Origin of the sequence: Pseudovibrio sp. Alg231-02, from assembly GCF_900143565.1 — a bacterium.
Classification (GTDB): domain Bacteria; phylum Pseudomonadota; class Alphaproteobacteria; order Rhizobiales; family Stappiaceae; genus Pseudovibrio.
Genome location: NZ_FREX01000004.1, coordinates 115,344 through 170,966, shown reverse-complemented (window position 1 = coordinate 170,966; position 55,623 = coordinate 115,344). Strand labels below are relative to the sequence as shown.

At 53.3% G+C, this 55,623-nt stretch carries 61 protein-coding genes (2 of these 61 running past the window's edge); 33 read left to right on the top strand and 28 right to left on the bottom strand.

The window, feature by feature from the left end; translation table 11 throughout:
• Positions 1-2, bottom strand: partial view of an SHOCT domain-containing protein gene (locus DHN43_RS13165; protein ID WP_159096851.1) — a 2-nt sliver only. It extends 259 nt beyond the left edge of the window; just 2 of its 261 coding nucleotides fall inside the window; only part of the start codon is in view: it crosses the left edge, with 2 bases visible at positions 1-2; its stop codon lies beyond the left edge, outside the window.
• 251 nt (positions 3-253) lie between these two features.
• Here DHN43_RS13165 and DHN43_RS13160 point away from each other — a divergent pair, with 251 nt between their 5' ends.
• The 3 genes from DHN43_RS13160 (at position 254) to DHN43_RS13150 (ending at position 1,785) form a co-directional block, all read left to right on the top strand.
• Positions 254-619 (top strand): STAS/SEC14 domain-containing protein, encoded by a 366-nt coding sequence (locus tag DHN43_RS13160; RefSeq protein WP_057462154.1) that lies wholly within the window; start codon positions 254-256, stop codon positions 617-619.
• Positions 620-650: 31 nt separating this feature from the next.
• Entirely contained in the window at positions 651-1,067 is a 417-nt protein-coding gene (locus DHN43_RS13155; RefSeq protein ID WP_108818891.1) for an acyl-CoA thioesterase, read from the top strand.
• A 109-nt stretch (positions 1,068-1,176) separates the two neighbouring features.
• A complete protein-coding gene (locus DHN43_RS13150) occupies positions 1,177-1,785 on the top strand; it encodes a hypothetical protein (RefSeq protein ID WP_108818890.1) in 609 nt (202 codons plus the stop codon).
• Here the strand turns inward: DHN43_RS13150 and DHN43_RS13145 are convergent.
• Together DHN43_RS13145 and DHN43_RS13140 are read right to left on the bottom strand one after the other, a co-directional pair.
• Positions 1,782-2,825: a helix-turn-helix domain-containing protein gene (locus DHN43_RS13145; RefSeq protein WP_108819040.1), complete on the bottom strand. Its 1,044-nt coding sequence runs from the start codon at positions 2,823-2,825 to the stop codon at positions 1,782-1,784. The two genes, DHN43_RS13150 and DHN43_RS13145, sit on opposite strands and share 4 nt — an antisense overlap.
• Before the next feature lie 78 nt (positions 2,826-2,903).
• Positions 2,904-5,297, bottom strand: a complete 2,394-nt coding sequence (locus tag DHN43_RS13140; protein ID WP_108818889.1) for a plasma-membrane proton-efflux P-type ATPase — start codon at positions 5,295-5,297, stop codon at positions 2,904-2,906.
• Between the two features lie 233 nt (positions 5,298-5,530).
• On the opposite strand from DHN43_RS13140, the gene DHN43_RS13135 reads away from it, so the two are divergent.
• Both DHN43_RS13135 and DHN43_RS13130 read left to right on the top strand, forming a co-directional pair.
• Positions 5,531-6,517 carry an NADPH:quinone oxidoreductase family protein gene (locus DHN43_RS13135; protein ID WP_108818888.1) on the top strand — a complete coding sequence of 329 codons (987 nt, stop codon included), beginning with the start codon at positions 5,531-5,533 and terminating at the stop codon, positions 6,515-6,517.
• A 2-nt stretch (positions 6,518-6,519) separates the two neighbouring features.
• Positions 6,520-7,311 carry an SDR family NAD(P)-dependent oxidoreductase gene (locus DHN43_RS13130; RefSeq protein WP_108818887.1) on the top strand — a complete coding sequence of 264 codons (792 nt, stop codon included), beginning with the start codon at positions 6,520-6,522 and terminating at the stop codon, positions 7,309-7,311.
• A gap of 156 nt (positions 7,312-7,467) precedes the next feature.
• Here the strand turns inward: DHN43_RS13130 and DHN43_RS13125 are convergent, their stop codons facing one another.
• The 3 genes from DHN43_RS13125 to DHN43_RS13115 form a co-directional block, all read right to left on the bottom strand.
• Positions 7,468-8,583 (bottom strand): acyl-CoA dehydrogenase family protein, encoded by a 1,116-nt coding sequence (locus tag DHN43_RS13125; RefSeq protein ID WP_108818886.1) that lies wholly within the window; start codon positions 8,581-8,583, stop codon positions 7,468-7,470.
• Between the two features lie 11 nt (positions 8,584-8,594).
• Positions 8,595-9,785 carry an acyl-CoA dehydrogenase family protein gene (locus DHN43_RS13120; protein WP_108818885.1) on the bottom strand — a complete coding sequence of 397 codons (1,191 nt, stop codon included), beginning with the start codon at positions 9,783-9,785 and terminating at the stop codon, positions 8,595-8,597.
• Between the two features lie 64 nt (positions 9,786-9,849).
• Positions 9,850-11,109, bottom strand: a complete 1,260-nt coding sequence (locus DHN43_RS13115; RefSeq protein WP_244306729.1) for an acyl-CoA dehydrogenase family protein — start codon at positions 11,107-11,109, stop codon at positions 9,850-9,852.
• A 347-nt stretch (positions 11,110-11,456) separates the two neighbouring features.
• On the opposite strand from DHN43_RS13115, the gene DHN43_RS13110 reads away from it, so the two are divergent.
• From DHN43_RS13110 to DHN43_RS13090, 5 genes are all read left to right on the top strand, one after another.
• A complete protein-coding gene (locus tag DHN43_RS13110) occupies positions 11,457-12,290 on the top strand; it encodes an SDR family oxidoreductase (RefSeq protein ID WP_108818884.1) in 834 nt (277 codons plus the stop codon).
• Positions 12,291-12,297: 7 nt separating this feature from the next.
• Positions 12,298-12,768: a MaoC family dehydratase gene (locus DHN43_RS13105; protein WP_063310245.1), complete on the top strand. Its 471-nt coding sequence runs from the start codon at positions 12,298-12,300 to the stop codon at positions 12,766-12,768.
• A complete protein-coding gene (locus DHN43_RS13100) occupies positions 12,765-13,676 on the top strand; it encodes an SDR family NAD(P)-dependent oxidoreductase (RefSeq protein WP_108818883.1) in 912 nt (303 codons plus the stop codon). Before DHN43_RS13105 ends, DHN43_RS13100 begins: the two co-directional genes overlap by 4 nt.
• A gap of 85 nt (positions 13,677-13,761) precedes the next feature.
• Complete coding sequence (locus DHN43_RS13095; RefSeq protein WP_108818882.1) at positions 13,762-14,799, top strand: phosphotransferase; 1,038 nt, start codon at positions 13,762-13,764, stop codon at positions 14,797-14,799.
• A 5-nt stretch (positions 14,800-14,804) separates the two neighbouring features.
• Positions 14,805-15,230, top strand: a complete 426-nt coding sequence (locus DHN43_RS13090; RefSeq protein WP_208986525.1) for a GFA family protein — start codon at positions 14,805-14,807, stop codon at positions 15,228-15,230.
• 70 nt (positions 15,231-15,300) lie between these two features.
• Here DHN43_RS13090 and DHN43_RS13085 read toward each other — a convergent pair whose 3' ends face one another.
• The 8 genes from DHN43_RS13085 to DHN43_RS13050 all read right to left on the bottom strand — a co-directional run bounded on the left by DHN43_RS13085 (position 15,301) and on the right by DHN43_RS13050 (position 22,217).
• Positions 15,301-16,056, bottom strand: a complete 756-nt coding sequence (locus DHN43_RS13085; RefSeq protein ID WP_108818881.1) for an ABC transporter ATP-binding protein — start codon at positions 16,054-16,056, stop codon at positions 15,301-15,303.
• On the bottom strand, positions 16,053-16,838 hold the full coding sequence (locus DHN43_RS13080; protein ID WP_108818880.1) for an ABC transporter ATP-binding protein: 786 nt from the start codon (positions 16,836-16,838) through the stop codon (positions 16,053-16,055). Before DHN43_RS13080 ends, DHN43_RS13085 begins: the two co-directional genes overlap by 4 nt.
• Positions 16,832-17,701, bottom strand: coding sequence for an ABC transporter permease (locus tag DHN43_RS13075; protein WP_108818879.1), 870 nt, complete (start codon positions 17,699-17,701; stop codon positions 16,832-16,834). The genes DHN43_RS13080 and DHN43_RS13075 overlap by 7 nt, the downstream gene beginning before the upstream one ends.
• Complete coding sequence (locus tag DHN43_RS13070) at positions 17,688-18,632, bottom strand: ABC transporter permease (RefSeq protein WP_108818878.1); 945 nt, start codon at positions 18,630-18,632, stop codon at positions 17,688-17,690. The genes DHN43_RS13075 and DHN43_RS13070 overlap by 14 nt, the downstream gene beginning before the upstream one ends.
• Before the next feature lie 65 nt (positions 18,633-18,697).
• Positions 18,698-20,254, bottom strand: a complete 1,557-nt coding sequence (locus DHN43_RS13065; protein WP_108819038.1) for an ABC transporter substrate-binding protein — start codon at positions 20,252-20,254, stop codon at positions 18,698-18,700.
• A 35-nt stretch (positions 20,255-20,289) separates the two neighbouring features.
• On the bottom strand, positions 20,290-20,661 hold the full coding sequence (locus DHN43_RS13060; protein ID WP_159096849.1) for a DUF2946 family protein: 372 nt from the start codon (positions 20,659-20,661) through the stop codon (positions 20,290-20,292).
• 261 nt (positions 20,662-20,922) lie between these two features.
• Entirely contained in the window at positions 20,923-21,285 is a 363-nt protein-coding gene (locus DHN43_RS13055; RefSeq protein WP_063287985.1) for a DUF2946 family protein, read from the bottom strand.
• Between the two features lie 233 nt (positions 21,286-21,518).
• The gene (locus DHN43_RS13050) at positions 21,519-22,217 is read right to left on the bottom strand and encodes a putative metalloprotease CJM1_0395 family protein (RefSeq protein WP_108818876.1); all 699 of its coding nucleotides are present in this window, start codon (positions 22,215-22,217) and stop codon (positions 21,519-21,521) included.
• Between the two features lie 254 nt (positions 22,218-22,471).
• Here DHN43_RS13050 and DHN43_RS13040 point away from each other — a divergent pair, with 254 nt between their 5' ends.
• Positions 22,472-23,107, top strand: coding sequence for a TetR/AcrR family transcriptional regulator (locus DHN43_RS13040; RefSeq protein ID WP_063287854.1), 636 nt, complete (start codon positions 22,472-22,474; stop codon positions 23,105-23,107).
• 110 nt (positions 23,108-23,217) lie between these two features.
• Here the strand turns inward: DHN43_RS13040 and DHN43_RS13035 are convergent, their stop codons facing one another.
• Positions 23,218-23,607, bottom strand: coding sequence for a MerR family transcriptional regulator (locus DHN43_RS13035; RefSeq protein WP_063295888.1), 390 nt, complete (start codon positions 23,605-23,607; stop codon positions 23,218-23,220).
• Between the two features lie 91 nt (positions 23,608-23,698).
• Here DHN43_RS13035 and DHN43_RS13030 point away from each other — a divergent pair, with 91 nt between their 5' ends.
• The 3 genes from DHN43_RS13030 (at position 23,699) to DHN43_RS13020 (ending at position 24,847) form a co-directional block, all read left to right on the top strand.
• Positions 23,699-24,022: a hypothetical protein gene (locus DHN43_RS13030; RefSeq protein WP_063287986.1), complete on the top strand. Its 324-nt coding sequence runs from the start codon at positions 23,699-23,701 to the stop codon at positions 24,020-24,022.
• A gap of 4 nt (positions 24,023-24,026) precedes the next feature.
• Positions 24,027-24,242 carry a GDCCVxC domain-containing (seleno)protein gene (locus tag DHN43_RS27410; RefSeq protein ID WP_082596645.1) on the top strand — a complete coding sequence of 72 codons (216 nt, stop codon included), beginning with the start codon at positions 24,027-24,029 and terminating at the stop codon, positions 24,240-24,242.
• Between the two features lie 86 nt (positions 24,243-24,328).
• On the top strand, positions 24,329-24,847 hold the full coding sequence (locus DHN43_RS13020) for a DNA topology modulation protein FlaR (protein WP_108818874.1): 519 nt from the start codon (positions 24,329-24,331) through the stop codon (positions 24,845-24,847).
• A gap of 8 nt (positions 24,848-24,855) precedes the next feature.
• Here DHN43_RS13020 and DHN43_RS13015 read toward each other — a convergent pair whose 3' ends face one another.
• From DHN43_RS13015 to DHN43_RS13005, 3 genes are read right to left on the bottom strand one after another with little or no spacing between them, the layout of a single operon-like run.
• Entirely contained in the window at positions 24,856-25,233 is a 378-nt protein-coding gene (locus DHN43_RS13015) for a GFA family protein (protein ID WP_108818873.1), read from the bottom strand.
• Between the two features lie 57 nt (positions 25,234-25,290).
• On the bottom strand, positions 25,291-25,728 hold the full coding sequence (locus DHN43_RS13010; RefSeq protein WP_108818872.1) for a hypothetical protein: 438 nt from the start codon (positions 25,726-25,728) through the stop codon (positions 25,291-25,293).
• On the bottom strand, positions 25,725-26,327 hold the full coding sequence (locus DHN43_RS13005; protein ID WP_108818871.1) for a TetR/AcrR family transcriptional regulator: 603 nt from the start codon (positions 26,325-26,327) through the stop codon (positions 25,725-25,727). Before DHN43_RS13005 ends, DHN43_RS13010 begins: the two co-directional genes overlap by 4 nt.
• A gap of 145 nt (positions 26,328-26,472) precedes the next feature.
• On the opposite strand from DHN43_RS13005, the gene DHN43_RS13000 reads away from it, so the two are divergent.
• From DHN43_RS13000 to DHN43_RS12970, 7 genes are all read left to right on the top strand, one after another.
• Complete coding sequence (locus DHN43_RS13000; protein ID WP_108818870.1) at positions 26,473-27,072, top strand: alpha/beta hydrolase; 600 nt, start codon at positions 26,473-26,475, stop codon at positions 27,070-27,072.
• 120 nt (positions 27,073-27,192) lie between these two features.
• Positions 27,193-27,786, top strand: a complete 594-nt coding sequence (cyaB, locus tag DHN43_RS12995) for a class IV adenylate cyclase (RefSeq protein WP_108818869.1) — start codon at positions 27,193-27,195, stop codon at positions 27,784-27,786.
• Between the two features lie 498 nt (positions 27,787-28,284).
• Positions 28,285-29,022, top strand: a complete 738-nt coding sequence (locus DHN43_RS12990) for a helix-turn-helix transcriptional regulator (RefSeq protein WP_208995397.1) — start codon at positions 28,285-28,287, stop codon at positions 29,020-29,022.
• A 33-nt stretch (positions 29,023-29,055) separates the two neighbouring features.
• The gene (locus DHN43_RS12985; protein WP_063318124.1) at positions 29,056-29,313 is read left to right on the top strand and encodes a hypothetical protein; all 258 of its coding nucleotides are present in this window, start codon (positions 29,056-29,058) and stop codon (positions 29,311-29,313) included.
• A gap of 147 nt (positions 29,314-29,460) precedes the next feature.
• On the top strand, positions 29,461-29,745 hold the full coding sequence (locus DHN43_RS12980) for a hypothetical protein (protein ID WP_063287864.1): 285 nt from the start codon (positions 29,461-29,463) through the stop codon (positions 29,743-29,745).
• A gap of 240 nt (positions 29,746-29,985) precedes the next feature.
• Positions 29,986-31,062, top strand: a complete 1,077-nt coding sequence (locus DHN43_RS12975) for an alpha/beta hydrolase (protein ID WP_108818868.1) — start codon at positions 29,986-29,988, stop codon at positions 31,060-31,062.
• Positions 31,063-31,577: 515 nt separating this feature from the next.
• Entirely contained in the window at positions 31,578-31,856 is a 279-nt protein-coding gene (locus DHN43_RS12970; protein WP_153040724.1) for a hypothetical protein, read from the top strand.
• Positions 31,857-31,871: 15 nt separating this feature from the next.
• On the opposite strand, the gene DHN43_RS12965 is transcribed toward DHN43_RS12970, so the two are convergent.
• Entirely contained in the window at positions 31,872-32,894 is a 1,023-nt protein-coding gene (locus tag DHN43_RS12965) for a GSU2403 family nucleotidyltransferase fold protein (RefSeq protein WP_108818866.1), read from the bottom strand.
• 296 nt (positions 32,895-33,190) lie between these two features.
• Between DHN43_RS12965 and DHN43_RS12960 the strand changes: the two genes are divergently transcribed.
• From DHN43_RS12960 to DHN43_RS12935, 6 genes are all read left to right on the top strand, one after another.
• Positions 33,191-34,072: a hypothetical protein gene (locus DHN43_RS12960; protein ID WP_108818865.1), complete on the top strand. Its 882-nt coding sequence runs from the start codon at positions 33,191-33,193 to the stop codon at positions 34,070-34,072.
• Between the two features lie 214 nt (positions 34,073-34,286).
• Positions 34,287-34,496, top strand: a complete 210-nt coding sequence (locus DHN43_RS12955) for a hypothetical protein (protein ID WP_159096847.1) — start codon at positions 34,287-34,289, stop codon at positions 34,494-34,496.
• Between the two features lie 107 nt (positions 34,497-34,603).
• Positions 34,604-35,377 (top strand): crotonase/enoyl-CoA hydratase family protein, encoded by a 774-nt coding sequence (locus tag DHN43_RS12950; RefSeq protein WP_108818863.1) that lies wholly within the window; start codon positions 34,604-34,606, stop codon positions 35,375-35,377.
• Between the two features lie 159 nt (positions 35,378-35,536).
• Entirely contained in the window at positions 35,537-37,150 is a 1,614-nt protein-coding gene (locus tag DHN43_RS12945; protein WP_108818862.1) for a protein kinase domain-containing protein, read from the top strand.
• Between the two features lie 154 nt (positions 37,151-37,304).
• Complete coding sequence (locus tag DHN43_RS12940) at positions 37,305-38,462, top strand: protein kinase domain-containing protein (RefSeq protein ID WP_108818861.1); 1,158 nt, start codon at positions 37,305-37,307, stop codon at positions 38,460-38,462.
• 146 nt (positions 38,463-38,608) lie between these two features.
• Positions 38,609-39,277 (top strand): Crp/Fnr family transcriptional regulator, encoded by a 669-nt coding sequence (locus DHN43_RS12935; RefSeq protein ID WP_108818860.1) that lies wholly within the window; start codon positions 38,609-38,611, stop codon positions 39,275-39,277.
• A gap of 58 nt (positions 39,278-39,335) precedes the next feature.
• On the opposite strand, the gene DHN43_RS12930 is transcribed toward DHN43_RS12935, so the two are convergent.
• Positions 39,336-40,541, bottom strand: a complete 1,206-nt coding sequence (locus DHN43_RS12930; protein ID WP_208995388.1) for a glycosyltransferase family 29 protein — start codon at positions 40,539-40,541, stop codon at positions 39,336-39,338.
• 270 nt (positions 40,542-40,811) lie between these two features.
• Here DHN43_RS12930 and DHN43_RS12925 point away from each other — a divergent pair, with 270 nt between their 5' ends.
• From DHN43_RS12925 to eat, 6 genes are all read left to right on the top strand, one after another.
• Positions 40,812-41,024 (top strand): YgaP family membrane protein, encoded by a 213-nt coding sequence (locus DHN43_RS12925; RefSeq protein ID WP_063318134.1) that lies wholly within the window; start codon positions 40,812-40,814, stop codon positions 41,022-41,024.
• A 148-nt stretch (positions 41,025-41,172) separates the two neighbouring features.
• Entirely contained in the window at positions 41,173-42,057 is an 885-nt protein-coding gene (locus tag DHN43_RS12920; RefSeq protein WP_063295905.1) for an MBL fold metallo-hydrolase, read from the top strand.
• A 27-nt stretch (positions 42,058-42,084) separates the two neighbouring features.
• Positions 42,085-43,758: a bifunctional protein tyrosine phosphatase family protein/NAD(P)/FAD-dependent oxidoreductase gene (locus DHN43_RS12915; RefSeq protein ID WP_108818858.1), complete on the top strand. Its 1,674-nt coding sequence runs from the start codon at positions 42,085-42,087 to the stop codon at positions 43,756-43,758.
• A gap of 89 nt (positions 43,759-43,847) precedes the next feature.
• Positions 43,848-45,596: a SulP family inorganic anion transporter gene (locus tag DHN43_RS12910; protein ID WP_108818857.1), complete on the top strand. Its 1,749-nt coding sequence runs from the start codon at positions 43,848-43,850 to the stop codon at positions 45,594-45,596.
• Between the two features lie 297 nt (positions 45,597-45,893).
• Positions 45,894-46,667 (top strand): class I SAM-dependent methyltransferase, encoded by a 774-nt coding sequence (locus DHN43_RS12905; protein ID WP_159096846.1) that lies wholly within the window; start codon positions 45,894-45,896, stop codon positions 46,665-46,667.
• A 209-nt stretch (positions 46,668-46,876) separates the two neighbouring features.
• Positions 46,877-48,244 carry an ethanolamine permease gene (gene eat / locus DHN43_RS12900; protein ID WP_208995378.1) on the top strand — a complete coding sequence of 456 codons (1,368 nt, stop codon included), beginning with the start codon at positions 46,877-46,879 and terminating at the stop codon, positions 48,242-48,244.
• 10 nt (positions 48,245-48,254) lie between these two features.
• Here the strand turns inward: eat and DHN43_RS12895 are convergent, their stop codons facing one another.
• From DHN43_RS12895 to napF, 8 genes are all read right to left on the bottom strand, one after another.
• The gene (locus tag DHN43_RS12895) at positions 48,255-49,097 is read right to left on the bottom strand and encodes a methyltransferase domain-containing protein (RefSeq protein WP_208995376.1); all 843 of its coding nucleotides are present in this window, start codon (positions 49,095-49,097) and stop codon (positions 48,255-48,257) included.
• Between the two features lie 525 nt (positions 49,098-49,622).
• The gene (locus DHN43_RS12885) at positions 49,623-50,135 is read right to left on the bottom strand and encodes an invasion associated locus B family protein (RefSeq protein ID WP_082596641.1); all 513 of its coding nucleotides are present in this window, start codon (positions 50,133-50,135) and stop codon (positions 49,623-49,625) included.
• Positions 50,136-50,149: 14 nt separating this feature from the next.
• Positions 50,150-51,118, bottom strand: coding sequence for a YadA C-terminal domain-containing protein (locus DHN43_RS12880; protein ID WP_108818853.1), 969 nt, complete (start codon positions 51,116-51,118; stop codon positions 50,150-50,152).
• 584 nt (positions 51,119-51,702) lie between these two features.
• Positions 51,703-52,293 (bottom strand): cytochrome c3 family protein, encoded by a 591-nt coding sequence (locus DHN43_RS12875; RefSeq protein WP_063292970.1) that lies wholly within the window; start codon positions 52,291-52,293, stop codon positions 51,703-51,705.
• Between the two features lie 11 nt (positions 52,294-52,304).
• Positions 52,305-52,766, bottom strand: coding sequence for a nitrate reductase cytochrome c-type subunit (locus DHN43_RS12870; RefSeq protein ID WP_063292969.1), 462 nt, complete (start codon positions 52,764-52,766; stop codon positions 52,305-52,307).
• Between the two features lie 8 nt (positions 52,767-52,774).
• A complete protein-coding gene (napA, locus tag DHN43_RS12865) occupies positions 52,775-55,273 on the bottom strand; it encodes a nitrate reductase catalytic subunit NapA (RefSeq protein WP_108818852.1) in 2,499 nt (832 codons plus the stop codon).
• Positions 55,270-55,608, bottom strand: coding sequence for a chaperone NapD (locus DHN43_RS12860; protein WP_063299381.1), 339 nt, complete (start codon positions 55,606-55,608; stop codon positions 55,270-55,272). The genes napA and DHN43_RS12860 overlap by 4 nt, the downstream gene beginning before the upstream one ends.
• Positions 55,601-55,623 carry the 3' portion of a ferredoxin-type protein NapF gene (napF, locus tag DHN43_RS12855; RefSeq protein WP_108818851.1) on the bottom strand. The gene runs 487 nt beyond the window's last position, so only the last 23 of its 510 coding nucleotides appear in the window; its start codon lies off the right edge, out of view; it ends in the stop codon at positions 55,601-55,603. The genes DHN43_RS12860 and napF overlap by 8 nt, the downstream gene beginning before the upstream one ends.

The following is a 55,623-nucleotide window of genomic DNA, read 5'->3' as shown; positions in this document are numbered from 1 at the left end:
ATGGTGATCTCCTTGGGATATTTATTAGACATCACTAGAATGGGGAGTACCGGCACAGCTTTCAAATTACATTTGTAATCAACTTTCTCAACCGCTTCACCTGCGGATAACGGTTACACTTTTATAAAAGTGGACAGCTGTCAACTTTTCGAATTGGCAAGAGATTTCGAATTTACGTCGAAACTATCCATGGAATGAAACAGGATGGAAGGCGTGGCTCAGGTAGCATGCAGACAGGAAAAGAGGTGCCAGAATGATCAAAAAACTCCCAGAAAGTTCGGAGAACATCCTCGGTTTTGAGGTGGATGGAAAGGTCGATCTTAACGAAGAAATGGAGCTGATTTCGCAGGTTGAAAACGTCCTCGACAAACATGCAAATGTCAGTGTGCTGGTGATTTTGAACGATCAAGCGAAGTGGGGCATTGAGGCTGGCTACGAAGATTTGAAGTGGGCGATGACCCACATCAAAAGTTTTCATCGCATCGCAATCGTCTCTGATCGGAAGATTTGGGAGTGGCTCGTCGCGATTGATAGTCCGTTTGCAGCCATGCTTGGCATAGGTGAAAAGCACTTCGATATGGCAAATCTCGACAAGGCCTGGGAGTGGGTCAGAGAGTAAATTAAGCCCATCGGGCGGTGAGGATAGAGCGTTGATAGAGACCTATCGCGGTGTAGTTTACCCCTACCAGTTGGACCATATGGGACACATGAATGTTCAGTGGTACACCGAGAAATTCGATGAGGCCAACTGGCATCTGTTCTCACGAGCCGGGCTAAGCGCCACCTATTTTCGAGAGTACAACAGGGGTATGGCTGCCGTTCAGCAAACCACGAAATACCATGCTGAAGCGCTGGCGGGAGACTTGCTTGTGTGTCGATCCGGGGTGACGGACATTCATGAAAAGACACTCTATATCCTCCATGAAATGCATAATGCTGAAACGCAAAAATTGATTGCGACCACTGAACTGGTATGCGCGCATCTGGATAGGGAAGCCCGCCATGCGTGCCCGTTTCCGCCAGACGTGCGGGCGGCGGCTACAGCGCTTCTCGTAGAGGGGAACTAAGTCCTCCATCGTGTTTCAGGAAGGCTATTCTGGTCCTAAATCGCGTTCTAGGTCGCAGGCAATCCGCCAAACTCCCATGGTTCCAACAGGCAAATCATGGAGTTATCAAATGGCAACAAAGCACGGCATCAAAGCCCTCATCGCGATTGGCGTAATAGCGATTGCGGCTTACGTCACATTCTCATCAGGCATGGAAACCTCTGAGACACTTAGCCCTGAAGGTGTGCATTCAATAGAGATCTCAGGAAGCAATCTGGGTCTGCGTATTGTCGGAGGTAATAGCAGTTCAAGCGACATCAAGCTTGATACAAGCGATGCAAGAGGTTGCTCTCTAACCGCTACAACATCCAAAAATGAAGATGGTCTTATGACCATTAAGTTTGAAAGACGCGGGTCCTGGAGGCTTGGTTGGTGCGATCCGGCGGCGACGCTCAGGCTGCCGAGTTCGATGAACATCAGCGTTAAGATGGACAGATTGGCGGGTGACTTTGTGGGGCGGTTTAAGGACTTCGCGATCACCTCAGAGAAGTCTGTCATCTATTTCGACGGGAGTGTTTCGCGCTTCGATTTGGTTGGAGAGATGGCTGCGGTCTATCTGAAATTTGATGCAGATGTTCCAAAGGAAAACATCCGCATCAATGTTGAGAAGCTCGTGTCCAGCATCAACTTGGCGAAGGGGTGGAAGCACGCCACGAGCATCCTGCTAGAGATCTTTTAGGCCGTCTCCACACTCTGCACAGTACGGCTCTCCTTCCGCCATACACTCGGGCTCTTGCCTGTGACACGTTGGAACTCGCGATTGAAGTTGGACTTCGTTGTAAAGCCAACATCGTAAATGATCGTGGTGATGGGCTTGTCTGTTGTCTCTAACAGAAGACAGGCTTCAGCCACTCGGAACCCATTGGTGTATTGCGGCAGGTTGATCTCACGCACTGTGTTGACAGCTGTCGAAATCTGGCGAGCCGGCACACGGAGTTTGCGAGCCAACCTGTCGAGGGAGAGGTTTTCATCCCGGTACAGATGCTCGTTCTGCATGAGTTGATCGAGAGCTTCGACCAGCCCAATCTGTTCCTCGGAAGCTGATGCGGTCGTTGTTTCAGGTTCTGGCAACTGCGGTGTAGCCGCTGGTTTGCGAGTAAACAGAACAGCGATTGTGACCAGTGCAAGCAGCATGAAGAGGTTTGCAGTGCCAACGATGGTTGCTGCATTGGTCCCCTTGTTCACGGCAAAGTCCGCCGCTACGACGAGATCAACAAGTGCGGAGGTTGAGAAAATAGCGCCTGCGATCAGCTGTGTCTGGCGTGCCGGGAGCATTTGATCGATAGGCAGATGGCTGGCCCATTCCCACTGCCTGGTCGTTGCAGACCGGAAGAACAACAGTCCGTAACCGAGGTAGACAACAACACTTGTAAGATCAATCAGCACCGGGGCGTTGAAGCCGGGTGCGAGAGTGAGAGAGCTAAGAGTTGCAGCTGTCGCGCCAATCGTCCAGCCGACAGCCTTCTTCGTAAGGCGATCAGTGAGTTGAAGGAATGAGAGCCAGGTCGCGGGCGGCAATAACAACGCCAGTCCTATGAGCGACCAGAGGGGGAGCCCACCCATCCCCCATTTGATACCGAGTAGGACAGATTGAATTGCATAAAGGCTGATAGTCGCCACGAGAAGCGACGGTATTTTTCGTCCATACCCGACCATGAGGCGTAACAGGATGAAACACAAAAACAGGGCAGTAAAAAAGGGAAGGGGTAAGCTCGGCAACGCGCCAACTCCAATTGCAGACAATGCTCTATATCTAGTCTGTCTGCGTGGCGAGTAAAAGAGCGTGTTGCACTTCTTTTAGCGGCAGAGTTTTCTGGCAACATTCAGCACGAACATCCAGAGGATAGCTTGTGCCCAAACGAGGCCGATCAAGTCCCAGCTGATCGCGGGAACAAGGAAGCCGGATCGACAGATGGCAACTGCGAGCAATTGCGTGGTGATAATTGCCATCAGCAATTTAGCCGAAGGGCGTGGCGCCTGCCAGAACCAGTGATCATGCCGGCAGACGAACAAGAGCAAATGCCCGGCGACAACCAGCTGCAGGAACATAACGCTCTGCAACTCCGCAGGAGGTACATCCAGCCAATGCCGGGCGGCCATCATCAGGGCGAAGTTCTCGACAACTGAAATGAGCCCAAGCACCGTTGCTGTGCGCAGCATGTTTCCAAGCTGCCATTCCTTTGGGGCTGGTGCGGCCTCTGTGTTGTCGTAGGCGATGGTGATGATCGGGATGTCGTCCAGCAATGCCAGCATCACAATCATGATGGCGGTCAGGGGCACCTCTTCCAACAGCAACACACTGGCTGAGACGAACACCATCAGATTGATCGTCATAGCCACGCGGTAGTCAACGTAGCTGATCATCCGCGCGAAGATTTTTCGTGCCTCTATCACTGCATCTGTGATGACGGACAAACCGGGCAACGTCAGGATCAGATCAGCGGCAGATCGGGCGGCGTCTGTTGCACCTGAAACGGCAATACCCACATCTGCCTGCTTCAATGCCGGGGCATCATTCACGCCGTCACCTGTCATGGCGACGTAGTCTCCGGACTGTTGAAGCGCTTTGACGATACCGTATTTGTGCTCGGGAAAGACGCGGGCGAAGCCATCTGCGTTGACGATCTCCTCGCGGATGTTGGCTGGCAGGTTGTCCATGTCCTTTGCCTCAGAGAACACCTGACTGGCGCTTTCAAGCGAAGTGCCCAGCCCCAGTTGTCCGGCAATCTCTCTGCCGATGGCAATATCATCACCTGTCACCATCTTCACCGTGATGCCTGCATTCTGGGTTTCTTCAATCACAGCTTTGGAATCGTCGCGAGGCGGATCGAAAAGAGAGAGGATCCCAAGCAGGCGTAACTCGTGGTTCTCGTTGGTCTTGGCAATGCCGAGTGCGCGCAAGCCTTTGACGGCAAACTCGTGCACGGCACTGCTGGCCGCGGCCTTCTCCTCCGGTGCATTTGCGCAAAGATCAATGACCACTTGCGGCGCACCCTTGATGACCTTGAACGCTCCGCTTGGACCAGAGACGCCCGCTTCCGTTCGTTTGCTCACGGGATCAAACGGCGTGAATGTGTTTTGCTTGTAGAGCTCCAAAACGCCTCGTTCAGCCTTGCTGACAATCAGGTGATCAATGACGTCTTTTTCTATTGTACTGGATGCGAGGGCCGCCATGACGACGAGCTCTTTTTCACTCTTCGCGTCAAACAGAATTGGCTCGCCAAGCGTGAGTTCGTTTTTGGTGAGCGTTCCGGTCTTGTCGGAGCACAGCACATTCACCCCTGCCAATTCTTCAATCGCCTGAAGGTGTGAAACGATGGCTTTCTTTCTAGAAAGTGTGAGTGCACCCAGAGCCATGGTGACAGATAGAACTGCGGGCATCGCAACCGGGATTGAGGCGATCACCAGCACAAGCACCAGTTCAATGATGCCCAGAATGCTCTGCTGCAGATAAAGCTGTTTGACGATGATGAGCGCCGCCAGCAAGACCGTGCCGAGAATGAGAAATTTGCCAATGCCCAGAACGCTTTTCTGAAAATGAGAGATGTTGCCCGCGGACTGAACCAGCTTGGCCGTGTTGCCAAAGAATGTGTTGCCACCCGTCGCAGTCACAAGTGCCTGCATGGTGCCCTGTTTAATGATTGAACCGGAATACGCGACATCACCGATCTGCTTATCGACTGGGAGCGACTCGCCCGTCAGGGCTGCCTGGTCGACGGCAAGGTACGGTCCGCATTCCAAAATACAGTCTGCCGGGATGATGTCTCCGTTTTCCAGATTGATGATGTCACCGGGAACGATTTCCTCAGCAGGAATGTCAGCCCACTTCCCGTCTCGTTTCACACGGGCTTTGAGCGCCATGGATGATTTCAGCGCCGCCAGCGCGTCAGCTGCTTTGCTGCTTTGAACAAACTCGATGCCAGAATTGAGGATCAGCATAAACAGGATGATCGTGAAGTCGGCCCAGTGCTCGATGATGGCTGACAAGATCGCCGCAATTTCGATGAGCCACGGGATAGGCCCCCAGAATGTCAAAAGCAGCTGAGCCAGTTTGTTGGTCTTTTTTTCTTCCAGCGCGTTGGGGCCATATTGCTTCAGCCGGTTGGATGCGGTTGATCCCGTCAGTCCTTCCGGTGAGCTTTCCAGGCGTTTGAATTCATCAGCTAAGCTGGGCTTATCCTGTTCAGCCATCCGGTCTTTCCATGGATTGAGCACTCATCATGGGAATATCTTCGCTGTTGCATGTAAACGGATGATGAGAACAAGGAGAGCTTCCATGAACCGTGGTTTCCTGATTGCGAAGCGGCTTGCTCAAATTATTCAGGTTTGCTGAGAGGGGAGGGGACTTGCACCTAGCGTTGTGGTTGCGCTCAAGTTGTTTCCGTAACATACTCACGGGTATGTTTTGATTTGGGAGGGAAATCATGCGTGCTGTTGTCTGCTCAGAATACGGACCACCAGAAGCTCTGCGTGTGGAGAATGTTGAACGCAAGGAACCGAGGAAAGGACAAGTGCGGATTGCGGTGGAAGCTGCAGGCGTCAACTTTCCAGATACGCTGGTGATTGCGGGTAAGTATCAGATCAAGCCACCAATGCCGTTTGTTCCAGGCGGTGAAGTTGCGGGGAGAATTGAGGCCGTAGGTGAAGGCGTCACTCAGTTTGCACCGGGTGATCCCGTGATGGCGCTTTTGTTGCAACAAGGCGGATACGCGGAGGAGGTTGTGGTTGATGCCTCTGCTGTCATGAAGCGGCCAGAAGCGATGGCTGCTCATGTTGCCGCCGGCTTTACGATGACCTACGGCACCTCCATGCATGCGTTAAAACAACGTGCGCAGTTACAACCGGGCGAAACACTGCTGGTGCTGGGCGCTGGCGGTGGTGTCGGGCTCACGGCTGTTGAACTGGGCAAGGTCATGGGCGCCAAGGTGATCGCTGCTGCCAGTTCCGCTGAAAAGCTGGACGCCGCGCGGAAAGCGGGTGCAGATGAGTTAATCAACTATTCCACGCAGGACCTGAGAGAGCGTCTTAAGGAGATCACGGGCAAGGCTGGCGTTGATGTTGTGTATGATCCGGTTGGCGGAGAGCTCTTCGAACAGGCACTCCGCTCAACAGCCTGGAATGGTCGCGCACTGGTTGTAGGCTTTGCTGCTGGCGATATCCCATCAATCCCCACCAACTTGCCTCTGCTGAAGGGCTGTGCCGTTATGGGCGTGTTCTGGGGTGCGTTCCGCATGAGGGAGCCGGATAAGGACCTTAATAACTACTCAGAGCTGTTTAAATGGTTCCAGGAAGGCAAAATCAACCCGACTGTTAGTAAGAGCTATTCTCTGGAGGAAGCTCCTCAGGCGCTTCGAGACCTCATGGAGCGACGTGTGGTAGGCAAGGTTGTTCTGGAAACCGGGAGGGAATGAAGATGCAACCCAGATTTGCAGGTCAGGCAGCCCTGATTACGGGCGCAGGCAGCGGCATTGGCCGCGCGACCGCGATCCGACTGGCGGAAGAAGGAGCTGCAATCGCTCTGGTGGATCTGAATGAGGACGGCCTTGATGAAACCGCAGGGCTGTTGCCAGAAGGTTGCCGTGCGCGGGTCTATGTCGTTGATGTTGCGAATGAGGAAGCAGTTGAGAGCTGCGTGGATGCCGTTGAGAACACCTTTGGCGGTATAAGCGTTCTTTGCAACAATGCCGGGGTCATCTGCCAAGGCTCGTGGGGCGGAAGCCATGAGGACTTCAGCGACTGGCTCAAGGTTTATGAGGTGAATGTACTCGGCGCAATGCTATTCACCAAGTACACCCGCGAACAGCTCAAGGCTTCAGGCCAAGGCTCTATTGTGAATACTGCATCCGTTGCTGGAATCAGAGCAGGTGCTGGCGGCAATGCCTATAGCGCGTCCAAAGCTGCGCTCATCAATTTTACAAAAACATCCGCCTGTGATTTTGGCGAGCATGGTGTGCGTGTAAATGCGGTTTGTCCGGGGCTCATTGAGACCGGCATGACAAAACCTGTGTTTGATCACGCCCGCAGTGTTGGCAAAGAAGACAGGCTCGGCTCAAGAGCGGAACTGCGTCGGCACGGTGATCCTGCTGAAGTTGCAGCAACAATCGCTTTCCTTGCCAGCCGCGATGCCAGCTTCATCACTGGCCAGGCCCTCGCAGTTGATGGTGGAAATACATCCTCCCTCAACATGCCGGGTATGAAGATCTGAGATGGTTTTGGTTAGCCAAAAATAGAAAGAGCCAGTCTGCAACACCGGGCAATGCTGTTGCGGACTGGCTCTCGCTGATCCAAAGGGGTGGACCAGATGGCTTCAATTATGAAGTTACTTTAGAAATAATCACAAGTAGAATTACGGATTATACAGTTAAAGACCCCGTGTTTTTAGCAGAAAGTCTATATGGTGAGCACTGTCACCCAGCATCTCTGTTAACACCCGATCGTGTTTCATGAACAGTCCGACGTCAACTTCGTCGGTCATACCGATTCCACCATGCATCTGCACCGCTTCTTCTGTTGCCACGCGAGAAACCTTAGCAACCTTGGCTTTGGCTGCTCGGGAAAGAGCCTCTGCCTTATCGCAGGTTGTATCTATTGCCCGTAACGCGGAAGAGATGAGTGAAGCTGTTTGTTCAATCTGGCAATAAAGGTCGGCCATTCTGTGTTGGAGTGCCTGAAACATGCCGATTGGAACACCAAATTGTTTTCTTTCATTCAGGTATGCTGTTGTGCGCTCTGCAACTTCTCTTGCAACTCCAAGTTGCTCTGAGGCTGCAATCGCACGACCTGAGCGGAGCGTGGCTTCCAAAACAGTCGCGCCCTTATCAAGCGGACACAGCAAATCCTTGCCATCCAGATGCAAATTGCTGATCTGAATGTTCGCCGCATTGCGGCTGTCCAGCATAGCGTTGCGCTCTACCTCAACTTCCGCCGTGCTTGGATCTACCAGAAAAAGCCCAATGTCTTCGCCGGTTTTTGCAACAACAATCAGCCGGTCGGCGTTGTAGCCATCAAACACCGCGCGTTTTCTGGCGTTGAGAATGAAGCCGTTGCCGTCCGGCTCTGCCGTGGCTTTGATGCGGGACGGGTTGTGCTTTGCTCCCTCATCTATGGCCAGTGCGATGACTGCGTCGCCAGTCGCGATCTTCGGTCCCCACTCGCTTAGATGCTCACCACCAGACTGACGCAGTGCAATTGTGCTCAAAACAGCGGTGGAGAGGAACGGAGAGGCCGTCAGGTTGCGACCCATTTCCTCAGCCACAAGGCCCGCAGCGCGGTGGCCAAAGTCATATCCGCCAGCGTCTTCCGGCAGCAACATGCCAAACCAGCCCATGTCGGCCAGTGTTTTGTGAAGCTCCTGATTGAAGCCAAGCGTCTCTTTCTGGTCGCGCAGATCACGCAGTGCCTGAACCGAGGCATTTTCTGCCATAAAACCAGAGGCTGAGTCCTTCAGAAGGGTTTCTTCAGAGCTGAAAAGTTCCATATTTTCTCTCCTTAACCCAGTGATGGCAGGCGCAGCACTGCCTTAGAAATGATGGAGAGCATGATCTCCGAGGTGCCGCCTTCAATGCTGTTGCCTTTGGAGCGCAGCCACGAGGCAGACTGGTTGCCGATGCCGTTGTTCTCTTCCGGCCCAGACAAGGCTTCCAGCCCTCCAGCCTGTACAACGAGGCTCTGGCGGCGTTTGTTCAGTTCTGTGCCGAGATACTTCAGCTCTGCAGAACGGGCGCCCAGCTGGTTGCCTGCGCGGTGGAAGTCTTTTGCAGCTGCAAGATGGGCGGTCAGTGCCATTTCATCAATCAGGAACTCCCCGATATCAGCACGAAGAAGCGGGTCATCCAATCGGCCTGTCTCATCCAGCCCAATGGAGTCGATCGCAGTTTCATAAAGGCCAGCGGAACCGCCAAAAATTGCATCCAGATTGCTGACCATTTCGCGTTCGTGGGTCAGCAGATACTTGGCGATTGTCCAGCCGTTGCCGCGCTCGTCAACCACATTCTCCATAGGCACCTTCACGTCATCGAAGAATGTTTCGCAGAACGGAGAACTGCCGGAAATCAGGCGGATTGGCTTGGTGGAAACACCCTCGCTGGTCATATCAAACAGCAGGAATGAGATGCCTTTGTGTTTCTTCGCATCAGGTTCGGTGCGCACCAGAGCAAAGATCCAGTCTGCTTGATCTGCGTAGGAGGTCCAGATCTTCTGACCGGAGACGAGGAAGTGGTCGCCCATATCCACGCCCTTGGTTTGGACTGATGCCAGATCGGAGCCGGATCCGGGCTCTGAGTAGCCCTGACACCAGCGAATTTCACCGCGGGCAATCTTGGGCAGGTGCTGCAGCTTTTGCTCGTGAGAGCCGTATTTCAGCAGAGCAGGGCCAAGCATCCAGATGCCAAAGCTTTCCAGTGGAGACATGGCGTTGATGCGCGTCATCTCCTCTTTGAGGATCTTGGCCTCGTCACCGTTCAGGCCGCCGCCGCCATACTCTTTCGGCCAGCTTGGCACGGTCCAGCCACGCTCGGCCATGCGCTCCAGCCATTGCTGTTGTGCTTCGGACTTAAAGGTCCAGTTGCGGCCACCCCAGCAGATATCGCTCTCTGTGGTGACTGTCTTGCGCATGTCTTGCGGGCAGTTCTCTTCCAACCAAGCCCTTGTTTCCATGCGGAAATCATCAAGTGATGTCATTGCGTTCTCCCTGTTTTGGAGTGCAGATGCAAAGGATAAGGAGAGCGAAGGCTCTCCCGCCCTATCAGATCTTTTCCTGAGTATGTTTGCGCAGCTCGGAGCGGCCAATGAAGTTGCGGTGCACTGCGTCCGGGCCATCCGCAAAACGTAAGGTGCGCAGGTTCATCCAGTTGGTTGCCAGTGGGGTGTCCTGAGAGATGCCCTGACCACCAAACATCTGCATAGCTTCGTCTGTAACTTTAAGCGCCATGCGCGGTGCAACAACCTTGATCTGGCTGATCCAGAACGCCGCTTCACGGGCGGAGGCATTGTCCATCATCCATGCGGCTTTCAGGCAGAGAAGGCGGGCCTGCTCAATCTCCATGCGGCATTCGGCTATGATGTCGAAATTGGCGCCCAGTTTGTAGAGCTGCTTACCAAAGGCTTCGCGGTTGATGGAACGTTTACACATCAGCTCAAGCGCTTGTTCCGCTTGTCCAATTGCTCGCATGCAATGGTGGATGCGACCCGGGCCAAGGCGGCCTTGTGCCACTTCAAAGCCGCGCCCTTCTTCCAGAAGCAGGTTTTCGGCAGGAACGCGTACATCCTCAAACCGCAGGTGCAAGTGTCCGTGAGGGGCATGGTCATGACCAAACACCTGCATCGGTCGCAGCTTGGTGATGCCCGGTGTGTTCGCGTCCACCACGATCATGGAATGCTGCTGATGCTTGGTGCCGTCTGTTGGCGTGTGAACCATAGTGATGTAAACCGCACAGCGCGGGTCGCCAGCGCCAGAAGACCACCACTTCTCACCGTTCAGCACATAGTGGTCTCCATCTCGCACGCAGGACATGCGGATGTTGGTGGCGTCGGACGAGCCGTGGTCTGGCTCAGTCATCAGGTAGGCTGAGCGAATCTCGCCGTCCAGCATGCGCTTCAGCCAGGTTTCCTTCATCTCCTCGGAGCCATAGCGCTCAAACACCTCCATGTTGCCGGTGTCAGGGGCGTTGCAGTTGAATACTTCTGGTGCAAGCGGAGATTTGCCCATCTCTTCAGCCAGATAGGCGTATTCAACTGTGCTGAGGCCGTAGCCGCGCTTGGAGTCTGTCAGCCAAAAATTCCAAAGGCCTTTGGCGCGTGCGCTTGCCTTGAGGCTTTCCAGAATCTCGGTCTGTCGCTGAGTATGTTGCCAGCGGTCTCCCACCGGAATCTCATCATGAAATTCATCCTCGAGGGGCATGATTTCATCGCGAACCATGCTGCGCACTTGTTCCATGAGTGGCGCTACACGCTGGCTTACCCCAAGGTCCATAGCTGGACGTTCGGCTAATAAAGTGTCGCTCATGATTGACCCTCCCAAGACATCTGAGCTCTTTTGTCTTTACAGACCCGTGGGGAAATTCCACTTATTATCAGAGGGATAGGTGATCATGAGCTCCCACACAAAATCAAAATCCCAGGCCGGAGAGACAAAAGAAACGAGCTAAAAATTTTGCTTTACAACTGTTGATATACGGAAACATACTACTGAGTATGTTGTCAACTGCGCGCGAAGATGAGCACGCTTGACCATTGGTTTAAGGTGGCCTCCCCAAAACGTGGGTGGCGGTAACTGAATGAAGAAACGCCTGAATCAAGTCGCGTGAGATGCGGTGGCAGATCGAAGAACACTATGGGAGGTAGGGTGTCTTCATGGGATATCTTGAGGAACTGTTTGGTGTCGCTGGCAAAACAGCGCTGGTAACAGGTGGTGGAACCGGCATTGGCCGTATGGTTGCCACTGCACTGGCAGAAGGTGGCGCCCGCGTCTTCATCTGCTCGCGCAAGCTGGATGTGGTTGAGAAGACAGCACAGGAGATCAATGCGAACCTGAAAGCCAACAACCCGGAGGCTGCCGGATCTGTTGAAGCGTTTCAGGGAGATGTTGGCTCTGAAGAGGGCGTGTTGGCTCTTGCTGAAGCTGTGCGTGAGCGCAGCCCAAAGCTTGATATTCTGGTCAACAATGCTGGCATCACTTGGGGTGAGCCACTGGGCACCTTCCCATATTTTGCATGGAAGAAGGTGATGGATGTCAACGTGGCTGGCCTGTTCCACCTAACCCAGACTTTGTTGCCAGAGCTGAAAGCTAGCGGACGCCCGGATGACCCGGCCCGGGTTATCAATCTGGGTTCGGTCATGGGCTCCACGCCGATTGGGGATGGCGCTTACTCTTACTCAGCCTCAAAGGCCGCAGTGCACCAGCTGACGCGTATCCTCGCAAAGGAGCTGGCGAAAGAACACATTACATTCAACGGTTTCGCACCGGGCCCGTTTCAATCCAACATGACAGCGTTTGCAACGGGAACGGACGAAAAAGCCGCGCATGTCGGGAAAGGTGTGCCACTTGGCCGGATCGGGCACCCTGATGACATCGCGGGCGCGACGCTCTTCCTTTGTGGCAAAGGCGGGTCTTATGTCACGGGAGAAGTGATCCCGCTGGATGGTGGCATTCATATCGCCACAGGCACCAATTTGTTTGGACAGTGAGGGGCTTATGGAACTGACCATAGAAGAACTTGAGACCCGGGTTGGCCAGCAGATAGGCTTGTCTGACTGGGTGGAGGTGGATCAGTATATGATCTCCACCTTTGGCAAACTGACCTTTGATGAGCAGTTTATCCATATGGATCCTGAGCGCGCCGCGGCTGAAACTCCGTTTGGCGGTACCATCGCCCACGGGTTTCTCACGCTTTCGCTCGCCAGCAAATTCGCCATAGAGACCTTGCCGGATGTGAAGGGGCGGACCATGGGCATCAACTATGGTTTCAATAAAATCCGCTTTTTACATCCTGTCGCCAGTGGTAAGCGCATTCGGGGACGTTTCACTCTGGATAATCTGACCCGCAAGGGAGATGGTCAGATCCTTCAGGAGTTTGGTCTTTCAATTGAGATTGAGGGTGTCGAAAGCCCTGCGTTGGTCGCACAATGGCTGACAATGACGTTTTTTGAGGAGGTAGCTGCATGACGCAGGACACGATAAATTTTGCCGGTCAGGTAGCGATTGTTACGGGCGCAGGCGGTGGGCTTGGCCGTCTTTACGCGCTGGACCTAGCTGCGCGCGGCGCTGCGGTCGTGGTGAATGATCTGGGCGGCTCTGTTGATGGTTCCGGTTCGTCCGCAACCGCTGCTGAAACGGTTGTTGAGGAGATCAAAGCAGCAGGCGGCAAAGCAATCGCCAATGCTGCGGATGTGACGGATGAGGCTGCTGTCAACGCTATGGTGGCGGACACCATTGAAGCATTCGGGCGCGTTGATATTCTCATCAACAACGCTGGCATCTTGCGCGATAAGTCCTTTGCCAAGATGGAAATGTCCAACTGGAACAAAGTGGTAGACGTGCACCTCAATGGCGCAGCACTCTGCACCAAGGCCGTCTGGAATGTGATGAAAGAGCAAGGCTATGGCCGCATCATCATGACCACATCTCCATCCGGCATCTATGGCAACTTTGGGCAAGCGAACTACGGCGCTGCGAAAGCAGGCCTTTGGGGCATGATGAATACGCTTGGCCTTGAAGGGGCAAAAAGTAACATTCACATCAACTGCATCGCACCTTCTGCTGGCACACGCATGACAGAAACAATCATGGATGCTGGCACGCTGAAGATGCTTGCGCCGGAAAACATCACGCCTGCTGTGGTGTTCCTGTGCTCTGAGGCTGCGCCAACCCGTAAGGTGCTTGTGGCCGCTGCTGGCACCTACACACTGGCTGAAATGGTTGAAACACAAGGCATTCATCTGGCTGAGGGCAACCGTACACCAGAGGCAATTGCTGCCAACTGGGGCCGTATTGCTGACTGCACAGATGCGGAGCCGGTGAACAGCGCCATGGAAGGTGTCGCCAAGCTGGTAAAGGCAATGGCCAACGCCTGAACCTAAAAGCCGATAAGGAGCCTGACTGTTCACGGGACGGAGGAACCGTCAGGCAACCGGATGTTTCATGGAAGGAGGGGAGCCCATGACGAACGCCTTGCATACATTAGAGAAACCAGCGCTACAGGCCTATCTGAAGCAGCACATACCGGAGTTTGGTGAGCTTCTGGAGATTGAGAAATTTCCGGGCGGCCAATCCAACCCAACCTACAAGCTGGTGACCTCTGATAAGACCTATGTCATGCGAGCTAAACCTCCGGGAACCTTGCTGAAATCCGCCCATATGGTGGATCGCGAGTATCAGGTGATGACGGCTCTGGCGAGCAGTGATGTGCCTGTGCCCAAGACCTATCATCTGTCTGAGGACGACTCTCCAATCGGCACAATGTTCTTTGTGATGGAGTATGTTGAAGGGCGAATTTTCTGGGATCCTGCGCTGCCAGAGTGCTCTAATGAAGAGCGTATGGCGATCTTTGCGGAGATGAACCGCGTGTTGGCCGCGCTGCATGATGTCTCTCCCAATGCCGTTGGTCTGATGGACTATGGCAAGCCCGGCAACTACTTCGAGCGGCAGACCGGGCGCTGGATCAAACAGTACAAGGCCTCAGAAACCGTCACGATTCCAGCCATGAACCGGCTGATGGAGTGGCTGGAAGCGAACATGGTGGAGGATGATGGTTCGACTTCGCTGGTGCATGGGGATTACCGGCTCGACAACCTGATTTTCCATCCCACAGAGCCACGGATTGTGGCTGTGCTGGATTGGGAGCTTTCTACGCTTGGCCATCCGCTGGCGGACCTTGCCTATCAGTGCATGCAGTGGCGTTTGCCGTCTTTCAAAGGTTTGCGCGGTTTGGCAGGGCTGGATCGTGTGGCGCTCGGTATTCCGCTTGAAGAGGAGTACGTACGCCAGTACTGTATGCGTCGCGGGCTTAGCGAGATTGAGAACTGGGAGTTCTATCTCGCGTTCTCTATGTTCCGATTAGCCGCAATTATTCAAGGGGTTGTAGCACGTGCTGAAGCAGGCAACGCCTCCAACCCGCAAGCCGCAGAAATGATGCGAAAAGCTGTCCCCCTCATCGCCGGCATGGCCTGTGAGGTGGTTGGCGAACTGGTGGAGTAACGAGTGTGAACAAGCGATCCGGGCGTTGTATGTGCGGGGCGGTGTCCTACAAGATTGAGGGTGATCCTGTGGTTACGGCTCAATGTCATTGTGAGGAATGCCGGCGGGTGAGTGGGACCGGCCATACGGTTGGTGCCATGTTCCGGGCTGATCAGGTGAATATCTCGGGCGAGCTGGGCGAATATCTTTACACCTCTGCCAACGGCTCAAAAGTCACCAAAGCCTTCTGCCCAGGTTGCGGAAGTCCGATCTATGGCCGCAACACCAACGCGCCTGACCACATGACGTTGCCGCTGGGTTCCATGGACAACGCGGATGATCTGGAAATTGAGGTCGTCATCTTTGACCGCGACAAACCGCATTGGGATGCCCTGCCAGAAACAGCGGCGATCTTCGAAACCCAGCCAGACTGGAAGCCTGAGAAGGCGTGAAGCCTAAAAGAAGTGCTCCACAAACAACAATGCCCGCCTAAATGGGGTTAGGCGGGCATGATAGCGAAGTTCAGTTAAGGGCAGCAGCAGGGGCTGAGTATTTCGAGATCTCGACAAAACGACGAGATAGCTGATGCTCAGGGGCTGCGAAAAACTCATGTGTTTCCTTGTGTTCTACGATCCTGCCGCCATCCATCACTGCGATGTCATCGGCCAGTTTTGCCAGTGTTTGCAGGTCGTGTGAGATGATCAGGAGGCCCATGTTCATCTCTGCCCGCACCTTGCGCAGCAGGGAGGTTATCTGCTCCTGCGTCACCAGATCCAGCGCGGAGAGCGGCTCATCCAGCACCAGAAAGCGCGGTTTAACAGCCAAAGCGCGTGCCAGTGCAACACGTTGGCACTGGCCGCCGGAAAGCTGATGTGGTCGTTTGACTGAGCAAGTTGCATTCAACCCAACCATATTTAACAGGTCTCTTGCCTGTCGCTGGCGTTCAGCCTTGGGCAGTTTATGGATGGCTTTGAGCGGCTCGCAGATTAGGTCCAGCGCACTCAAGAAAGGGCTCAAAGCAGCCAGAGGGTCCTGCCACATGTAGTGGATGATATTTCCGGTTTTGCTGAGGTCGGGGAAGAAGATCTGGTCGTTGTGAAACAGCGTCTCCTGTGGTGCGGGGATGATCCCCGTCATCGCCTTGGCAAGCGTTGATTTTCCGCAGCCGGAGCGGCCTACAAGGCCGGTTGTGCGGGAGGGATGCAGGGTTAGGCTGACTTGTGAAAGCACCTGATTAGAGCCGTAGGCGATGGAGAGGTGTCTTGCTTGCATGGTCATAGCTGAAGTCTTTCCATAGCGCCTGTAATTTCTGCGGTCGCGCGGTGGCAATCCGGAGCGATTGGCTGGTTCAGATCGCAGGCGTCAACGAGTTGGCCAGCGTCCATCACCAGCACAGAGGTGCAGGTTTGGCGGACAATGCGCAGATCGTGGCTGACGAACAGCAGAGCGGAGCCAGTTTCCTGCTGCACCACGTTGAGAGCTTCTAGCGTTTCGTGCTCTGTGATGACATCAAGGCCAGTGGTCGGCTCATCAGCTATCAGAATAGTTGGCTTTAAAATCAACGCCATAGCCATCATCACCCGCTGCTTCATACCACCACTCAAAGCATTGGGGTACTGCTTCAGGCAGAGCTTGGGCAGTGAAACCGCTTCGAGTGCCTGAAGGAGAGCATGGTGTGCAGCTTGACCGTGCAGTGAGAGGTTTCTTGCAGTTTCAAGCAGCTGCGTTTCAATGGTCAGGCTGGGGTGCAAGGCGCTGCCGGGGCTTTGGAAGATACAGAAGATGCCGGTGCCTCGGATCTGCTGCTTTTCAGCAAAAGGCATTGCCAGAAGGTCGTTGCCTTGAAACCGGATGGACCCGCTTGAAGCTGCCAGAGGAGCACGCAACGCGCCTGTAATCGCGTGGCAGGTCAATGACTTACCGCAACCGGATTTGCCGATCAGACCTAATCTCTGGTTGACCGCAAGATCAAAACTGACGCCTTCAACCAGCGGCTCGTTGTTCTGCGCACTGTTGGAAATGGTGAGGTTATGCACCTGAAGAAGGGGGATTTCTACCATCTGTAGGGTCTCCTCTTGTCCAGCTGAAAGCGGATGCCTTCGCCCACCAGATTGAAACTGAGAACGGCGAGGATGATGACGATGCCGGGTGCCAGCACCACGCTTGGGCGCTCTGCGAAGAAAGGCCGTGCTTCGTTAAGCATGGCGCCCCATTCCGCAGCAGGTGGTTGAGCCCCAAGGCCGAGGAAGCTGAGGGAGGATAACACCAGCAAAAGCCCAGCCATTTCAAGGGAAAGGACCACCAGCAGCGGGGGTAAGATTTGCGGAAGGATGTGCCGCCCGATGATGCTAAGCGGCTTTTGTCCGCATTGGCGGGAGGCTAAAACGTACTCTTTTGAAGCTGCTTCCAGCGTTAATGTGCGGACCAAACGGGCGAGGCTTGGCCACCAGGCTAGGGCGACGCCGATGACGGCGGAGGTGAGGGAGGCGCCCAGATAACCGATGATGGCAAGGGCGAACACCAGCATGGGAAACGCGAGGAAGATATCCGCAATCCGCATCAAAACCGCATCAACCCAACCTTTGCAGAGGGCGGAGAGCAGGCCCACGGGCAGTGCGATGGCGAGGATAAGTCCGGCTGTTGTCAGCGCTGTGCCAAGAGAGAGTGCGGTTCCTGTCATCAGGCGGGAGAGGATACACCGGCCCAGATGGTCCGTTCCGAGCGGGTAAGTCAGATTGGGAGCGCTGAGGCGGTGGAGCAGGTCAATCTGGTTGGGCGGGTTGGGGGCGAAGGCTTCGCCGCCAATGGCAAGCACGATGAAGAAGCACAGGAAGAGCCCTCCCAGAAAAAATGTAGTTCTGCCTCTGAGGAGCTGTGTTGCCCGCGAGAGGGGGATAGATTTTGCACTATCAACGTACGCCATGGTCATCCTCCTTGAGTTGAGGCATGAGCCAATGGTTCGTCAGGTCCGCCGCAAAGTTCGCCAGAAAGAACACCAGCCCCATAAACAGCAGATACGCCTGCAGGATCGCAAAGTCCCGCTCCGCAATGGCTTGCAGGGCGAGCTGTCCCAGACCGGGCAGGTTGAAGATATTCTCAATAATCACAGACCCACCTAGCAGGGAACCGAAAGAGATGGCCCAGTTGGTGATGAGTGGCGGCAGAATGGACTTCAGCACGTGGCGGCCCAGAATAGTGCGCCGTGACAGGCCTTTAGTGATCGCAAGGCGGATGTAATCCTCGCTCATCACAGCGATAATCCGCTCCCTCACAAGGCGGCTCATCACCGCCGCGTTGCCGAGCGTCAACGTGATCACTGGCAGGATCAAATCTTGCGCATTGCCGAAATGCAGCAGTTTGAACCACCCCAGACCCAGCGCGAACACCGCCAACAGAAACAGCGCCAGCCAAAAGGAGGGTACGGAGACAAGAAACATGGTCAGCACGTAGAGGCTAGTAGAGACCGATGTGCGCTGTGATACAGCGGTTACGGTGCCAAGCACCAGCGACAGGGCCAGCGAGCTGACGAATGCCAGAACGGACAGCGTTGCCGTGATGGGCAAGTGCTCCTTGAACAGCTCCAACACAGGACGGCCTGACGCGATGGAGGTGCCCAGATCCAGTCGGAACAGATCCAGCAGCCAGATAAAGTAGCGCTGGATCAGTGGCTTATCCAAGCCATACTCCACCCGCAGCGCTTCCACCTGCTCAGCAGTGAACGACACGCCGAGACGGCGCAATTCCATCTCAATAGGATCGCCGGGGGTGAGGCCGATGATTAAAAAACCAATCAGGGTCATGCCAAACAGAGTTGGAATTCCCGAAAGCGTGCGCTTGAAAACAAACGGCTTCATGTGCTGATCTTTCGTGAAAAGGCAGCACAGATCATGGTGTTGCAATGACCTGTGCTGCGCATCTCTTATTTGGTTTGGGTAACCTGACCGTAATCGATCCAGTCAGCGTGCTCGAACATTGGAATGCTCAGACCCGGACGGGACAGATTGAAGTTTGGCACCATCAGGATTGGAATAGCAGCCAGTTTGGTCTGCACGATTTCGCGGTGCGCTTCACGAACAAGTTCAATGACTTCTTCGCGGCTTTGCGCCTGACGGGCATTGTCGAGGATGGTGTCCAGCTTGCCACCCGGTGCGGTGTACTGGTAGCCCCACGGGGTTTTGGAATGGAACAGGTTGTACAGCAGGTAAGTTGGGTCTGCATTGTTGTTAGAGGCAAACTCCATGTACAGATCCGCTTCGCCGGTTGCCAGATAGGTGTCGTCGTAAACGCCTGAATCATCAACCTGCACCAGCTCAATGTCGATGCCGATAGTGCGGAACATCTGCTCCAGCAGCTCTGGCATTGGGCGCACGCTGGAAACGTTCGGATAAGCGGCTACAAGGCGAAGCTTCAGCGGCTTGCCGTCCTTGCTGCGCATGCCATTGCTGCCTTTGGTCCAGCCAGCTTCATCCAGCAGGGCTTCTGCCTTCTGGGTATTGTAGTCAAAGCCGTCCACGTGCTTATCGCCAAGACCAAACATCCAGTCTGGCAAAATGCCTTTTGCAACAACGCCTTTGCCGTTGAACAGCACTTGTGCCAGCTGCTCGCGGTTGATGGCATAAGCCAGCGCCTCACGCACACGCTTGTCCTTCAGCGTGTCATATGGCGCTTTGCCGTGCAGGTTGGTCAGCAGCGCCACGTAACGGATTGGGCGGGACTGGTGCACCACCACGGAACCATCTTTTGGCAGGCTCAGCAGCATCTGTGGGGTGACTTCAGCAACGATGTCGACCTCTTTGTTCTGCAATGCCAGCAAACGCACCTGATCATCTGCAATGAAATGATAGGTGATGTTTTCAACCTTCGGCGCATCCCCCCAGTAATCCGCGTTGCGTTTCATGCTGATGGATTGCTTTGGCTTGTAGCTGTCCAGCAGGTAAGGGCCTGTGCCAATTGGGTTTTCTGCACGCTCACCGTTTATGGAGAAAAGGGAGGCTCCACGGTGGGTCATGTTTTCAATGACCAGAGAGGAATTGATTTCGGACTTGAAGGTGAAGGTGTAAGGCCCGGTCTGATCAAAGCTGTCCTGATCAATCTGCAGGAAGTCGGAGCGGCCTTGATCGTAGAGTTTCAGCCCATCAATGGCGGCTTTGGCGTCAAAGGTCTGCCCGTCATGGAACTTGATGCCTTCGCGCAGCTTGATGCTGTAAATGCCGTCTTTGTAGTCCCAGGTCTCAAACAACACGCCTTGCGGAATGAAGTTTTCGTCTGGCTTAACAGCCGTTTCAACAATCTGCCCGGCTGGTCGGCGGGTGGTGAAGTTGAACTTCTTCGGGTCGACACTGTAGCGGTCTTTTTTCACTGCAATGCGCAGCTGTTGAATGTCTTCCGCCTGCGCAGCTGGCACGCCGGAAATCAGAGCAGGAAGAGACGCTGCAAGCACACCGCTGACGCCAAGGAGTTGTTTGAATTTATTCATTTCAGTTCCAATCATTGTCTGTAATCGAGAGAAAATCAGACAAAGACAGGAGGCGCCCGTGGAGCATGGCTTCGCCGCAAAATTGCGTAGTGTCCCACCTCGTTGTGGGCAAAGACATGCTTTGGTTGAGTGGTTTCAAGGATGAACACGCCCAAAGGAGCGGAAGAAGGAGACTTTAGCGCGGCAAACGAAAAAACGCAGAACGCATTGTTCTTTTTATCTTTTTGCTCCTCATCCTCATCAGAGGTTTCAATGAAGATCTGCTGAAGGCCCTGTGCAGTACAGATTGAAATTTCAAAACCATCCGCACCCGCACGCGGCATCATGCCGGGCGGTGCAACAAGCTGCAGGATCACAAACCATGTTGCGAGCCAGCAGGCCAGTACGGTGGATGGTTTCAAAGCCAAGTGAACGCACCTTGCGCTTGATGAGCAATCAGAGCCAACCTCAAACATTGCCGAGATTGAGGGATGAGCTGTTGCAGGCGTTGAGCTCTGCAGGTCCGAATGCATGCAAATGTGGCATTGGGTTTTCTGACAAGCAGCCTGCAGAAAACCTGAAATTGCCATGGGTTTGCATGACGGAACAGGAATGTCCTTTGATAAAATAGCCCTTTTATGTCAGCAAATTAGCCACAATAAGAAAGGCTGGGACAAACCAATTTATGCTCAGACGGGAGGTGCTCTGGGTGCAGCGATGCGCACTGTTGTTTCAGCAAGCGCAACGCTTGTTGGCAGTGAAACTACATCGATAGGAAGGGGTGACCCGCCAAACTCTGTGTGAGGAGACGTGCTGAGGGCCTTTGCAACAACACTGCCAAATGCGCAGTTGTCGTAGGCCTTCTGCTCTTCAGCTTGCGGGAGTTCGTTGCCTTGCTCGTCAAGAAGGACTGTTCGCATACCTTGCGCGGTGCAGATGACAATCTCAAAGCCGTCCTCACCGCCGGACACCATCATGCCGGGAGGAGCAACAAGCTGCATCAACACAAACAGTGCAGCAAATACAGTCGCTTTGGCTTTTGTCAGTTTCACAGCAAACTCGAGTGACGCTAAGTACATTTCCGCCTTAGGCCACTACAAAAACCAAGTCAATGACTTTTACTTATATGCACCGCAACTCTATGAAAATTTTTTAACAAGTTCTGTCAGGTATTTAGCTCGTAGAGTTATTTTAAAACTCCGAAAAACATCATGATTTCATGGCGTTGTTGCACGCTTGTGGGGTGCTGAGGATTGCTGCTGGGTGAGGAATGCTCAGGTGAGCGTTAAACTGCCGCGGCTTGATAAGCCTGAGTTGCATTGAGCAGCAGTGCAGATGGATCAGAGGCGGTTTCAGGGTATTCCTGAACCTGCAACAGAGATTGTAACCCACTGACTTCGCTTGCTTCTTGCTCTTCCTCGCTGCCGCCAAGGTTCTTCTCGCGCAGCTCGGTATAGGCCTGCGCCAGATTCGTCTGGGCTTGGGCTGCAACGGCCTGATCCTGACCGGATGGCTGAGCGGGCGCAAGAGCTGCTGCGATCACTGTGTTCAGCTTGGCAATGCTGGCTTCCGGGTCACCGGAAACGGGGGCAGAGTCAATTGAGACTTCGCCGCCAATAGCATAGCTGTGACCATCCGGGCCGCGAGTCTCCGTATAACTCGGCGCTCCGGCGTAGGCACCGCCTGTTGCTGCATGGGCTTGTTCGTGCGCGCGAACTTCCGCGTCGCGTGTCTTAAGCTCTTGAACCTGCTCCTGTTCTCCATCAGAAAGCTGTCCGTTTTCATTCTTGGACTTTTCAGAGGAAGAGGAAGCCGCTACCGGGTTGGCAGAAAGGTCGCTTTTGATGGTGACGGAGTCTTTTGGAACCGCATGTTCAACGGAAAAAGACGTGGATTCCTGCTGGTTTACGCGTGCGGGTTGAGCTGCGTTGTAAGACGCAGAGCGAGCCAGTCCGGTAAATGAGGATCCAATTCCATCTATCATAGGTTGAACTTATACTAGGGACTGGTGCTTCAGGTAAAGGAATTTCTGATACACAATTTCGTTAGGTATGCTAGGGTTTTGCTTCGGGTGGGGACTGTAAACCTGTGTATTTACAGCGCATTCCTGAAATGTGCCTGCTGGTTTTCGGGTAGGACTGGGCGCAAGAAAGATGCTTTAAAGCAGTTTGTCGGATTCAGATTGCAAGCAAACTGGGTTAAAGGGAAGGCAGCGGGAGCCTTTAGGGGAATACGGGAATGATCGAAGATTTGAGCCGGTCTCAGCAGGAGATATTGGACGCTGCTGCGGAGTGCTTCATGAGGATGGGGCCGGATGTGGCTTCCATTGATGATATTGCCGGTCTGCTTGGGTCTACAAAGGGGCGTGTTTACCACCATTTCCGCTCCAAGGGTGAGCTGCTTTATGCCGTGCGCCTGCGCTCTGTTTCCCTGCTTATGGAACGGGTTAGCCCCATTGCAGCGCAACACATCCCCCCTGTCGAGAAGCTGCGCGCCATGTCCATTGCCCATGTGCTGCGCATCCTCAAGTTCCTGAGCTATCACCGTGTTGTCAGCGAAGACACCCGCATGTTTTTCCGTGGTGCGGCCAAGCCTCATGAAACACAGATGATCGAACAAATCATCGAAATGCGCCGTGCCTATGAGAACCTGTATCGCGGTGTGCTGACAGAAGGCATTGAGGCTGGTGTGTTTGCAAAGCAATCAGTCTCCATCACCCTGCACTCCATCATCATCCTGATGAACGGCCCATGCTTCTGGTACTCACCGCGCGCTGAGCAAACCGACAAGGATCTGGAAGAAATCGCCCGCAGCGTTTCTGACCTGGTGCTGCGCGCCGTGGTGGCTGATCCAGCTCTGCTGGAAGAGACTTAATCCCCGCTTACAGAGGGGATATCTCGTTTGCGTTGAAATGTGCGTTGCTTTGCGCGATTTAGCGTTTTTCTGCGTTGCTATGTTTTTGCTGGTTGGGCCAGCTAAGCACATCAGTCTGCGTGCAGACGATCCAGCAAAGGGCATTGCAGATTGCCGCTGGCGCAGTTTCCCATGAGCTCTTCGAGCGCTTTTTCCAACTGTCGAAGGCTTTCGATTTTTTCCCGAACAGACTCCAAATGCGCTTTGCTCATGTCATGGGCGATTTTGCAGTTCTCGTCTTGCTGCTCACCGAGGCTGAGAAGCGCTTGTGCATCTTTGATGGTGAATCCCAGATCCCGGCAGCGTTTAATGAAGCGTAACTGCCCGATCTCCTTCTCGGAGTAGGCGCGACGTCCGTTATCCCCGCGCGCAGGTTTGATAACTATGCCTTCGCGCTCGTAATAACGGATCGTTTCAATAGCAACGCCACTGCGCTTAGACGCTTCGCCAATCGCGAACATGTGATCACTCCTGCCTTGATCCTGTAGTTACTACAGCATTTATAAGCATGCGGCAGAACCATCACAACTGCGATGACGAATGGATTTGCCGATGAAGACCTTTTTAAAAATGAACCATGCAGGCTCCTTTGCCTCTCTGGGAGTAGCCACCTGCTGCGTGCTCCCCATTGCTTTGATGCTTGCGGGCCTTGGTGGCGGTTGGTTAGCCGTTTTTGGCAAAATTGCCGCGGCAAGCTATTTTGTGCTGACTGCGTCCTCTTTGCTGCTGCTGACCGCGTGGGGCACTGCTCTCTATCGCGGAGCACTAGGCCAACTGCAGTGGCACTTGCTGGTGAGTACACTCGTGACGGCGCTGGCATGGGCAATCGTTTTGAACGAGACCGCAATCAACGACCACCTGATCAGCCTGATGTGACGCCATGACAGAAACAGTTATCCTTGAAAGCACAGTAACTTGCCCGGAATGCGGGCACAGCGAAACTGAAACCATGCCAACAAACGCCTGCCAGTGGTTTTATGACTGCAAAGCCTGCGGAACCTTGCTGAAGCCTCTCCCCGGCGATTGCTGTGTCTACTGCTCCTACGGCACAGTCCCATGCCCCCCAATCCAACAAGACAAAAGCTGCTGCGGGTAGGGCATTACTCAGCAGGGGCTGTTGTGGTGGTATTGCGATTCAGATAGTGATTTGAACCGATCTCTCGGAACCCATGCAGGTTTTAGATGCGAAGGTTGATTGTTACTGGTGCAAACGGAACAGGCAAAAGTTTCGTTGCAGCTCGAATGAGTGCTGCGCGTTCCGAAATACCGTTGGTGTCTTTCGATGCAATCAAATTGACGAGTAACTGGCAACAACGATCAAGATCAGAAGTCGACAGGGACCTGTCGCAACTCGTGGCAACCGATGCCTGGATCCTTGAAGGTGGGCCAAGTCTTTTGCCGCTGGCCCTTCCACGAGCGGATGCTGTTGTCTGGCTTGATCCACCTGAGCTGGTTAGGACATGGCGCCTGATAGCGCGTCCGTGGCGCAACATTGGCAAGACACGCCGGGAACTGCCTGCAGGAAACTCGGACTGGCCGCTTCAGCAATACCGCTTCGCAGCTCGCAGCCTCAAAAATGGTTCAAGACTTCGCCGCAGTATCAGCACCTGTTTGGAAAGCGCCACAAACCAGTGCATTTGGCATTGCCGAAACCAACACGATATCGAAACCGCGCTCCATGATTGGCAAGCTTCTGACTGAAGAACAAGCTAGTCCTCAACCCGATCCTTCTCGTAGGTTTTTGCAACCGGAAACTTGGGCAGCCAGGTTTCGCGGCGGGTGGTCCAGAGTTCATAGGTTGGGGTCATCTGGTTGGGTTCGTCCAGAGCGCCCAGATGGACCTCGACTTCGCCTTCACTGGTTGAATAGACGGAAGATCCGCATTTTGGGCAGAAGAAGCGGCCTTGATAGGCGTTTACTTCGCCCTCAACACTGACTTTCTCCTCAGGGTAGACCGCCGAGGCATGGAAAACGGCGCCGTGATGTTTACGGCAATCAAGACAATGGCACACTCCAACCCTGTCCGGCTCTCCCGTCGCCACAAGGCGAACTGCGCCGCACAAACATCCACCCGTGACCCGCACCATCCCGATTCTCCCCCGTTATCCGGCGGGCAGGGTACTGTGAAAATGGCCTAAGACCAACTACCCCCGCACCATTGCCCATCTCACGATGAGAGCGGCTACAATCATTTCGACCCAGGCCAGTGGCAAGGCGGTCAGGACGACTTGGGTGGTGGCCAGGTTCATGTTCCAAAGGCCAAGCCAAAAGATGACAAAGACCGTTGCCCAGATTGCGCTGCCTGCGTAAAGCGCGTTGCGAATGGTTGGGCCGAACCGTTCCAGCAGCACCCAGCTGAGGCCGGTTGCTGCGAGCACCAGCACCGTGTCCCACACGCCCCAGATCATAAACACCGGCAGGTTCATGGGGGCTACGTCCTGAAGTTGCGGAAGTGAGCTGCGCATCAACGGCATGACGAAGGCGAAATAGCGAAAGACCTCGGAAGCGTTGATCCAAAGCAGGTTTAGCAGCAGGGCGAGCCAGAAGGCTCCTTTGAGATTTGAGGGAGCAATAGCAGTCATGGGGCCGAAATCCGTTTTCTGATGGTTTCCAAAAATTGTCTGGTGCTGGCGCGCAGAAAATCACCGTCTTGAGTGAGGCGGGAGGTGGACCAGAGGCCGTTGGTGAACACCACCAGCACCCCCGCAAGCAATTCCAGCTCTTCAGCGCTCAGTTGGTGCGTTGCAGGCGTTTCGTTGCGCAACGCATTGAGAAAACCCAGCTTGAGGCGGGCATTGTGTTCTTCCACCTTGGCCAGAACGTCCGTGTCGTGCGGCGCAACCTCAGTTGCAGAGTTGGCGACAAAGCACCCCGGGCCCGGAAGGCCTGTTTCCTCTGCCCGGCTGATTTGCGCTTCAAAGTAGTTTGCGACTTGCTCCAGCGTTGCATCAGGCTGCTCTACCTGAGTGAACGCCGGTGAGACAACGAGGTCCTGATAGCGTTGGAAACATGCGAGGAACATCTGCTTTTTGCCGCCGAATGCGCCGTAAATGGCGTGACGGGTGGCTCCTGTTGATTTCACGAGATCATCTAGGGAGGAGGCATGGAAGCCGTTCTCCCAAAAATGCCCCAGTGCGCGGTCGGTCAGGTTCTGTGTGGTTATGTTGGCTTTTCTTGGCATGACTCAGTTGATATCAGAATGATCGTTCTGAATCAAATCAATCCCACAGGAGACGGTGATACTGGCAAGCTAGCAGACGATCACCCAGCCTTCATCCCACCTATGAGAAGCACTAGGCCAACAAGAACGACTTGATGGATTTGGAATGGTGGCTTTGAAGAAGATGATGGTTTGGCCCGCAGCGGCGTTGTTAGTGCTGGTGCTGGCCGGGTGTGGCTCGATTGAAGATGACTACGAGATTGCACGGTTTGAGGCCGTGGATGGAGAACTGGTGATGAATGGAGTCATCAGCTCGTCCACGCCGATCGATTTGCGGGCGGCTTTGGATGAGAACCCGAAGATCAAACGCATCGTTATGGTGGATGTACCGGGTTCCGATGATGATTACGCCAATCTGGAGGCGGGCCGCATTGTTCATGAACGCGGGCTGACCACGGTTATTCCGTCAAACGGTATTATCGCGTCTGGTGGGACGGACTTCTTCCTTGCAGGTAAAAAGCGAGTTGTGGTGAAGGGCGCGCGCATTGGTGTGCATTCCTGGAGTGCCGAGGATTACAACGCGTTGGACTTGTCCAAAACGCATAAGGAGCACGAGAAGTATCTCAAGTACTACAAAAACATCGGCATCGATCCGCTGTTCTACTGGTACACACTGGAAGCCGCGCCGCCGGAAGATGTGCATTGGATGACCGACAGCGAGATGAAGCGCTACAAGGTCGGCACCCAATACGCCTCCCACCCATAAGGGCTTTTAGCGACGCAAACAGACATCACGGGTCACGTAACAGTGGTCCGTGATGCTTCCGCTCTTGCATCCCACTCAAACGCTTTTTAAGGATACTCTTATGAGCTTAGGGAGCCTGTGATGACTGGGACCGATCTTCAAACCAAAGGCATGCTGTGTGATCCGGGTGATCACTTCATCGGTATCTATGAAGTGGAGCGCAAATACGCTGTTGCCGATCTTGAAGTGATCCGCAGTCAGCTGGAAGCGCGTGGAGCCGTGCCCTTCACCCTTGGCAATACCGAGCAAGACATCTTTTATGACCTTGCAGATAAGCGCCTTGCCAACAACAACCAGCAACACGTGCTGCGTGTCATGCGCCCGTCAGGCCGTGCACTCTGGATCAGCAAAGGGCCGGGGCCGGACAAATGTATCTCCATGGATATGGCAGATGCAGATCAGACGAACGCCATGATCCTGTCTTTGGGGTTTGAGGAGGTCGAGCGGCTGGAAAAGAAGCGCGACATCTACTTTCTCGGCAAGTTCCACGTCACGCTGGATGAGGTTCCTGACCTTGGCCGTTTTGTTGAACTGGCTATCATGACAGATGACGCTGACATGCTATCTCAGCACGAGCAGGAGATCGGCGAACTGGCCAACAGCTTCAACCTTTCCTCAAACGCCCTGCAAACCCAATCCTACCGCGCCATGCAGCAGGCTTTGAAAAAGGCCTGAACTCATTTCAGGATTTACTGATTTAGCTTTAAAACACACCCATTTGCAGGGTGTGTACTGTGGGCCTGTGCGCATCCATCTGAAAACTATGGTGTTCATACCTGTAAGTAATTGTGCCCGTTTTTCTATTCTTGAAGGCCGAAAATATTCGCAAGGGTAATACTGGGGTTAAGTTTCGCTGTTTAGTTGATACTAAAATTATGCACTAGGTATAAATGCATAATGAATTTATTTTTGGAATAGTTATGAGTGGAATATTTAATGCAATCAGAGTGGACCTATATACGTGACGGTCATTTCAGAAAGTACTTTGACGCATCTGCTCCACTCTACGTAAACAACGAAAACGTCTCTGCTATAATTAGCAATATTGAATACAACCAAGAGCTTCAGGTTCGGATTGCCAAAATACTTCCAAAACGGGATTTTAGCGCCTGTTATACTTCTTTTAGAAACGAAGCCTGCACGATATCCGGAAATTTTCTTTTACAAGGCTCGTTGGTTGCAACAGTCTCCGGGGTTGGGCAATTTAGTCTGAGTGCGGATCGGGCTAATTTTGTCAGATACGGCCCCTCTACCACCAAATTTCAGATTGCGCGCGGCACCGACCTGCAATTGCTCTCCTATTCAATTTCAGAGGAGTTCCTCGCACGGGCTCTTGAAGACGATATTCCTGCTACGTTCCTTCCGTTTCTGAAGCGAAGCGAGCCGGAGTTTCACCTGTTGGAGTTTCGCCCGACACCAGAGATGCGGCGACTTGTGCGCTCTGTGATCAGCAGTCCGCTGGTTGGGACCATGCGGAACCTGTTTATTGAAGGCGCCGTGCTGCAATTGCTGGCACTGAAAGCCAACTTTCTCAGCAATCAGGTGTCGGCTGGCGGAATGCTTAACGAGTACGAAGTGGCGAGTGTGCAGCGGGCCTACAAGCTGCTGATGGGCAGCCTCAGCACGCCGCTGTCTTTGAGTGATCTGGCGTACAAAGTGAACCTTGGTGAGAAGCGCCTGAACAGCGGTTTCAAGAAGATTTTCGGAGGGACGGTTTTTGAGGTCTACCGCAATGAGCGGCTGGAGATTGCACGCAAAACGATTGAGCAGAGCGATGCCTCGCTCTCTAAAATCGCGCAGCACATTGGCTATCGCCACTACAACAATTTCATAAGCGCGTTCACGCGGCAGTTTGGGGTGTCTCCTGCAAAATACCGGAGGCATTCGCGGGATAATAAAAACACGGAATAGGTCATTAATTTAAAAAATACGGGGTGAGGCGGAATGTCGGAATTGAATATTATCAGAGAGGACGAAACCTCTTTTCATCAGGAATTAGAAGGCCTTCAACTTGCATCCTGCCAATTGAAGAACCTCGTGGAAGCTCTGAACATCGTTTTGACAAGCCGGCTGGAGCACACACGGGAATACGACATGCTGCTCACTATCAATCACGCAATTATGGGACACAATGAGGACCTACAGGATCGCAGTCTACGGGTTCTTGCCCTACTTCAACATGCAGTTGATCCCACCTTGTAGATTGAAGGTGATTGCAGCACCACACCCCTGTGCCGGGTGATGCGGAGAGGGAGTTCAACGGGTCAATTAACTGGCATCAGATCAGACCTGCCCGTTGGCACCCCGTCTCTGTACTCAGGAATAGCATGTAGAAAAAGGATCGAGGCTATGCCCCAAGACAACCCTCGGCAACAGCAGCAACTGGTTGAACCGGGAAGCATTCGTGTTCCCGGGCTGACGGTGAGAGAAAATCCGCGTATCAACCGCATTCAGTTTGTGTTTGATGAGCAACCCAGCGAGGAGATCTGCCGGATCTTAAAGAGCAATGCGTTCCGCTGGTCGCGTCATGAGGACGCCTGGCAGCGACAACTCAGCCTGACCAGCCGTAAAATTGCGGTAAAAGCCCTGCTGGAGATCAAAGCCCTGGCAATATCTGCCAAGCGGGTACAATAAGGAAAACCGCACGCCTTTCCTTAGACGCCTGCTCTCCCGTTTCCGCCCACCATACGTGCATGGCGCAGAATCTTGACATTGGTGCATTCGCGCCGCCATCATTCTTCAAGTTTTAGCTATTTGAGGTGGTTTGCCTTTATTTGCGGGCAATGAAACTGCTTTAAGCCGTTGGTCCTGCGTGTTTGTCTCAGGCATTTTCTTGGGTCAGCTCGTAACCTGCACCAAAGCATTGGGGTGAAGATGATTGAGATTCCAACACTTCTTGAAGCGCGGTCTGTTCAATCCAAGCGGTTGACCACGCGGGTGCTGTTTTCTGGCCCTGAGGATGGTGTGCCGATCTTCTTCATTCATGGCAGTTTTTCTGCTGCCACATGGTTTGAAGAGACCATGCAGCGCTTGCCAAAGTTTTTCCGTGCCATTGCGCCAGATTTGCGCGGGTATGCAGGCGCTGACCCTGCCGCAGTGGTGGATGCAACTCGTGGCACCAAGGATTTTTCCGATGACCTTGCCGCGCTGATGGACGAGTTGGGGATTGAGGCTGCGCATATGGTTGGCCACTCGCTCGGCGGCGGAGTGCTCTGGCAGTTTCTTGCCGATTATCCGCAGCGGGTGCTGTCTCTCACGCAAGTCAGCCCGTCCTCTCCCTTTGGCTTTGGGTGTTGCAAAGCGGATGGCTCACCGTGTTTTGAAGACGGGGCTGGTAGTGGGGCGGCAGCAGTGAATCCTGAGTTTGTAAAGCTGCTTATGGGCAAAGACAGCAGTACGGGGAGCGATTTTTCCCCGCGCAACATCCTCAATACGTTTGTCTGGAAGCCGCCTTTCCAACCCAAGCGGCTAGGCGATTACATGGCAACCGTGTTTGCGCAGCATACCGGCGACAAATCCTATCCGGGAGATGTGGTGCCCTCGCCCAATTGGCCGGGTATCGCTCCGGGCCGTTATGGCAGCACCAATGCACTCGTACCCACCCGTCAGGCAAACCCTCTGGGGTTCTGTGATGTCGAAGCCAAACCGCCTGTGCTTTGGGTGCATGGCGCGGATGATCTTGTCGTCTCCGATACCTCCATGTTTGATCTAGGCTCCCTTGGTAAGCTCGGCTTCCTCCCCAGCTGGCCCGGCGAAGAGGTCTTCCCACCCCAACCGATGGTCACCCAAACCTCCCAAGCGCTAGACCGCTATGAGGCAAATGGTGGAAGCGTTGAGCGTTACGTGGTCAGGAACTGCGGCCACACCGCCTACATCGAAAAGCCGGAGGAGTTCGACGCGGTGTTCCATGCTTTCTTGATGAAGCATGTGAGTGTGACTGAGGCGAGTTGAGGGCGTATTCGAAACTAGTAGATCTCGCCCATTAAAATAAACCAGTGATAATAAGCTAGATAAATCATGATGTTGTCGGTCTGTTCCGGTCAGCATACGCTCTCCTATACCACCCCTTTGCGAAGCAGCAGCACGCGCCAGTCCGTGCAATCGGAGAGGTTAGGCACTCCGACAGAAGCAAAGCCTGGTCAAAGGAGGTGGTGGTTAGGTGAGATTTGAATTGAGGTTCAAAGTAAAGAGAGCCCGAAGACGACTGGCAGTCTACTTTCGGGCTCTCTTTAGGATAACCTAACAACCGGAGCGGGGAGTTAGCGCTTCCCGTTCCACTTGCCTAATATAACGCGTCTTCCTTAAGCCTTCAAGAAACCTGAGGGGCAGTAAGCCCCCTGAATGCTCAGAGGTCGGTGTGCTGCCATCGTGACTTTAGCTCCCTATAAAGGCAGAGATGCTCAGTATATATGCAGGCGATACTCTCAGCTTTGATGCCGGTGAGGCCAATATTAGGGGGGAGTGTTATGTGGGTTGGAAACGGTGAGTTTGACAGCTACGGGTATTTGAAAACCGCGTTTATCAAAGGACAGATGGACGGAGAGCTGAAGCCGGATATGTGCTATCGGATTTTTGATAGGGGCGGTACAAACACTTCTCAGCAGTTTCATTTTGTGCCCGTTGATATGAACGGAAATGAGTTAGGGCCTTCTGTCCTCAATACTGCTGGGAATATTGTTTATTCCATTTGGGAGAAGGGGCATCTTTCGCAAGACTGCAACATCAGCAATCTGTTCATGGCGTGAGTTTTGAAAGCGGGCCTACAGTCCCTCTACAAACTCCTCAAACTCAGGGTGTTCCTGCCAGGAGCCGTCGGGCCAGAGGGCTTTCATGGCTTTTACGATGGGATCGCTCCAACCTTGCTTGCCTTGAGATTGGGCATCCAAAAGTTCGTCGCCGATCAAGCCGGGGCAAGACCGCTCAAGCACTTCGATAAGGGCTTTGGCCTGTGCCAGATCCTTGGCGATTTTTGTGGTTGTATGGGCTCGTTTCTGCGAAAGGATGAGCTTATGAACCGCATAACGCGCAGGGCGTGGCACGAAAACTGGAATACCTGCGCCAAAGGGCAAGGCAGCCGGAGAAGCATCGTCAATCAACCAAGCCAGATATTGCAGGCTCATGGCTCCCGCATCCAACCCCTGCAGCTCCAGCGGTTGCTTTTCGCCGCGCTTGCGGGTTGGGGTCAGCAAGTCCACCACAAACCCGATGCGAGAGCGGAAACGGGACGGCTTCGCGCGTCCATCCAGCTCCGGAATAGGCCCAAAACTCGGGTCGGCGTCTTTCAGGATCGAGAGCATATCGATGCCCTCATCTGCCTTGATGGCCAGTGAGGCGGCTACCAGATCTGCGTCATCCGTCGCCAGCTGCGTGGATGGCAACGTACATCCCAACAGCAGCGGGTAGCACTGATAGGCCAGTGTACCCACCAGAATGGCGCCATTGCGGAACAGGCCATGATAGGCCATGGCATCCAGCACACGGCCCGCATAGCTGTGTGTCGACAGAACGCCGACTTTGTTGAGTACGCTCAGGTCCTTACGCCGCGCTCGCGCCCGCTCGCTGGCATACTTGATCTGCTCGACCTTCGCCTGTGTTTCCGGCTGCAACGCTGGCCCCACATACAGGCTCTTGCGCCCGGCTCCGACCGGCATCTTGACGAAAACGTTCTCAACATTCCCCTTCGCCTGCTGATAAACCGAGCCCCGCAAAGCCCTGCTGTCATCATGCGTTTTCTGAATATAATCGGCGGCGAGATTCTGATAGGCGAGAGGAAGATCTGTCATATAGGCAGTATAGACAGTTTGTTCTTAAAGTGTCTATACCATTATATAGTTCCAGATGTAATGAGGCTGGAACCAATGAAATCGATTTTCCTAAGTAATGAACTGCGTGGCTTATTATAATTCATGTGAATTATACATGTATTATGATAGAATAATTGCAGCTTTGATCGCGTTATTTTCTTTGAAATAGATTCCGTTGTCAGGTTTGCTGCAGACTTTCGATGAAAGTGCATGATGCTCTTCTGCAGACTCGGATTTACCGAGATGTCCCATTATTTCCAGAGAGGGACAGAAACATGAATTCTGTTGATTTAAATACTAGCAGTGTTCAGCTGTTCGAAACACAGAACCCTGTAGAGCGACCTAGTTCGACTCTGGCCTATTTTGAAGCAGATGAGAGTTTCAAGAGCTTTCGGGTTGACGCTGCTAAAGGCATCTTTGAGCCTGCTCCCCTGGATGCAGAAGCTGCAGACAAGGTTTACGCTGAGATCTTTGAAAGAGATTGGTCAGAGGAAAAGCTTATATTTGATGCTTCTGAACTTAACATGGAGCTGATGCCTCTTCGTATCGAGTCTATTTTGATGAAGGCACATGCAGAGATAGCAAACAGATCTGGTGATTATTCGGGTTTTGTTGATCAGCTTTCCAAGTTTCAAGAAAACGTTCAGGCAATACTTGCAGATGGCATCGAGTTTAATCCTGATAACCCGTATCTCGAGAATGATGACATTCGTGAGCAACTGGAGAGCATTTTTCCGGGCAGCACGGATGGTGAGCCAAACGATCAGACAAACACCCTGACCTGGATCCTCAATGGAGAAGCTGCAGAAAATGCAGGCATGGCAGGGATCAACGTTCTCACCTTTGATTTCTCAGAGATGTTGGCAGGTGATACTGCCGACGTGGCTGTAAGCGTTCTGGCAGAGGCATTCATCAACTGGAACGCTGCGTTTGAGGATGTTTACGACAGTATCGGTTCTGCTCGTGATGCTCAGATTGAGCTGCTGTCCCAGCCAGAAGGCCCTGTTGATGCTGAAGTTGCGGCGGAAATTAACAAGGACATGAATTTAGATCTGGCGCGCGAGAAAGCGCAGCATGTTCAGACTGAGCTCGCCAAACAGGTCTTCTCATTGGTCAATGCGACATCTCCAAGCGCTCTGGCGTCCTTCAGCTTGTAAAATATTGGAGAAGCTGCGCCTGCTGCTGGCGCAGCTCTGAAAATCTGGATGCTCAGAATTGGTATAGACATTTTGATTTGAGAATGTCTATACCGATAGCCACATGACCAATCTTCCCGAACCCCCAAATGCTTTGAGTGTAGAAACAACCTATACTTGCAATATAGGATCCTCTCTCCAAATATTGTTTAGGTCGGGAAGAGGGGAGGAGCTATTGGAAAATGAAGGCGGAAAGAAGAGGCCCAGTAAAACGCTTGTGGTTACAGGCATACTTGGCTGGCTTCTTGTCATTTGGGAATTTCTGTATTTTCTCACACGCATTCCCATCCTCATTATACTGGGAACAGGTGCAGCCTTCTTTGCTCTCGAAAAGGTCTTAGATGTCGTGCTTGGGCGTATCTTTAGAAGAAAGCCCAGGCAATAAATCCCCCGTAAACGCTCTGCCAAATAGAGACCCACACTCCACCTTTGAATGGCTGACGGGGCTTGGCAAGTTCTGTTAGGCTTCTCCTGAATTTCAGGGAGGGGTTTATGGCGGTTGGTTTTGAGGTTGAGGGGACGACGGCGGTTATTACGCTGGATAGACCTGAACGGCGCAATGCGGTGGATGGGGAGACGGCGCAGCTGCTGGTGGATGCCTTTACCCGCTTTGATGAGGACGACAGCCTCTCCGTCGCCGTGTTTACCGGGTCTCAAGGCACGTTCTGCGCGGGAGCTGACCTTAAAGCCATTTCAGAAGGCAAGCTTAATACCCTGCAAGAGGAAGGCGACTTCGCGCCGATGGGCCCGTCTCGAATGCGGCTTTCAAAACCAGTGATAGCGGCGATTGAGGGCCATGCAGTGGCTGGCGGGTTGGAGCTGGCGCTTTGGGCGGATATGCGCGTTGCCGGAAAATCTGCAGTGTTTGGTGTTTATTGCCGACGGTTTGGCGTGCCACTGATTGATATGGGTACCATCCGCCTGCCGCGTTTGATCGGCCAATCCCGCGCCGCAGATATGATCCTGACAGGGCGCAGTGTGAGCGGTGAGGAAGCCGTGGCCTTTGGCCTCGTCAGTCGCCTCGTGGAAGACGGGGAGGCTCTCACCAGGGCGAAGGAATTGGCGGCACATATCGCGCAATTTCCGCAAATGTGCATGCGCAGTGACCGGCTCTCCATGTTTGAGCAGTGGGATATGACAGAAGCAGAAGCCATCAAGAATGAGATGCGGCGCGGCCTTTCGGTAATCTCCAGTGGAGAGACTGTTTCCGGCGCAACGGCTTTCAGCCACGGCAAGGGACGTCACGGGGTAGGTGTAGAAAGCTGACGAGCACATTGATTGCGACTGGGTAAACGCGGGCTGCACAATTTTGCGGGCCTCGCTAAGACTGCCTACACCTAAACTCCAATAAACATTACTTAGCGGAAGGCGTTTTTCTTCGCATGATATAATGTGTCTCTCAGGACCGATTGTCGGAGGAATGCCGTGCCTGCCCAACCCCAAAACCCCGCTGGAAATCAGGAAAACCTGCCGCCAGAGCAAGAGCAATGGCTGGATGCTGTGGAACGAGCGCTCAATGTTCGGCTGGGTGAGATCCCGCCTCAAGGTGACAATGCCGTTGAAGACATGATTGTTGACGGGCCTGAGGAAGAGCGCGGCGAGTTTATGGCCATCGTTGAGGATGAAGAGCAGGAAAACATCGAGGAAGGCATTGAGCAACGGCCCACGCACGATCAGCAAGGCCGCATTATCGAAGAGCGGGGCGAGTTTCTGGCGCTTGGAGATGATGAGGACGAACGCGACATTGAGCGGGGTGTTGAGCAGCGCGGTGCAGACCTGCGGCAACCGGAAATCCCGTTTGAGGCCCCACCGCCTTACGATCCTCCGCCACCTTATGAAGCGGGCGAACAGGAGAATATGGAAGACGAGGAGTTTGAGGAACTGGAACGGCCCGAGCACCGCGAGTTGCACCAGCATGATCCGCAGCCAGGAGAGGGCGAGCAGCCACCGGAACGCCGGGTTTACAACGAGATGCCGCAGGCAGGCAGCCCGATCCGCCTGAACCGGAAAAATGATGGCACCATGGTTATTGATCGACGCTCTGTTCCAGCCACGATTAAAGCCAAACGGGAACGCAGGTTAGGTCGGCGTGATAAGGTGACTTATGAACCTACCGAGCATTCGATGAATGTGGAGGGTCTGCTCACACCGCCCAATAAGGTTGACAACGAGCGGCTGCAAAGTGTGTTCGCGAGTGGTGCGACAGGATACCTGCAAAAGTTCCCGGATATTGAAGATTCCGCTATTAAGCGATGCCATGCGATGGAAGAAGCAAATGGTTCATTGCAGTTTGTTGGTGCCGATCAGATTGTGCATGAGACCAAAATCCTGACCGCTCTCTCTCATTTCAAAGATGCGAAGGGGGCAGAGAATATCATCGAATATCGAGGCTCTGGCATTTCGCAGTTTGGTGATCCGTTCCTGATCATGGAAGAGATGAATGGCGGCACACTTGCAAATCGTATCCCTGATGATCGCGGTCTGGAAGAGCCGCAATTGAATGATTTTGCAAAGGGCGTTCTCTCTGGCATGGCGTTTTTGCAAAATCGGAACATCATTCATCAGGACCTGAAGGCTGATAACATTCTGTTTCGCGAAAATGACAGCACTGTGCCGGTTATCAGTGATTTTGATACAGCCTCAGCACATGAGGGCATCGCCTCTGACCACGAAAATGGTCGGGACTTCGGCTACAGGAGAGGCGGTTCTCCCGATATTCAACCTCCGGAAGTATACGATGAAAATGGCCAGATGACTGGTAAGATCGACTCCTGGAATGGCGGAGTACTGATGTTACAAGCGGCAATCGGTAATGAGGGGCGACAAGCTTTCCTCGATGAAACCGCAGAGTTTCGTACACAAGACGGACGCAGAGATCAGGGGCTTTATGATGCCTTTCTTGAGCCGCGCATCGCAAATGTACCGCCAAACATTCAGGCCGTGATCAAAGGACTTCTGAAGATCGATCTGAATGAGCGAATGACCGCTGAGCAAGCATTGGCGCTGATTGAAGATCAGCCAGAGGATGAGCAGCAGTAGCTGCAATTCTCATTATTTTGGTAGGGCCGCCTATACGCTGTTTTGGCTGTTTGCTTTTCAGCGCATAGGCGAACAACGATACTTCCGATACTGCAGGCTGAAACGAGGAGATCTCGAGTGGTTCGCAAGGCCGGTGACGTTTTCCGAGGTGACAATGGCTGACTATGACACGTGGATGAGAGCTGTCGCCAGAGTCCTGAGCATTGATCTGCCGCCAGCACAAGCTGCAGCGGGCTCTGCAAACGCACGTGAAACGCCTCCGGATAACAGCCCCATCAAGGTGCAAACCAAACCAGATGGAACCATGGTCATTGAGCCGAACTCCGTGCCCTCAGCCTTTCAACATGGCAATACAAATGGCGGCAAACAGCCCTATGGCAATATGTTTGGTATTTCTGAAGAGCATGCCATGGATGTGACAGGCAAGGTCAGTCCTCCTGTAACGGGCGGTGCGGCCAATGCGGAAAATGTGCTGTCTTATGATGCATCTGGCGTGGTGCAGGATTATCCGTACATGGAAGATGCTGTGATCAAGCGGCCAAACGCGTATTCCGCCGGACCGGATTCCCCGCCCACCTTTGTCGGGGCAGAGCTGCTGGTGCACGAAGCCAAGATCCTCACCGCTCTTGGTGAGTTTGATCAGGCGCCCGGCAGCGAGAATATTTTGAAGCTGAAAGGTGCAGGCCTGACTGAGTTCGGGGAGCCATTCGCCATCCGTGAAAAACTGAAGGGTGGGTCGCTGGATGACCGCCTCCCAGAAGACAAAGGCATGGATGAAGAGCCGCTCAACGACTTCGCCGGAGGCCTTCTGGCCGGAGTTTCGTTTTTGCAAAAGCGGAACATCTTCCATCAGGATCTGAACATCGACACCATTCAGTTTCGTGAGGAAGACAGCACAGAACCGGTGATCACCAGCTTTGACTATGCAACGGCGCATGAGGGTGTTGCCGCCGATTGTGAGGATGGCCAGCATTTTGAAATGGAGATAGGTGGTACGCCAAACAACCAGCCGCCTGAACGGTTTGTTGATGGGGCCGAGCTGTCTTCTAAGGTGGATTCCTGGGCAGGCGGTCTTGTGCTTGTTGCAGCAGCTGCTGGCAAAAATGCGCAGCAGGAGCTGATTGATGAACTTCAGGAATTCCGCAGTGGCAGCAGCAATGATCAATCTTTGCTGGATGAGAAGCTGGAAGCGCGGTTGGACGGTACACCGGACAATATCAAGGGTGCGATTAAAGGTTTGCTGAAGCTATCTCCGGAAGAGCGCTTGTCAGCTGAAGAGGCTTTGGGTGTTGTCGGCGAACGCGCAGAATAAGGCTGAAGTGAAAATTTATTCCTGAATGTAGCTGGTAGCGCAGGGTCGTTAGATTATTCTTCTGCTAAAGGCCCTGATTGCGCTAAACGCTTTTATGCACTATGCCAAGAATATACGCATTCTTGGGGGCGTTTCGGGAGGAAACCATGACAACCGCTGCTGCCAATTGGATCGATCGATTCCAAGGCCTTTCCAAGCTGGAAAATCACATCAGGGACATTCTGGTTAATCGTAGCACCATTGTCTCTGTGCCTGCCGACACCATCATCTTTGGTCCTGGTAAAGCCCCGGAAAACCTCCTGCTTTTGCTTTCAGGTTCCGTGCGCGTGCAGCAGCTTTCTGAAGGTGGACGCGAGATCATTCTCTACCGCGTGCATGCGGGCGAAAGCTGTGTGCTGACGACGGCCTGTCTGCTGGCCTATGAGGATTACTCAGCAGAAGGCATCGCGGAGACAGACACGCAGGCGGTCGCTATTCCGCGCATGGTGTTTGATGATCTCATTGCCCAATCCGAAACCTTCCGCCGCTTTGTGTTCTCCGCCTACTCCAAGCGCATCACGGACCTGTTTTTGGTGATCGAGGAGATCGCGTTCCAACGCATGGACATCCGCCTTGCGCAAAAACTGCTGGAACTTGCTGGTAGCAGCAAGCAAGTGGCCACCACGCACCAGCAAATGGCAGCAGAACTGGGCACGGCGCGCGAGGTCATTTCCCGCCAACTGCGCGAGTTCCAGCGCCGTGACTGGATCACTCAATCCCGCGGAACCATCGAGATTGTTGACCGCACCGGACTGGAAGTTCTGGCAAAAGCCTAGAGCGTATTCCCGAAAAGCGGTTTCGATTTAAGGATGAGAATACGCGAAAAATTTGGCTTCAGAGTTTTAGAGAAACCCTCGCGTCGCGAGCCATCCATTTTTGAACTTCATGATGCTCGCGGTCATAATCATGATCCGCCCGTGCCTTGCTGGGCTCAATGTGGTTGGTGTTTGTGGGGGAGGCGAAGAAGTCAAAGCCGTAGATGTTGATATGCTTGTAACCGCCCAACTCTTCCAGCAGGCCCAACAGGCGGAAACCGGTGCTCGGCTTCTTCTCTGTACGCGCTTGATAACTCCTCAACTCTGCGGGTTTCATCAGGTAGACAACATCGTTATGTCTGGCGAGCCAATAGGGCAGAGAGAAACTACGTTCAGCCGGTGTCCAGATAACCCGCCGCGCCTGCTCGCCATACACAAAGCTTTTGGGAATATCGAGGCTTGTTGCCACCCATGAGAGCTTCTGGCCATGGCTTTTGGTGTGCGGAATTGTGCCGCGGTTTAGCCGGATCACGATGTCATGGCCGTCAATTTCAGGTCCATACTCTTTGTTGCTGAGGGATTGTGCGTTGCCAACGACAGCGATGCGCTTGCCAGCAATGTCGTTCTGCAACTCGTGTTTTGGCACGTACCCCTTCAACATCTTCATCCGCAGCATGCGCAGAATGTGTTTGCGCTTTGCCACCGAGTTGGCGCGCCTGCGCTGTCGGTAAACCTGTCTCAGGTTCTGCCGCGCTTCAGCAGAGGCGTCCCACGTGACATAAAATTGCTGGTCGTTGTTGGTGCTGCGCAAAACCTCAACATACGGGAAGTGCTGCGATAGCTTCTCCTGCCACCACGGTGCTGAATGCACGGTGCAGTGCGCGTTGGAGCCGTCCGCCAGCAAGGCTGTCGCGTAAAGTGTTGGGATATGGAAGATAACATTGTCTGATCTGGCCCGAATGTCCGCCAAAACGTCGTCCAGTTCATCCTCCGGCACGTGCTCCAGCACATCTGTGTTCAGGACAAGATCGAAACGCCCATCGGGCATATCGTTGTATTCTGAAATGCAAGGATCGTAGCGGTGTGAGGTGCATTGCAGGTTCGCCGCAAGCTCTTCAATCAATGAGCTTTTCCCGCAGCCGTAATCCAGAATTCTTGCAGGCTTCACGTCTTGTGCCAGCGGCAGGATAACGTCCATCAGGTAGGATGAGGAGGTGCCGTACCCGGGGTTTGATTTGTGAAGCTGAGTGTAAAAATCTTTGTTTGCTACGGAGACTTCGGTCAACTGGAACCCCAACTGCTTTCTGGCGCACGCCTCGGGCAATCGAATCTTCCGGCTGTGCCCTTCAACGCTATGCTAGCCAGAAATATCGTCTCTGAAACCTATGGATTGTTCTGGGATGGCCAGCTGGCATTATGACCTTTGGGCATTTCGCATTGATTTTTAAGGCGCTTCGAAGAAAAGACGGGCTTGTAGCGGAGTTTGGTGACTTCGTCACTGAAGCCTTTGCGAAGACTCGTTATCCGTTAGGCCACGTACCTGGAGGACGAGACTATGATGGCTAACGTTGGAACTATTGATCGCATTCTTCGTTTTATTGTTGGTGTTGTGCTGATTGCACTGCCGTTGTCTACCAACATTTCTTTGTTTATGCAGCCACTTTTCTTTTATGGCGCAATCATTGTTGGCATTGTAATGCTGCTGGTTTCCGCCGTGCGGATTTGCCCGCTCTACTCCATTTTTGGAATTAAAACCTGCCGCGTTTAAGCATGTTTCCGGAGATCACAAACTGATTTCCGACAAAAAAATATAATAAGAAATGCTTAGGCGGCTGTGCAGGCGGTCGAACACGAAAACAAACAAGTGCACGTACCATCGACCGCCACTGCGCACGCGTTAACTTATTGAGGAAGTTATGACGAACTACCCCGTGAACATGGCTGTCGAGCCTGAAGTCAGGGCCTTTTTTGACCCCGGCACCAATACAATTAGCTATGTGGTGAAGGATCCTGCCTCATCTTCTGTTGCCATCGTCGATTCCGTTATGGACATCAACTATGCAGCGGGCCGCATCACCTATGACAATGCGGATGAAATCATCAAATACGTGCAGGACAATGGTCTGACGGTTGAATGGCTGATTGAGACCCATGTTCATGCCGACCACCTCTCTGCTGCTCCGTATATTCAGGAGAAGCTGGGCGGCAAGATCGGCATTGGTGAGAACATCACCGTGGTTCAGGACACATTTGGCAAGGTGTTCAACGAAGGAACCGAATTCCAGCGCGACGGAAGCCAGTTTGACAAGCTGTTCAAGGACGGGGACAGCTATCAGATCGGCACCATGACTGCGTTTGCCATTCACACGCCGGGTCATACTCCCGCTTGCATGGTTCACGTTGTGGGCAATGCGACGTTTGCGGGCGATACCCTGTTTATGCCGGATGGCGGTTCTGCTCGTGCGGACTTCCCGGGCGGGGATGCCGCAACGCTTTATGACAGCATTCAGAAAGTACTGTCGTTGCCTGACGAGATGCGCCTGTTCATGTGCCACGACTACGGCCCGAATGGCCGCGACATTGAGTGGGAAACCTCAGTGGGCGCGGAGAAAGAACATAACATCCACGTTGGTAAAGGCCACTCCCGCGAAGACTTCATCAAATTCCGCACCGAGCGTGATGCACAGCTGGACGTACCAAAGCTGATCATTCCGTCTTTGCAGGTGAACATGCGTGCAGGTGCCGTGCCGACCGATGAGGACGGCGTTCCAATGCTCAAAGTGCCAGTCAACGCACTTTGATCTGATGATGTGAGGAGGGGAAACATCATGGATATTAAGAGTATCAGCTCATCACTTTCTGTTTGTCCGCAGATTACTGCGCAAGACGTTCAGAAGATCGCGGACCTGGGCTTCCGCAGTATTGTTTGCAACCGTCCGGACGGGGAAGGTGCAGACCAACCGGTGTTTGACGAGATTGAAGCGGCTGCGAAAAAGCTGGGTCTGGAAACACGCTATCTGCCGGTTATTTCCGGTAAGGTGTCTGATGAAGACGCCGAGGCCTTTGGCAAGGCAATGAACGAAATTCCGCGCCCAGTGCTGGCCTACTGCCGCACTGGCACGCGCTGCGCCACGCTGTGGTCTCTCAGTCAGGCTGAGACTTTGACCGTGGCCGATATTCTGGCAGCCACTAAGTCCGCTGGCTATGACATGGCAGGCGTCGTGCGCCGCATTGCCAATGGTGGCAGAACACCAACAGACCGCGCGGATGCTTCGTTTGACGTGGTGATTGTGGGTGGCGGTGCTGCGGGTATCGCTGTCGCGGCGAGTTTGAAATCCCGAAAGAGCGATCTTGAGATCGCTGTCATTGATCCTGCTGATATTCATTACTATCAGCCGGGTTGGACAATGGTTGGCGGTGGCATCTTCAATGCCTCCCAGACCGCCAAAACCATGGGCTCTTTGATACCGCGAGGCGTGCACTGGCTCAAATCCGCGGTGGCTGCGTTTGAACCGCAAGACAATGCGGTCATTCTGGATGGTTGCCGTGTCGTGAAATACGACCGCCTTGTGGTGTGCCCCGGCCTGAAGCTGGACTGGCACAAGGTGGAAGGTCTTGTATCCACGCTTGGCAAGCACGGCGTGACCTCCAACTATCGTTACGATCTGGCACCCTACACGTGGCAACTGGTGAGCAACATGAAAGAGGGCCGTGCGCTCTTCACCCAGCCGCCGATGCCAATTAAATGCGCCGGAGCACCGCAAAAAGCGCTTTACCTTTCCGGTGATTACTGGCGCAAGCAAGGCGTGCTGAAGAACATCGACATTCAGTTCCACAATGCGGGTGGCGTGCTGTTTGGCGTGAAGGAGTATGTGCCTGCGCTGGAGAAGTACATCGACCTGTACAACGCAGACCTCAACTTCTTCAACAATCTGGTCGCCATTGATGGTCCTGCGAAGAAGGCCTGGTTTGACGTGGCCAAGCCGGACACGCCAGTTGAGCGGGTGGAAGTTGATTTCGACATGATCCACGTGTGCCCACCGCAATCTGCGCCGGACTTCATCCGCGTCTCGCCACTGGCGGATGCCGCCGGATGGGTGGATGTGGATCAGATAACGCTGCGCCACAAAACGCACAGCAACATCTGGTCGCTGGGTGATGTGATGAACGCACCCAATGCAAAAACAGCTGCTGCAGCTCGCATGCAAGCACCAATCGTTGCTGAAAACCTTGTTGCAGACATCGAAGGTCGCTCACAACCAGCGATGTACAACGGCTATGGCTCCTGCCCGCTCACCGTGGAGCGCGGCAAAATTGTATTGGCTGAGTTCGGGTATGGCGGAACCTTGCTGCCAAGCTTCCCAACATGGCTGCTGGATGGCACCAAGCCAACCCGCGCGGCGTGGATCCTGAAAGAGCAGATCCTGCCTCCGGTTTACTGGTGGGCAATGCTGCGCGGCAAGGAATGGATGATCAAGCCTGAGAAGGTTAGCGCAAGCTAAAATAAGCATTGCGGCCTTTGCTGAATTACTATCATGTGTCCGGGGGAGCTGCTTCCCCGGATTAATCTATGCACTTTGAAGGCAGACCCATGTTCTCCTCGGCCTTTCGGCGATATTTGCCCGTTTTAACTTGGGGCAGAAACTATAATAAAGACAGTTTTTCTAATGACATGATTGCAGCGGTGATTGTGACGATCATGCTGATCCCGCAGTCTCTTGCTTATGCTTTGCTTGCTGGCCTGCCGCCGGAAGCCGGGCTTTATGCGTCAATTCTCCCGATTATTTTGTATGCCATCTTTGGCACCAGCCGTGCACTGGCCGTTGGCCCTGTTGCTGTTGTTTCGCTCATGACTGCAGCCGCGATTGGCCAGATCGCAGACAGCGGCACGGCGGGTTATGCCATTGCTGCACTGACTCTTGCCATGCTGTCCGGCGGTATTTTGTTGCTGATGGGCGTGTTCAAGCTCGGTTTTCTCGCCAACTTCCTCTCCCACCCTGTGATTGCCGGTTTCATCACGGCCTCAGGTGTTTTGATCGCCAGCAGCCAGCTCAAACACATTCTGGGTGTGGATGCGAAAGGGCATACGCTGGTGGAGATTGTCTTTTCCATCTGGGAGCATCTGGGAGAGGCCAATCTGGCGACGATCCTGATTGGTGTCTCGGCCACCTTGTTCCTGTTCTGGGTGCGCAAGGGCATGAAACCGATGCTGCTGAACATGGGCCTGAAGCCACGCCTTGCAGATGTTTTGACCAAGGCCGGACCCGTCGCTGCCGTGGTGGTGACGACGGCTGTGGCGTGGATTTTCAGTTTGGATCAAGCCGGAGTAAAGATCGTAGGCGCTGTGCCGCAAAGCCTGCCGCCGCTCAGCATGCCAAGCTTCTCCAGTGAGTTGATCGGCGCGCTGTTTATACCTGCGCTTCTGATCTCCATTATTGGTTTTGTAGAGTCCGTTTCCGTAGCGCAAACGCTGGCTGCGAAGAAGCGTCAGCGTATCGACCCTGATCAGGAGCTGATTGGTCTTGGTGCTGCCAATCTTGGTGCAGCCTTCACAGGTGGTTATCCTGTAACGGGTGGGTTTGCCCGTTCCGTGGTCAACTTTGATGCGGGTGCTGAAACGCCTGCTGCTGGCGCTTATACGGCGGTTGGTTTGGCAATTGCTGCTGTTTCCCTCACACCGCTCATCTTCTTCCTGCCCAAGGCCACATTGGCTGCAACAATCATTGTGGCTGTGTTGTCTCTGGTGGACTTCAGCATTCTCAAGCACAGCTGGAGCTACTCCAAGTCTGACTTTTCAGCTGTAGCCGCTACCATTTTGCTGACCCTCGGCTTTGGTGTTGAAACCGGTGTTTCTGCAGGCGTGATCCTCTCCATTGGGCTTTACCTCTACAAGACCTCCCGGCCTCACATTGCAGAGGTTGGGCTGGTGCCGGGGACCGAGCACTTCCGCAATATCAACCGGCATGAAGTGCTGACAACGCCAGAGCTGCTGACCATCCGCATTGATGAGAGCCTCTACTTCGCCAACGCGCGTTTTCTGGAAGATTACATCTACGACCGTGCGGTGGATGACGAACACCTCAAACATGTGGTGCTGCAATGTTCTGCCGTGAATGAGGTGGACTTCAGTGCTCTGGAATCTCTGGAAGCTATCAATCACCGGTTACAAGACGCAGGCATCACGCTGCACCTTTCAGAGGTGAAAGGCCCGGTGATGGACCGCCTGCAACGCTCGCACTTCCTTGATGAGCTGACGGGCAAAGTGTTCCTCTCTCAATATCAGGCCCAAGAGGAGCTCGCCTCCGTCTGCACCCGCCAAACCGCTCAGGCTCCTGCCTGATTCCCCCCCTTATCAGGCAGACCTAAGAGACCCCGTGGATCCCCTCCATGGGGTTTTTATGTTCGGGGGTGTAGTCAGCAACGAGATGATCCAGCTCTCCTACTTGTCGCCATTCATCAGCTCACAGGCATTCGCAGGAGCAGCGTGCCTGTGGACCAAAAGCCAACTATGCACTAACGTTCAAGTCGAACCACTCAAGCGGCGCAGGGCAATTGAGTATAATCATACACTTAAAGCATACCAGCTCTCTCTTGGTAACGAGGCTAGGGATGGTGCGCCTTTTTCGGAGAAATTCCATTGTCCGACATTGCCGGGACCACATTCAAAGCACCTGAAGTTGCCGGTTTCTACCCGCGCCGCCCTCCTTACGCTCACCAAATTTACGAGTGCATCATTGATCGGTCTTCCGCAACACACCGCTTATTGGATCTGGGCTGTGGCGAGGGCAAAATTGCCAGACCAATGACGCAAGTATTTGATCAGGTTTGCGCCGTCGACCCATCCGCTAACATGATCAAATTAGGCCGGTCTTTGGAAAACGGTAGGACAGACAACCTTGAGTGGATGGAGGCGACAGCCGAAAGGGCGCCTTTGACGGGTAAGTTTGACACAGTCACTTTTGCATCAAGCATCCACTGGATGGAACCAAGCAGGCTGTTCCCTAAACTTGCAAAGCACTTAAGTGAAAATCATATTCTTGCGATCATTCAGGGCGATGCAGCGTTTCAGCCGCCGTGGCAAGATGAGTGGCAACAATTTTTGGCAAAATGGGTGCTTCAAATCACAGGTGAAGAAGTAAATTCTAATAAATGGCGGGCGACCCAAACCAAACATTTGGACTATATCAATATCCTTGAAACCAAAGAGTATGTTTCGCAGCCTTTCCGGCAAACCGTTGAGGACTTTATCTTGTGCCAGCATTCGCGCGATACTTTCGCGCTGGTAAAGCTGGGCGCGCGCCGCCAAGACTTTCACAATGAACTTAAAGCCCTTTTGCAGCCTCATGCTAATTGTGAGGGTCAACTGACATTTCAAGTCAAAACCCATTTGACAATCGCTAGGATTAAATGAGCTTCGCTCCTCCCAATGCAAAGGTCATCCCAAAAACTTAGCTGGGCCTGAATATCCTCGCCAATGATCAGGCTGTTCTTTTCAATCGATTCCCGTGAATGGGAATTAATGCAGAAAAGGCGAGAGGGTCAACATTACGCCAACTGATGCTTAGGGGCAGTCCGAGAGAAATAGCGGGTGTTGGGTGTTGGGGCAGGAGTAGTAAGCTGGTGGCCTACTTCAGGCTTTCGCTCCGTTCATGGGCATCAATTGCAATGGCACACGAAGAGAAATCACAGCTTCAAAAGGGAGCCGCAGGCTGGTTTTTGCTGGCAACGCTTGGGGTTTCCTATGTGATCTCAGGCAGCTTTGCCGGGTGGAACTACGGCTTCGCGGTGACGAACTGGTTCGGCATGGTCATCGCAGTGGCATTGATGGGGCTCATGTATTTCTGCCTTGTTCTGTGCCTTGCAGAGATGTCCGCCGCATTGCCGAGTGCCGCTGGGGGCTATCGGATCTCGCGGAAGGTGATGGGAGATACAGGCGGCTTTGCAACGGCGCTTGCGGTTTTGCTGGAGTATTCCATTGCGCCAGCCGCGATTGTGATCTTCATCGGACAGTATCTTGAAGCGCTTTGGGGTATCAATGGCCCCTTGGTGTATGCAGTGTTTTACGTGGCTTTCATCGGTGTTCACCTGCTTGGAGCTGGTGAGGCCCTGCGTTTTATGTTGGTTGTGACGGCTTTTGCTGTGCTGGCGATTGTGGTGACATTGGTGGCGCTGGTGCCGCATTTCAGCTTTGCCAATCTGGCGGCCTCTGTTCATTTCAGCTCTGATCAGCAAAACCTGCTGGCATTCGATGAAGTTTCAGTCTGGGCAGCCCTTCCGTTTGCCATGTGGCTGTTTCTAGCGGTGGAAGGCGTACCTCTTGCAGCGGAGGAGGCCAAGAACCCTGCGGTTGATCTGCCGCGCGGTATCATTGGGGCAATGTTGTTTCTGCTGGCCAATGGGCTGCTTATTGTTGTGTTCATTCCCGGTGCTGCGACCGCTGTGGAAGTGGGAGATTACGGCGCGCCACTGGTAGATGCGCTTGATCATGTGTTCGGCGAAGACTCCGTTCTGGCCGCCATCGTCAATCTGATCGGGCTTACAGGACTGATTGCTTCGTTCTTCTCTATTATTTTTGGATACAGCCGCCTGGTCTTTGCCATGTCGAGGGAAGGATATTTGCCCCGGTTCATGTCCGCGATCAGCTCACGAAAAGTGCCACACTGGGCGCTGATTATTCCCGGTGTGATTGGATTCCTCTGTTCGTTGACGGGCAAAGGAGAGTTAATGATCAACATTGCAGTGATCGGCGCGACGCTCTCCTATTCGCTGCAAAGCGTGAGTTATATTTTGCTGAAGCGAGATTATACCGAGTTGCACCGGCCTTATCGTGCGCCGGGTGGGCAAAAAACGGCGTATGTAACGCTCGCTCTTTCGCTTTTGGCACTTACTTCGTGCTTTGCGTATGATCTTGTGGCTGCGTTGATTGCTTTGGTCCTCATGGGGCTGGGTGTTGGCTATTATGTTTTGTTGGGTCGAAGAAGGGCTTAAGGCTCTCACCTCAGCCTAACGCAGGCTTTTCGCCATAGAGCTTGATGGCCTTTACCTTACCTGAGAGTTCGGTGACAGCCTTGTCCAGCATCGCATCTGTTGAAAGCCCAAGTTGTCTGGCCAGTTCTTCCAATGCAACGGGCAGCTCGTCTTTGATGAGCTGTTTCAGAACGGAATCCTCATAGGTCATACGATCCAGAACGGTCAGCGCAGTGAGACCGCTGTTTCCTGCGTATTCTAAATAAGCTGCTTCTGAGACCGCACCAGAAATACAGGCGGACAGAAGATCCTGATGCATATGCAGCCAGTCCGGTAAGTCCTCCGCCAGCATGTCTGAAATGACAAGTTTGCCGCCCGGCTTGAGCACGCGGTTGATCTCAGAAAACACCGCAGCTTTATCGGCAGACAGATTGATAACGCAGTTTGAGATGACCCAGTCCATGGACTGATCCGGGAATGGTAGATGCTCAATAACACCTTGATGGAGTTCAATGTTATGGAGGCCATGCTGCACGCAATTGCGTTTGGCCAGCGTGATCATATCCTCACTGACATCAATGCCAATGACTTTACCCGCTGGACCTGTCTTCTCGGCGGCGAGGATAAGGTCCAGCCCCGCGCCGGATCCAAGATCAAGCACTGTCTCCCCCTCTTTGATCTGCGAGAAAGCCAGCGGATTGCCACAGCCGAAACTGGACCCGAGCAAGTGCTCGGGTATCTCTTGCGCATCATAATCAGGAGCCAGTGCTTGCTGGAAGGTGTTCCTGCCCTTCACGTCCGCAAGCTTTCCGGAATAAAAGGCCGCGATGTTTGAGAGGTGCTCTGATTTCTTCACGTGGTCTGTCAACGACATCACCCTGCTGCTGCGCGTTATAGCTCTGTGTAATCCTAGTTTACGTTGTACAGCAGGGGCAAACTTCATGGTCTGACAGACAAAACAAAGCGTTAAGTGATGGCTGCTTTTCAGGCGTAGTGATCGGGAAGCCTCATGAGATTGCGAGACCTGATACCCAAAGATAAAGCTAGGTGTTTTGTGCGGGAGATGATCCGGGGACGCGCAGTGTTTGCGAGCTTGTTAGGCTGCTGTCAGCCACTTCCTTGCAAAGCAGCAGCGCGTGTCAGTCCGCGCAATCGGAGAGAGTTAGGCACTCCGATCGTAGCAAGGCCTGGTAAGGAGGTGGTATGTTGGATGAACCTTGCGATTAAGCTTAAGTTTAAGCTGCGCATGACAAGAGCCCGGAATCGACTGACCATCTTCTTCCGAGCTCTTATTAAAGTCATCTAGCGACGGGAATGGGGGCGAGAGCCTCCCGTTCCTATCTTCCTCAATATAGACCCCAAAGCTTAAAGCTTCAACCATGGGTCTTGGCAGGGCAAATCAGCCGGTTGTCTCATCTGGCAGCAAGACTGCCATGCGTTTGGTGAACTCTTCCCAGTTGCGGGTGAAGCCGATCAGAGAGTAGTTCAGCGCCAGCTTTTTGCGGTCATTGGTCTTGGTGACCACAATGGACATGGCCTTGCCGCGTTTGAGGAAGTTGACGATGGTCTTGTTGGCGTTAAACGCCGCTTCGCACCCGTCTGGCTGACAGGTGATCAGCTTTGCGTCGAACAAGGCATCATCATCAATGCCAATCTGGATACCGCTGGGGATGTGGATCCCGAGCGGCAGCTTGATAATAGCTGCATACACATCTGCTTCGAGTTTGCGAAACATGATGGAATTTACCAGCGCACCGTTCTCAAGCCGGATTTCAGCATAGACCTGACACAGGTCACTGCTGCATTTGACTGACCAATCCTCTTCATTGGAAGGCTCAGTGGTGCTGTACGCATTCACACCCTGAAAGAAAAAGAGCATTGCCGCTGTCAGCAGGATCCAGATTGGTTTCATGATCTACTTCCTTGTTAGAAGGAGAAGCCCAGGCCAGCACCAGCAGTGACGTTGTTGCTGAAGTCTGTGGCTACAGAAGCTGTAACAGCCATGTTCTCGGTTGGCAGGAACGCCACTTTCAGAGCAGATGCAGCTTTGCCTTTGAAGTGTCCAAAACCACCGGATACGGAGATACCGTTTTTGCCACCCTGAAGGACCGGCGCATTGGCAATCGCCACCGCCATCGCCACACCGCTGCGCAGTTCGTCAACATCACCTTCCAGCGACGAGATGCGATCAGTGTTGGAGGAGATGTTCGCAGCGTTAGTTGCGATGTTCTGCTCGTTTACGCCGATGCGGTTTGTGTTCGAAGCGATGTTACCTTCATTCACTTCAATGCGGCCAGTATTGGAAGAGATGTTGGTCGTGTTAGTTGCGATATTTCCTTCATTCACACCAATACGACCCGTGTTGGAAGCAATATTGGTTGTGTTCTGGTCGATGGAGGCCAAATTGACCGCAATTGCGTCCTTGTTGCCTTTGATGTCGGTTACATTGGTGGCAATATTCTGCGCATTGAGCTCGTGTGCAGCTGTATTTGCGCTAATAGCAATCTTGTTGTCTGCGATATCACCGACGTTTGTGCTGATGTCATCAGCATTTTGGGTAATCCGCAGCTGCTCAGCTTCAAGTGCACCCTGATCAGCTTTGCCGTTGATCTTCGTTGCCAACGCAGAGCTGAGATCGGACTCATCGATGGAGTCATTGATCTTGGCTTGAAGAGCGCTGCTTAGGTCTGACTCATTAATATCACTTATGGTTGCAGTGATGCCAGTTGCTGTACCTGCTTGTCCGGTGGTCGCGGAACCATCAGCCAGACCGCCGCTTACGGTGCCGCCAGTGGTGGTCACTGTGCCGTCAGAAACGGAGATATTAGCAGCGTGAGCGGTGCTCATGCCTGCGATGAGGGCCACGGCAGCAGCAGAAAGCTTCAATGCGTTCATCTTTTTATGTCCTTTCAGAGGAGTGTGCCCAAGTCGGGTTCCACCCTGTCTAAATTTTTTCAGCTGCACTGCGTAAAACATACACCTGAACTGAGGACGAGTTTATTAGTTCCGCAAAAACAATGGGTTGCAGATGAGGTGTGTTCTAATACTCTCGATTTTCAGAGAGCATATGGCCCACGATTTTTGCTGGAGTGTCAAAAAGCACTGGCGCGAGGCTGGAGACCTTCCCTAAGGAAATTAGGGATACCCCTAGGGTGAAAATATGCAAAAAATTTCAGGTGAGACTTGCAATGGTTAATATTTGTAAACTCTCGCAAAATTGCGGGAATTGAGGTGACTCTGAGGCATTTTTCAGAAATTTTCCTCATGAGTATATTTCATATAATTTTAATTGATAAAATTATGGAATAAATGTGGACAAGAAAAAACCCCGTGGTTTCAAACCGCGGGGTTCTTTTGTCTGAGCATGTGATGGGTCTTAGAACTCGCCGCGTACACTTGCAAACACGCATTGAGTTCTAAAGTCTTTGCTTGAGTGAGTTTGCGAGATTTGACCGTAACCAATCAAGCAAGCTTCACTCTTAATGACCCTCTTTCAGCAGGCTCAGATCAGGTAGCTTGTGTGCGATGCCTTTGTGGCAGTCGATACAGGTCTTCTCACCAGTCACGAGGAATTTTTCGTGCTGCTCAGAAGCTCTCAGGCTCTGGCGTGTAAAGTCCATGGACTCTTCACTGTGACAGTTACGGCATTCAAGAGAGTCGTTGGCTTTAAAGCGAGCCCATTCGTGGCTTGCCAGCTCAAGACGCTTGTCCTCGAATTTCTCCGGTGTGCTGATTGTGCCGAAGATTTTGCCGTAAACTTCCTTGGATGCCTGAATCTTACGGGCAACCTTGGAGGTCCAGTTGTGAGGTACGTGACAATCAGGACAAGTCGCACGCACACCAGACCGGTTGGTATAGTGAATGGTGGTCTTGAGTTCCTGATAGACAGTGTTTTCCATCTCGTGACACCCAATACAGAATTCTTCTGTGTTGGTGACTTCCAGGGCGGTGTTGAACCCACCCCAGAAGATGATGCCAGCGACGAACCCGCCAAGTGTCAAAAAGCCGAGGCTGTAATGGACACTAGGTTTGCGGATAACCTGCCAGAACCGTTTGATAGCTGAAAACATACGGTGTGCTCCTACTTGCCGGCCTTACCTTCGAGCACGTCATCAACGTCAACGAAGGTGTTCTCAACCAGTGGCTTGGCTTCAGTCTGAGGCACATGACACTGGGTGCAGAAGAAACGGCGAGGGGAAACAGACGCCAGGAACTGATTATCACGGTTCATAAAGTGCGTGATGGAGATCATTGGTGCCTGAGACTTCTCAATTGCCGTACGGCTGTGACAAGTCATGCATTTGTTCAGGCGCTTGTCGATCTGGTAGCCGTCGATCTTGTGAGGGATCAATGGTGGCTGCTCAGGGTAGTTACGCACCTGACGTTCGTCAGAGTTCACCACTTTCGGGATCCGCGGTGCGGCATCCTGAGTCAGGATGTCCGCGTTGCGCATTTCGGAGATGGTGTCAGCAGCAAATGAGCTTGCTCCACCAAAGACAGACACAGCGATAAAGCTGGCTACAAGGAGTTTCAGAAGTTTCATGGCGTACCTCACACGGCTACGATCTTGACCGCGCACTTCTTATAGTCGGTCTGTTTTGAAAGAGGATCTGTTGCATCCAGTGTCACCTTGTTGATGAGCTGGCTTGCATCAAAGAACGGTACGAACACGAGGCCTTTTGGCGGCTTGTTACGGCCACGGGTCTCGATGCGTGTTGTGATTTCACCGCGACGGGAAACAACGCGCACTTCAGAACCACGACGCAGACCCTTCGCTTTTGCATCATCCGGATGCATGTAGCACAGAGCATCTGGAACAGCTTTGTACAGCTCAGGAACGCGCTGGGTCATGGAACCAGTGTGCCAGTGTTCAATCACACGGCCTGTGCAGAGCCAGAAATCGTATTCTTCATCCGGGCTTTCTGCTGGCGGCTCGTAAGGAAGCGCGAAGATGCGTGCCTTGCCGTCTTTATGGCCGTAGAACTCGTAGCCCTTGCCTTCGCCAACGTATGGGTCAGCCCCTTCGCGGAAGCGCCACTGGGTTTCTTTGCCATTCACAACAGGCCAACGCAGGCCACGTTCTTCGTGGTAACGCTCGAACGGTGCCAGATCGTGACCATGGTCACGGCCAAAGGCAGCGTATTCTTCGAACAGACCTTTTTGAATGTAGAAGCCGAAGTCGTTGGACTCGTCGTTCTTGTACTCATCGCTGGTTTCAGAAAGCGGGAACTTGTCGACGTTGCCGTTTGCGAACAGGATGTCAAACAGAGTTTTACCGCGTACTTCTGGCTGCTTTGCGATCAGTTCTTCAGGCCATACTTCTTCAACTTTGAAGCGCTTGGAGAACTCAACGGTCTGCCAAAGGTCAGACTTTGCGTCGCCTGGAGCAGAAACCAGCTGATGCCAGAACTGAGTACGACGTTCAGCGTTACCGTATGCACCTTCTTTTTCTACCCACATTGCGGTTGGCAGAATAAGGTCAGCAGCCATTGCGGATACTGTTGGGTACGGATCGGAAACAACGATGAAGTTCTCTGGATTTCTCCAGCCTGGGTAGATCTCTTCAACAACGTTAGGACCAGCCTGCATGTTGTTGGTGACCTGGGTCCAGTAGAAGTTCAGCTTGCCGTCTTTGAGCATGCGGGACTGCAGAACAGCATGGTAACCAGGCTTTGCCGGGATGGTGCCGTCTGGCAGTTTCCAGATTTTCTCAGCGTATTTACGGTGATCTGGGTTCTTCACAACCATGTCTGCTGGCAGACGGTGTGCGAAGGTACCAACTTCACGAGCCGTACCACAAGCGGATGGCTGACCGGTCAGTGAGAACGGACCACAGCCTGGCTTGGAGATTTTGCCGGTGAGAAGGTGGATGTTGTAGAACATCTGGTTGACCCAAACGCCGCGGGTATGCTGGTTCGCACCCATGGTCCACAGGGACATAACCTTTTTGTCTGGATCAGCGTAAAGCTTTGCCAGTTCCAGCAGACGGTTTGCAGGAACACCAGACATCTTCTCAGCGTATTCGAGAGTGTACGGCTTAACGAACTCTGCGTACTCTTCGAAGCTGATCTCTTTAGAACCACCAGCTTTGTCAGCGTTTTTAGCAGCTTGCTGCAGTGGGTGCTCAGGGCGCAGGCCATAACCGATGTCCTGATTGCCAAGACGGAAGTTGGTGTGCTTGCTAACGAAGTCCATGTCCACGGCTTCGTTCTCGATGATGTAATTTGCGATGAAGTTCGCAATCACGAGATCGGTCTGTGGAGTGAAGACCATTGGGATGTCAGCAAGGTCAAAGCTGCGGTGCTGGTATGTAGAAAGAACAGCAACTTTTACATCTGGGTTAGACAGGCGGCGATCAGCAAGACGGGTCCACAGAACCGGGTGCATCTCAGCCATGTTGGAACCCCAGAGCACGAATGCGTCTGCGTTCTCAAAATCGTCATAACAACCCATTGGCTCATCGATGCCGAAGGTACGCATGAATGCGCCCACAGCAGAAGCCATGCAGTGACGTGCGTTCGGGTCAATGGTGTTGGAGCGGAAGCCAGCTTTCCAGAGCTTGGCAGCCGCGTAGCCTTCCCAAACAGTCCACTGGCCTGAGCCGAACATGCCAACCGCGTAAGGGCCGTTCTTCTTCATGGCTTCTTTTGCTTTCACAGCCATGATGTCGAAAGCTTCGTCCCAGGATACTGGCTCGAATTCGCCTTCTTTGTCGTACTTGCCGTCGGTTTTACGCAGCAGTGGCTGCTCAAGACGGTCCTTGCCGTACATGATCTTGGAAAGGAAGTAACCTTTCACACAGTTCAGGCCTTTGTTAACCGGGCTCTGAGCATCACCATGTGTTGCAACAACGCGGTCATTCTTGGTCGCAACCATGATGGAACAACCGGTACCGCAGAAGCGGCAAGCAGCTTTGGACCATTTCAGGTCTGTTTTGCTTGCATCCGTTACAATGTTTGCTGCTTGCGCCGGAAGGCTTGCCCCGGCTGCGGCAGTTGCCGCTGCAACAGCCTGCGCCTTAATGACAGCGCGTCTTGTTAGTTTAATCATGAGCAAGTCCCCTCGGGTTGCATGTCACCCTGATCAGAAATCACAATTGAATTGAGGTCGGTGGTGTCGGTTTGGTGGAAGATGAGCGAAGCGGTAACCACGCCATCTAACTGCTGCATGTCACTCAAAGCGTTCGCGAGGTCGCGTTCGCTCGGTGTTTCCAGCGTCACAATTATCTTTGTAGAGTCAGATACTTCTGTAATTTCAGCAGAAGGTATCTGTTCAATCGCAGCGCATATCTGCTCTCGCTTGGCAGGATCGGCCTGGAGCAGCACACTTGAAATGTGCCAGACACCGGCTTCTTCTTCGCGCTCTACGGTTGTTGCATTACGCATTTGCTAAACTTTCTC

What these genes read in the sequence shown, in the direction of transcription:
- DHN43_RS13160 (WP_057462154.1), top strand. Translation starts at nt 254, where the DNA reads ATGATCAAAAAACTCCCAGAAAGTTCGGAGAACATCCTCGGTTTTGAG.
- DHN43_RS13150 (WP_108818890.1), top strand. Translation starts at nt 1,177, where the DNA reads ATGGCAACAAAGCACGGCATCAAAGCCCTCATCGCGATTGGCGTAATA.
- DHN43_RS13140 (WP_108818889.1), bottom strand. Translation starts at nt 5,297, where the DNA reads ATGGCTGAACAGGATAAGCCCAGCTTAGCTGATGAATTCAAACGCCTG.
- DHN43_RS13135 (WP_108818888.1), top strand. Translation starts at nt 5,531, where the DNA reads ATGCGTGCTGTTGTCTGCTCAGAATACGGACCACCAGAAGCTCTGCGT.
- DHN43_RS13130 (WP_108818887.1), top strand. Translation starts at nt 6,520, where the DNA reads ATGCAACCCAGATTTGCAGGTCAGGCAGCCCTGATTACGGGCGCAGGC.
- DHN43_RS13125 (WP_108818886.1), bottom strand. Translation starts at nt 8,583, where the DNA reads ATGGAACTTTTCAGCTCTGAAGAAACCCTTCTGAAGGACTCAGCCTCT.
- DHN43_RS13120 (WP_108818885.1), bottom strand. Translation starts at nt 9,785, where the DNA reads ATGACATCACTTGATGATTTCCGCATGGAAACAAGGGCTTGGTTGGAA.
- DHN43_RS13115 (WP_244306729.1), bottom strand. Translation starts at nt 11,109, where the DNA reads ATGAGCGACACTTTATTAGCCGAACGTCCAGCTATGGACCTTGGGGTA.
- DHN43_RS13110 (WP_108818884.1), top strand. Translation starts at nt 11,457, where the DNA reads ATGGGATATCTTGAGGAACTGTTTGGTGTCGCTGGCAAAACAGCGCTG.
- DHN43_RS13105 (WP_063310245.1), top strand. Translation starts at nt 12,298, where the DNA reads ATGGAACTGACCATAGAAGAACTTGAGACCCGGGTTGGCCAGCAGATA.
- DHN43_RS13100 (WP_108818883.1), top strand. Translation starts at nt 12,765, where the DNA reads ATGACGCAGGACACGATAAATTTTGCCGGTCAGGTAGCGATTGTTACG.
- DHN43_RS13095 (WP_108818882.1), top strand. Translation starts at nt 13,762, where the DNA reads ATGACGAACGCCTTGCATACATTAGAGAAACCAGCGCTACAGGCCTAT.
- DHN43_RS13085 (WP_108818881.1), bottom strand. Translation starts at nt 16,056, where the DNA reads ATGACCATGCAAGCAAGACACCTCTCCATCGCCTACGGCTCTAATCAG.
- DHN43_RS13080 (WP_108818880.1), bottom strand. Translation starts at nt 16,838, where the DNA reads ATGGTAGAAATCCCCCTTCTTCAGGTGCATAACCTCACCATTTCCAAC.
- DHN43_RS13075 (WP_108818879.1), bottom strand. Translation starts at nt 17,701, where the DNA reads ATGGCGTACGTTGATAGTGCAAAATCTATCCCCCTCTCGCGGGCAACA.
- DHN43_RS13070 (WP_108818878.1), bottom strand. Translation starts at nt 18,632, where the DNA reads ATGAAGCCGTTTGTTTTCAAGCGCACGCTTTCGGGAATTCCAACTCTG.
- DHN43_RS13065 (WP_108819038.1), bottom strand. Translation starts at nt 20,254, where the DNA reads ATGAATAAATTCAAACAACTCCTTGGCGTCAGCGGTGTGCTTGCAGCG.
- DHN43_RS13050 (WP_108818876.1), bottom strand. Translation starts at nt 22,217, where the DNA reads ATGATAGATGGAATTGGATCCTCATTTACCGGACTGGCTCGCTCTGCG.
- DHN43_RS13040 (WP_063287854.1), top strand. Translation starts at nt 22,472, where the DNA reads ATGATCGAAGATTTGAGCCGGTCTCAGCAGGAGATATTGGACGCTGCT.
- DHN43_RS13035 (WP_063295888.1), bottom strand. Translation starts at nt 23,607, where the DNA reads ATGTTCGCGATTGGCGAAGCGTCTAAGCGCAGTGGCGTTGCTATTGAA.
- DHN43_RS13030 (WP_063287986.1), top strand. Translation starts at nt 23,699, where the DNA reads ATGAAGACCTTTTTAAAAATGAACCATGCAGGCTCCTTTGCCTCTCTG.
- DHN43_RS27410 (WP_082596645.1), top strand. Translation starts at nt 24,027, where the DNA reads ATGACAGAAACAGTTATCCTTGAAAGCACAGTAACTTGCCCGGAATGC.
- DHN43_RS13020 (WP_108818874.1), top strand. Translation starts at nt 24,329, where the DNA reads ATGCGAAGGTTGATTGTTACTGGTGCAAACGGAACAGGCAAAAGTTTC.
- DHN43_RS13015 (WP_108818873.1), bottom strand. Translation starts at nt 25,233, where the DNA reads ATGGTGCGGGTCACGGGTGGATGTTTGTGCGGCGCAGTTCGCCTTGTG.
- DHN43_RS13010 (WP_108818872.1), bottom strand. Translation starts at nt 25,728, where the DNA reads ATGACTGCTATTGCTCCCTCAAATCTCAAAGGAGCCTTCTGGCTCGCC.
- DHN43_RS13005 (WP_108818871.1), bottom strand. Translation starts at nt 26,327, where the DNA reads ATGCCAAGAAAAGCCAACATAACCACACAGAACCTGACCGACCGCGCA.
- DHN43_RS13000 (WP_108818870.1), top strand. Translation starts at nt 26,473, where the DNA reads ATGGTGGCTTTGAAGAAGATGATGGTTTGGCCCGCAGCGGCGTTGTTA.
- cyaB (WP_108818869.1), top strand. Translation starts at nt 27,193, where the DNA reads ATGACTGGGACCGATCTTCAAACCAAAGGCATGCTGTGTGATCCGGGT.
- DHN43_RS12985 (WP_063318124.1), top strand. Translation starts at nt 29,056, where the DNA reads ATGTCGGAATTGAATATTATCAGAGAGGACGAAACCTCTTTTCATCAG.
- DHN43_RS12980 (WP_063287864.1), top strand. Translation starts at nt 29,461, where the DNA reads ATGCCCCAAGACAACCCTCGGCAACAGCAGCAACTGGTTGAACCGGGA.
- DHN43_RS12975 (WP_108818868.1), top strand. Translation starts at nt 29,986, where the DNA reads ATGATTGAGATTCCAACACTTCTTGAAGCGCGGTCTGTTCAATCCAAG.
- DHN43_RS12970 (WP_153040724.1), top strand. Translation starts at nt 31,578, where the DNA reads ATGTGGGTTGGAAACGGTGAGTTTGACAGCTACGGGTATTTGAAAACC.
- DHN43_RS12965 (WP_108818866.1), bottom strand. Translation starts at nt 32,894, where the DNA reads ATGACAGATCTTCCTCTCGCCTATCAGAATCTCGCCGCCGATTATATT.
- DHN43_RS12960 (WP_108818865.1), top strand. Translation starts at nt 33,191, where the DNA reads ATGAATTCTGTTGATTTAAATACTAGCAGTGTTCAGCTGTTCGAAACA.
- DHN43_RS12950 (WP_108818863.1), top strand. Translation starts at nt 34,604, where the DNA reads ATGGCGGTTGGTTTTGAGGTTGAGGGGACGACGGCGGTTATTACGCTG.
- DHN43_RS12940 (WP_108818861.1), top strand. Translation starts at nt 37,305, where the DNA reads ATGGCTGACTATGACACGTGGATGAGAGCTGTCGCCAGAGTCCTGAGC.
- DHN43_RS12935 (WP_108818860.1), top strand. Translation starts at nt 38,609, where the DNA reads ATGACAACCGCTGCTGCCAATTGGATCGATCGATTCCAAGGCCTTTCC.
- DHN43_RS12925 (WP_063318134.1), top strand. Translation starts at nt 40,812, where the DNA reads ATGATGGCTAACGTTGGAACTATTGATCGCATTCTTCGTTTTATTGTT.
- DHN43_RS12920 (WP_063295905.1), top strand. Translation starts at nt 41,173, where the DNA reads ATGACGAACTACCCCGTGAACATGGCTGTCGAGCCTGAAGTCAGGGCC.
- DHN43_RS12915 (WP_108818858.1), top strand. Translation starts at nt 42,085, where the DNA reads ATGGATATTAAGAGTATCAGCTCATCACTTTCTGTTTGTCCGCAGATT.
- DHN43_RS12910 (WP_108818857.1), top strand. Translation starts at nt 43,848, where the DNA reads ATGTTCTCCTCGGCCTTTCGGCGATATTTGCCCGTTTTAACTTGGGGC.
- DHN43_RS12895 (WP_208995376.1), bottom strand. Translation starts at nt 49,097, where the DNA reads ATGTCGTTGACAGACCACGTGAAGAAATCAGAGCACCTCTCAAACATC.
- DHN43_RS12885 (WP_082596641.1), bottom strand. Translation starts at nt 50,135, where the DNA reads ATGAAACCAATCTGGATCCTGCTGACAGCGGCAATGCTCTTTTTCTTT.
- DHN43_RS12880 (WP_108818853.1), bottom strand. Translation starts at nt 51,118, where the DNA reads ATGAACGCATTGAAGCTTTCTGCTGCTGCCGTGGCCCTCATCGCAGGC.
- DHN43_RS12875 (WP_063292970.1), bottom strand. Translation starts at nt 52,293, where the DNA reads ATGTTTTCAGCTATCAAACGGTTCTGGCAGGTTATCCGCAAACCTAGT.
- DHN43_RS12870 (WP_063292969.1), bottom strand. Translation starts at nt 52,766, where the DNA reads ATGAAACTTCTGAAACTCCTTGTAGCCAGCTTTATCGCTGTGTCTGTC.
- napA (WP_108818852.1), bottom strand. Translation starts at nt 55,273, where the DNA reads ATGATTAAACTAACAAGACGCGCTGTCATTAAGGCGCAGGCTGTTGCA.
- DHN43_RS12860 (WP_063299381.1), bottom strand. Translation starts at nt 55,608, where the DNA reads ATGCGTAATGCAACAACCGTAGAGCGCGAAGAAGAAGCCGGTGTCTGG.